The 57,671-nt window shown below is 42.2% G+C and carries 46 protein-coding genes (1 of these 46 running past the window's edge); 17 read left to right on the top strand and 29 right to left on the bottom strand.

All coding sequences use genetic code 11. The features are described 5' to 3' along the window. The 10 genes from C900_RS01570 to C900_RS01515 form a co-directional block, all read right to left on the bottom strand. Positions 1–1,287: the 5' portion of an OmpA family protein gene (locus tag C900_RS01570; protein WP_040495204.1), read on the bottom strand. The gene continues 795 nt to the left of window position 1, outside the view; the window shows 1,287 of its 2,082 coding nt (coding positions 1–1,287); its start codon is at positions 1,285–1,287; its stop codon lies beyond the left edge, outside the window. A 1,136-nt stretch (positions 1,288–2,423) separates the two neighbouring features. Next, positions 2,424–3,224: a hypothetical protein gene (locus tag C900_RS01555; protein ID WP_009577784.1), complete on the bottom strand. Its 801-nt coding sequence runs from the start codon at positions 3,222–3,224 to the stop codon at positions 2,424–2,426. Continuing rightward, on the bottom strand, positions 3,217–4,116 hold the full coding sequence (locus C900_RS01550) for an ABC transporter ATP-binding protein (RefSeq protein WP_009577783.1): 900 nt from the start codon (positions 4,114–4,116) through the stop codon (positions 3,217–3,219). The genes C900_RS01555 and C900_RS01550 overlap by 8 nt, the downstream gene beginning before the upstream one ends. Before the next feature lie 6 nt (positions 4,117–4,122). Then, positions 4,123–4,716: a DoxX family protein gene (locus C900_RS01545; protein WP_009577782.1), complete on the bottom strand. Its 594-nt coding sequence runs from the start codon at positions 4,714–4,716 to the stop codon at positions 4,123–4,125. After that, positions 4,716–5,183 carry a DUF4252 domain-containing protein gene (locus C900_RS01540; protein WP_009577781.1) on the bottom strand — a complete coding sequence of 156 codons (468 nt, stop codon included), beginning with the start codon at positions 5,181–5,183 and terminating at the stop codon, positions 4,716–4,718. Before C900_RS01540 ends, C900_RS01545 begins: the two co-directional genes overlap by 1 nt. 77 nt (positions 5,184–5,260) lie before the next feature. Beyond that, positions 5,261–5,764 carry a DUF4252 domain-containing protein gene (locus tag C900_RS01535; RefSeq protein ID WP_009577780.1) on the bottom strand — a complete coding sequence of 168 codons (504 nt, stop codon included), beginning with the start codon at positions 5,762–5,764 and terminating at the stop codon, positions 5,261–5,263. 40 nt (positions 5,765–5,804) lie between these two features. Continuing rightward, positions 5,805–6,332 carry a DUF4252 domain-containing protein gene (locus C900_RS01530; RefSeq protein ID WP_009577779.1) on the bottom strand — a complete coding sequence of 176 codons (528 nt, stop codon included), beginning with the start codon at positions 6,330–6,332 and terminating at the stop codon, positions 5,805–5,807. A 19-nt stretch (positions 6,333–6,351) separates the two neighbouring features. Further along, positions 6,352–6,882: a hypothetical protein gene (locus C900_RS29670; protein ID WP_009577778.1), complete on the bottom strand. Its 531-nt coding sequence runs from the start codon at positions 6,880–6,882 to the stop codon at positions 6,352–6,354. Then, complete coding sequence (locus tag C900_RS01520) at positions 6,869–7,387, bottom strand: RNA polymerase sigma factor (RefSeq protein ID WP_009577777.1); 519 nt, start codon at positions 7,385–7,387, stop codon at positions 6,869–6,871. Before C900_RS01520 ends, C900_RS29670 begins: the two co-directional genes overlap by 14 nt. Positions 7,388–7,575: 188 nt before the next feature. Continuing rightward, positions 7,576–8,301, bottom strand: a complete 726-nt coding sequence (locus C900_RS01515) for a hypothetical protein (RefSeq protein ID WP_185113947.1) — start codon at positions 8,299–8,301, stop codon at positions 7,576–7,578. Between the two features lie 248 nt (positions 8,302–8,549). On the opposite strand from C900_RS01515, the gene C900_RS01510 reads away from it, so the two are divergent. Continuing rightward, the gene (locus C900_RS01510; protein WP_040495199.1) at positions 8,550–9,050 is read left to right on the top strand and encodes a dihydrofolate reductase; all 501 of its coding nucleotides are present in this window, start codon (positions 8,550–8,552) and stop codon (positions 9,048–9,050) included. Between the two features lie 6 nt (positions 9,051–9,056). Continuing rightward, complete coding sequence (locus C900_RS01505) at positions 9,057–9,851, top strand: SDR family oxidoreductase (protein ID WP_009577774.1); 795 nt, start codon at positions 9,057–9,059, stop codon at positions 9,849–9,851. A gap of 6 nt (positions 9,852–9,857) precedes the next feature. On the opposite strand, the gene C900_RS01500 is transcribed toward C900_RS01505, so the two are convergent. From C900_RS01500 to C900_RS01485, 4 genes are all read right to left on the bottom strand, one after another. Beyond that, positions 9,858–11,279 carry a TolC family protein gene (locus C900_RS01500; protein ID WP_040495198.1) on the bottom strand — a complete coding sequence of 474 codons (1,422 nt, stop codon included), beginning with the start codon at positions 11,277–11,279 and terminating at the stop codon, positions 9,858–9,860. Next, positions 11,266–12,564 carry an HlyD family secretion protein gene (locus C900_RS01495; protein WP_342662382.1) on the bottom strand — a complete coding sequence of 433 codons (1,299 nt, stop codon included), beginning with the start codon at positions 12,562–12,564 and terminating at the stop codon, positions 11,266–11,268. The genes C900_RS01500 and C900_RS01495 overlap by 14 nt, the downstream gene beginning before the upstream one ends. Before the next feature lie 62 nt (positions 12,565–12,626). Next, the gene (locus C900_RS01490) at positions 12,627–14,798 is read right to left on the bottom strand and encodes a peptidase domain-containing ABC transporter (protein ID WP_009577771.1); all 2,172 of its coding nucleotides are present in this window, start codon (positions 14,796–14,798) and stop codon (positions 12,627–12,629) included. 6 nt (positions 14,799–14,804) lie between these two features. Beyond that, positions 14,805–15,488: a TetR/AcrR family transcriptional regulator gene (locus C900_RS01485; protein WP_040495196.1), complete on the bottom strand. Its 684-nt coding sequence runs from the start codon at positions 15,486–15,488 to the stop codon at positions 14,805–14,807. Positions 15,489–15,982: 494 nt separating this feature from the next. Here C900_RS01485 and C900_RS01480 point away from each other — a divergent pair, with 494 nt between their 5' ends. Next, positions 15,983–16,732 (top strand): sulfite exporter TauE/SafE family protein, encoded by a 750-nt coding sequence (locus C900_RS01480; protein WP_009577769.1) that lies wholly within the window; start codon positions 15,983–15,985, stop codon positions 16,730–16,732. Between the two features lie 749 nt (positions 16,733–17,481). Here the strand turns inward: C900_RS01480 and C900_RS01475 are convergent. Beyond that, a complete protein-coding gene (locus C900_RS01475) occupies positions 17,482–17,997 on the bottom strand; it encodes a GNAT family N-acetyltransferase (protein ID WP_009577768.1) in 516 nt (171 codons plus the stop codon). Positions 17,998–18,004: 7 nt separating this feature from the next. After that, a complete protein-coding gene (locus C900_RS01470) occupies positions 18,005–18,301 on the bottom strand; it encodes a SemiSWEET family sugar transporter (RefSeq protein WP_051052749.1) in 297 nt (98 codons plus the stop codon). Positions 18,302–18,630: 329 nt separating this feature from the next. Here C900_RS01470 and C900_RS01465 point away from each other — a divergent pair, with 329 nt between their 5' ends. Beyond that, on the top strand, positions 18,631–19,116 hold the full coding sequence (locus C900_RS01465; protein ID WP_009577766.1) for a DinB family protein: 486 nt from the start codon (positions 18,631–18,633) through the stop codon (positions 19,114–19,116). On the opposite strand, the gene C900_RS01460 is transcribed toward C900_RS01465, so the two are convergent. From C900_RS01460 to paaN, 5 genes are all read right to left on the bottom strand, one after another. After that, on the bottom strand, positions 19,098–20,015 hold the full coding sequence (locus C900_RS01460; protein WP_040495194.1) for a sulfotransferase domain-containing protein: 918 nt from the start codon (positions 20,013–20,015) through the stop codon (positions 19,098–19,100). The two genes, C900_RS01465 and C900_RS01460, sit on opposite strands and share 19 nt — an antisense overlap. 523 nt (positions 20,016–20,538) lie before the next feature. Further along, positions 20,539–20,931 carry a VOC family protein gene (locus C900_RS01455; RefSeq protein WP_040495192.1) on the bottom strand — a complete coding sequence of 131 codons (393 nt, stop codon included), beginning with the start codon at positions 20,929–20,931 and terminating at the stop codon, positions 20,539–20,541. A 26-nt stretch (positions 20,932–20,957) separates the two neighbouring features. Beyond that, positions 20,958–21,488 (bottom strand): hypothetical protein, encoded by a 531-nt coding sequence (locus tag C900_RS01450; RefSeq protein WP_157493843.1) that lies wholly within the window; start codon positions 21,486–21,488, stop codon positions 20,958–20,960. A gap of 150 nt (positions 21,489–21,638) precedes the next feature. Then, positions 21,639–22,172 (bottom strand): hypothetical protein, encoded by a 534-nt coding sequence (locus C900_RS01445; protein ID WP_009577762.1) that lies wholly within the window; start codon positions 22,170–22,172, stop codon positions 21,639–21,641. A gap of 178 nt (positions 22,173–22,350) precedes the next feature. After that, a complete protein-coding gene (gene paaN / locus C900_RS01440) occupies positions 22,351–24,018 on the bottom strand; it encodes a phenylacetic acid degradation protein PaaN (RefSeq protein WP_009577761.1) in 1,668 nt (555 codons plus the stop codon). 146 nt (positions 24,019–24,164) lie between these two features. Here paaN and C900_RS01435 point away from each other — a divergent pair, with 146 nt between their 5' ends. Further along, positions 24,165–28,400: a S8 family serine peptidase gene (locus C900_RS01435; RefSeq protein ID WP_009577760.1), complete on the top strand. Its 4,236-nt coding sequence runs from the start codon at positions 24,165–24,167 to the stop codon at positions 28,398–28,400. Positions 28,401–28,457: 57 nt separating this feature from the next. Here the strand turns inward: C900_RS01435 and C900_RS01430 are convergent, their stop codons facing one another. Continuing rightward, positions 28,458–29,180 carry a DUF4197 domain-containing protein gene (locus C900_RS01430; RefSeq protein ID WP_009577759.1) on the bottom strand — a complete coding sequence of 241 codons (723 nt, stop codon included), beginning with the start codon at positions 29,178–29,180 and terminating at the stop codon, positions 28,458–28,460. Positions 29,181–29,292: 112 nt separating this feature from the next. Between C900_RS01430 and C900_RS01425 the strand changes: the two genes are divergently transcribed. Continuing rightward, a complete protein-coding gene (locus tag C900_RS01425) occupies positions 29,293–30,558 on the top strand; it encodes a competence/damage-inducible protein A (protein WP_009577758.1) in 1,266 nt (421 codons plus the stop codon). A 56-nt stretch (positions 30,559–30,614) separates the two neighbouring features. Further along, positions 30,615–31,937, top strand: a complete 1,323-nt coding sequence (locus C900_RS01420; RefSeq protein WP_009577757.1) for a dihydrolipoamide acetyltransferase family protein — start codon at positions 30,615–30,617, stop codon at positions 31,935–31,937. Between the two features lie 174 nt (positions 31,938–32,111). On the opposite strand, the gene C900_RS01415 is transcribed toward C900_RS01420, so the two are convergent. Then, entirely contained in the window at positions 32,112–32,474 is a 363-nt protein-coding gene (locus C900_RS01415) for an arsenate reductase family protein (RefSeq protein ID WP_009577756.1), read from the bottom strand. A 1-nt stretch (position 32,475) separates the two neighbouring features. Then, positions 32,476–34,887: a penicillin acylase family protein gene (locus tag C900_RS01410; protein WP_009577755.1), complete on the bottom strand. Its 2,412-nt coding sequence runs from the start codon at positions 34,885–34,887 to the stop codon at positions 32,476–32,478. Between the two features lie 114 nt (positions 34,888–35,001). Here C900_RS01410 and C900_RS01405 point away from each other — a divergent pair, with 114 nt between their 5' ends. The 3 genes from C900_RS01405 to C900_RS01395 all read left to right on the top strand — a co-directional run bounded on the left by C900_RS01405 (position 35,002) and on the right by C900_RS01395 (position 37,244). Next, positions 35,002–35,625: a ParA family protein gene (locus C900_RS01405; protein ID WP_009577754.1), complete on the top strand. Its 624-nt coding sequence runs from the start codon at positions 35,002–35,004 to the stop codon at positions 35,623–35,625. A 1-nt stretch (position 35,626) separates the two neighbouring features. Then, a complete protein-coding gene (locus C900_RS01400) occupies positions 35,627–35,989 on the top strand; it encodes a hypothetical protein (protein WP_009577753.1) in 363 nt (120 codons plus the stop codon). A 115-nt stretch (positions 35,990–36,104) separates the two neighbouring features. Beyond that, on the top strand, positions 36,105–37,244 hold the full coding sequence (locus tag C900_RS01395; protein WP_009577752.1) for a cystathionine gamma-synthase: 1,140 nt from the start codon (positions 36,105–36,107) through the stop codon (positions 37,242–37,244). 671 nt (positions 37,245–37,915) lie between these two features. On the opposite strand, the gene C900_RS01390 is transcribed toward C900_RS01395, so the two are convergent. Beyond that, a complete protein-coding gene (locus tag C900_RS01390; RefSeq protein WP_009577751.1) occupies positions 37,916–40,036 on the bottom strand; it encodes a tetratricopeptide repeat-containing sensor histidine kinase in 2,121 nt (706 codons plus the stop codon). Positions 40,037–40,285: 249 nt separating this feature from the next. Here C900_RS01390 and C900_RS01385 point away from each other — a divergent pair, with 249 nt between their 5' ends. The 3 genes from C900_RS01385 to C900_RS01375 all read left to right on the top strand — a co-directional run bounded on the left by C900_RS01385 (position 40,286) and on the right by C900_RS01375 (position 46,554). Next, positions 40,286–43,414, top strand: a complete 3,129-nt coding sequence (locus C900_RS01385) for a VPS10 domain-containing protein (protein WP_009577750.1) — start codon at positions 40,286–40,288, stop codon at positions 43,412–43,414. Positions 43,415–43,848: 434 nt separating this feature from the next. Next, positions 43,849–45,762 (top strand): PKD domain-containing protein, encoded by a 1,914-nt coding sequence (locus C900_RS01380; RefSeq protein WP_009577749.1) that lies wholly within the window; start codon positions 43,849–43,851, stop codon positions 45,760–45,762. 102 nt (positions 45,763–45,864) lie between these two features. Then, positions 45,865–46,554 (top strand): hypothetical protein, encoded by a 690-nt coding sequence (locus tag C900_RS01375; protein WP_040495179.1) that lies wholly within the window; start codon positions 45,865–45,867, stop codon positions 46,552–46,554. A gap of 54 nt (positions 46,555–46,608) precedes the next feature. Here C900_RS01375 and C900_RS01370 read toward each other — a convergent pair whose 3' ends face one another. Next, on the bottom strand, positions 46,609–47,550 hold the full coding sequence (locus C900_RS01370; RefSeq protein WP_009577747.1) for an OmpA family protein: 942 nt from the start codon (positions 47,548–47,550) through the stop codon (positions 46,609–46,611). Positions 47,551–47,664: 114 nt separating this feature from the next. Here C900_RS01370 and C900_RS01365 point away from each other — a divergent pair, with 114 nt between their 5' ends. Continuing rightward, positions 47,665–48,522: an SDR family oxidoreductase gene (locus tag C900_RS01365; RefSeq protein WP_009577746.1), complete on the top strand. Its 858-nt coding sequence runs from the start codon at positions 47,665–47,667 to the stop codon at positions 48,520–48,522. Positions 48,523–48,685: 163 nt separating this feature from the next. Here the strand turns inward: C900_RS01365 and C900_RS01360 are convergent, their stop codons facing one another. Then, positions 48,686–49,678, bottom strand: coding sequence for a lipid A deacylase LpxR family protein (locus C900_RS01360; RefSeq protein ID WP_009577745.1), 993 nt, complete (start codon positions 49,676–49,678; stop codon positions 48,686–48,688). A 53-nt stretch (positions 49,679–49,731) separates the two neighbouring features. Between C900_RS01360 and C900_RS01355 the strand changes: the two genes are divergently transcribed. The 3 genes from C900_RS01355 to bioA are packed head-to-tail and all read left to right on the top strand — an operon-like array spanning position 49,732 to position 52,725. Further along, entirely contained in the window at positions 49,732–50,856 is a 1,125-nt protein-coding gene (locus C900_RS01355; RefSeq protein WP_009577744.1) for an aminotransferase class I/II-fold pyridoxal phosphate-dependent enzyme, read from the top strand. Continuing rightward, positions 50,853–51,476: a dethiobiotin synthase gene (gene bioD / locus C900_RS01350; RefSeq protein ID WP_009577743.1), complete on the top strand. Its 624-nt coding sequence runs from the start codon at positions 50,853–50,855 to the stop codon at positions 51,474–51,476. The genes C900_RS01355 and bioD overlap by 4 nt, the downstream gene beginning before the upstream one ends. After that, the gene (gene bioA / locus C900_RS01345) at positions 51,454–52,725 is read left to right on the top strand and encodes an adenosylmethionine--8-amino-7-oxononanoate transaminase (protein ID WP_009577742.1); all 1,272 of its coding nucleotides are present in this window, start codon (positions 51,454–51,456) and stop codon (positions 52,723–52,725) included. The genes bioD and bioA overlap by 23 nt, the downstream gene beginning before the upstream one ends. On the opposite strand, the gene C900_RS01340 is transcribed toward bioA, so the two are convergent. Further along, complete coding sequence (locus C900_RS01340; protein ID WP_040495177.1) at positions 52,726–54,357, bottom strand: mechanosensitive ion channel family protein; 1,632 nt, start codon at positions 54,355–54,357, stop codon at positions 52,726–52,728. A gap of 7 nt (positions 54,358–54,364) precedes the next feature. Then, positions 54,365–57,094: a DUF3352 domain-containing protein gene (locus C900_RS01335; protein ID WP_009577740.1), complete on the bottom strand. Its 2,730-nt coding sequence runs from the start codon at positions 57,092–57,094 to the stop codon at positions 54,365–54,367. Positions 57,095–57,671: the final 577 nt, after the last annotated feature.

Genomic DNA, 57,671 nt, shown 5'->3' with positions numbered 1-57,671 from the left:
TTCGGTTATTGCCGGTTCCTGTTTTATTGGCTCAGGCACATCCATATTTGCATAGTAAATATCTGCCATTCCGGTGCCTCCACTCCTCAATGAGGTATAGTAGGCCTCTTTTCGGTCAGGGGTTATTACAAAATAATTGTCATTAAACACAGTATTGATAGGATAACCCATGTTAACCGGCTCCTGAAACTTGCCATCAACCAGTTGACTGTAAAAAATATCTGAACCCCCCATTCCCAGATGGCCGGTAGAGCCAAAATACAAGGTTTTACCATCGGGATGGATAAATGGGGCGTCTTCGCTGGCGGGAGTATTAATAGTTGGCCCCAGATTTTGAGCAGGGCCCCATTCACCATTCTCATCCAATTCACTCCTATAGATATCCAGGTCACCTATTCCTCCCGGCCTGTTGCTGGTAAAGTATATGGTTTTACCGTCAGCGGTGATAGAGGCTGCTGTTTCCCAGAATACAGAATTGATGTGTTTACTCAGCGGTTCTGGCGTGGTCCATTCATTGTTTTCAAATTTGGATGTATAGATATCACCACCGCCCTTTTCATAGTACAAAAACAGGGTTTTACCGTCAGGAGAGATAGAAGCTGCTGCATCATGATATTTCAGGTTTATACCGGACCCGATCTTTTGCGGCTTGTCCCAATCGTTGCCATCGCGATGAGAAATATAAATATCTTCGTAGTACGAGCCATCACTTAGCCTCAAGCCGCCTGTCGATCCGGCGCGATTAGACGTGAAAATCAGCGATTGTCCATTGTCAAAGATGAGTGGTGTGTAATCATTGTAAGGCGAATTAATATTCATTCCTGCGTTGCGCACCTCAATTCCTGCGGAATGACGAATAAGGGAATCTCCAAGCATGCATTGGTCAATTTTATGATCAGCAATAAAGGTCCGCTTTCTGTGCCTATCCTTATATCTTTTAAAAGCAGCTATGGCCTCATCAAACCTGTTGTGATACTGATAAGCCAGTCCGAGATGGTATTCCATATCAGCATCCACTTTTGGATCAAGCTTATAAACAGTTTCCAGATATTTCAGCGCCTCTGTTTTGTTATCACCGGCTAGGTAAGCCAACCCTAACATATAGGTGACTTTTACATTTCCCTTCTTGAGGTTAGCCGCCCTGTGGTAGTATTTAACAGCATTGTGATAGTCACCATATTTATAATAGCGATTAGCCTTCTTCATATAGGCTTTATAGCTTTGCCCGAAAGTAAAGGTGCTTATGGAGAGGAATAAGATGGTTAAGGTCAGGTATATAAACTTCATGGCTATTCACGTTCTCGCGCAATAGTCTTAATCAGCCATTATAGACAAACAACGACCTCAGCCTTTCAGAAAGACTTAAGATTGTCATTTGCAGTCACAAAATAGAAAAAAACTATTTGTATATCAAATAAACCTTACATCAGGTGTCAATTATTTAATCCAATTCGCTAAAGAGCCCCCATACTATAAGTTAACATGAGTTAGATATAGTAGACCCGATTAAATTATATTCGTATCTAAACACAGACCTAAAAAACTTCTTTAAGGTCATTCTGCCTGTCCCGAACTTGCCTAGGGCTTGTTCCAGAGCCCCTGAGAAAAGGGTGATTAACCGTAGTGACACTCCGCCAAAAGCAAATGAAATTCCGAAGAATAGGGATTTTTTTCTGCACCATTTTATTGCCTGGGTTTATCGGGCTACTTCTCAAGAAGTACTTTGCGGAGGGGTCCCGGAACTGGTCCGGGAACTGGTGCGAGGGGGCCGGTTAGTTGCTATTTTTATGGCTTATCACCGGAATGGATGAATAGACTTTGTTTACCAATTCTTCAATAAAAAAATCCATAACCACTAGTCCCCGGACCTGTTCCCATAGCCGTTAACTTAAGAGAATAACGAGCCCCCAGAGGGGGTAAATCTTTGTAGCCCGGGGTGAAGCCCCGGGTTTAAACGAGAAGTTGAGTGTGCCATAGGAAGGCCCAACCATGGAACACAGGCTTCCTTGGCACACATGGCAGGAATGAGTTCGAAGCATTTACCTTAGTAAGCATGGATGCGCCAAAATAGCCTTCTCATCTTCCCAAGCTTGAATGTGGCGCATAAAAAAATCTAATCCTATCCCGGGGCTTCACCCCGGGCTACCAATATTGCATCCCTACCGGGATGCTTAAGTTAACGGCTATGGGACCTGTTCCGGGGCCCTTGAGAGAAGGGTGATTAACCGTAGTGACACTCCGCCAAAAGCAAATGAAAAGCCGAAGAATGGGGATTTTTCCTGCGCCATTTCCTCAAGGCCGTTCAGGTAACTGTCATTATACACAACATCAACTAAAAAGTTGTTGGCTGCCTCCCCAAGGCAAGTTCGGGACAGGCAGGATGACTGCCCTTTTTTAAGCATTTTATATCGAACTCACGTTATTTACAGATCGCTTGCTTTTAGCTTTGCATATATGGCATAGATAAACAATGCCAGATACACAAAAACCACACCTACAGCGGAAAGGCTAACATAGTCCTGGATTTCCTGGAACCAATATTTGGCAAATGGAAATTCGATCAGATTATTGATAGCGTGTAGTGGAAAATATTCAGCTATGAACTCCATAGACTCCGGCAGATTGCCTGTGATAGCATATTCTATTGGAAGATATAGCAGCAAAATAAATATCGTTAGTGCCGATCGCTTAAGCAAGACAGTGAGCAAAAAGGCAAATACCAAATAAGTGAACAGGTCGAGAAAGTATGCAAAAACGAACTCAATCCCCGTAAACATATCTGAAACCGCTACATTAGGTGTATAAATAAATCCGGTGAGCAATCCGGTGAGAAATACAAACAATGTAGAGCCGAGGCTCAGCAATAAAATAGTAAGCAGCTTGGATTTGATAAAGTCAACCCGGCTCATGCCATCGATGATATTTTGGCGAATTGTTTTATAACTGTATTCATTCGAAATTGAAATGATAACAACAATGGCCAGAAATATCTTCAGAAAGACATACACATAGGTAATATTTTGCCATATATCAGGGAAGTGGAGCACAGGGATCTTCATTGGATCAAACCCATCAAGTTCAGCTCCCTTTTCCTTCAGCCATTTTAAAAATTCCATTACAGAAATGGGGATACTGAAGATCAGCAGACCGTACATAATATTGAGCACCCAAAACGCCCTGTAATTGACAAGTTTTTTAAGGTCTATTCGTAATAATCTAAGCATTATCTGATTCGGCTAAAAGTTCTAAAAACTGTTTTTCGAGACTCTTTCTTTGCGTGAGCAGGTGTGATATCGTTATGCCCTTGCTAAACAGGTAGGCATTCAGATCTGCCGCCCGGGCGCCATTCTCCAGTGTTACGATATACTTACCATCTTCCTCCACTACTTTGGCTGCCATCGGGTAGCCTTGCAACACCATCTCCATATCGCTGGCATCAGCAATTACCTCCACCGATTCAACGCCTTTATTTACTTCCTCCACGCTTCCCGAATACAGGAGTGATCCTCTTTTCAGTACACAGAAATGAGTACACACCTTCTGTACTTCATCCAGCAGGTGGCTTGCCAATATGATCGTCTTTCCTTCTCTGGCAATCTGCTTTATCAATTCTCTGATCTCGGCAATCCCTTGCGGATCAAGGCCATTCGTTGGTTCATCAAGGATCATCACCTCAGGATCGCAAAGTAAGGCTGAAGCTATGGATAACCTTTGCTTCATACCCAATGAGTAGGTCCTGAATTTATCGTGACGTCTTTCATAAAGCTCCACTTTCTTTAAAACGGGTTCTATCCTATCCACCGGGGCGCCCTTGATCTCCGCAACTATTTCCAGATTTTTCACTGCTGACAAATAAGGGTAGAAAATCGGGGTCTCCAATATTGCCCCAATCTTCTTTCTCATTTCCTTGGTGGGCGGCTGTCCAAACCAGCTAAAGGAACCACTGGTCTTTTTAATTACATCGAGCAGTATGCCCAGGGTGGTAGTTTTGCCACTTCCATTGGGCCCGAGTATGCCAAAGACATTACCACGGTGCACCTCTAACGAAAGGTTCCTGACCGCAGTAATACGACCATATTGCTTCGTGAGGTTTTCAATTTTTAAAACTGTATCCAAAATGATTTAAACTTTCTTTTTCTTCCTCAATTTATAAAATGCATTCGTTATTCCTAAGCCCATAAACGCAAGCCCACCCATGCAAAGTAAAATTTTATGGCCAGGGGTATAATTAATGCTTAAAAGGCCTGCAAAGAAGATGACTACTGCTGCCAGCCAGACATAGTCATCGCGGGTCCGTTGACGTGTAGCGGGAATCGCTCTGAGGCTTTCGACATCATCTGTAAAAATGAATTTTAGCCGATGGTAGTCGGCTGCTAACAGACTGATATTCAGCAGGAGTAGAAATGTATTTACGTAGGGAGTACCCACCCAGTTCAGAGATATGGTGACAACCAGGATGCAGACCAACAATGGGAAAAGCATAACTGCCCCCAAAGTAGCAAACCGTTTGGTAAGCAATAAAAGACCAACCAGGACCTGGGAAAATGCCACGAAACGGGCAAAGAGCGCTAAACCATAAGGAGCCAGCTCCTGCTCCAGCCACTCAGGACCTATAAGACCGGGAAAGGGCATAAGCTTTGACATGCCCGCTGTGAAGAATATAAGCCCAAGAAATATGCGAACCCCCTCTAAATAGAGCAGTGTAATCCTCTTCATCAATTAATATTCTGTACCTTCGAGATGAGGTTGGCTAGCTGGTTTAGAGGCACCGCCCCCTTAATATCCAGAATAGAAAGGCTTTCGGGATCGTTCATCAGCAGTACAAGACCTGTAGTGATACCATCATCTTCCTGGATAAGCACTTTGACATTCATCCCTTCATGACGCATGGTCATCATCTCCTCAAATTTCTCTTTCAGGTAATCAGCCTCCATAACTTTATAGTCGCTATCGCTGATCTTGTTTTCTTTCTTATTAATACGCATAAACTTCATCTTATCAATATCCCTGATAAGCGCTTCGAACTCAGCATTATTTTCCTGGTTGAGCATTTTCAGCGTATTGTTATAAAAAAACAAGGTAAATGCTCCTTCGTATCTTTTGGAGTATTTTTTTGTTGTTTCGCTCTGGGTATATCCCTGATAGCATATAAACAGGCAGATGGCTATTATTAATGTTCTCATGATCCTAAAAATCTTGTGCTATTGTTGATCAGGTGCAGATCATGCCCCTGATCAACAATAATAAATGATATTAATTTTTAATTCCAGTTTTTGCGCTGCTTAGCCAGGTATGCGAGGTCTTTCATATCTAATGAGCCATTAATATTCATCACCATAAACTCATCGTCCTCTTTGATCAGCACAAGCATATTTTTAATCTGTGAGTTTGTTCCCTGAGTCATGAAATAAATGCGGTCGCTACCCTCTTTCACAGTCATCAGTTCCTCATACTTCTCTCCTTTCAACTGACTTCTCATGTCATCAAGGGATTTATGGTCGAAGCCTGTTTTATACATAGGTATCGCCAGTATTTCCATAGAAGTAATGCCATCTGCTATCCTGCCGATTGTTTTGAGGTCTTCATCTGACTCATCAAACGAGGCAATAGACGCCATCAACTTAAAAAGACTGCCATTGAGTGATATTACCTTTGCATCGCGGTCTTCCTTGTATTTAGAATGAAACGCTTCTATTGTCTTGCTTTGACCAAATACTAAGGAAGTTGCACTTACCAGTAACAATAATGTGATTAACTTTTTCATAATTTAATTTATTTTGAGTTTTTGACCTTATTTGCTGTTATTAATTTCCTTTTTTCTTATCATCGAGTTTTTGCAGCTTATCCAGTCCATCGATATCCATTGCTCTTGATATTTTTGATATCTGCTTTAAGTCTATCTCACCGAACAGGCTGAGAATAAAGAACTCCTTATCGCCACCCATCACCATCAGCAACTCGCTGATCTTTCCGTTCTTCTCTTTGATCATAAACTTCATGTCCCGGTCTTCATCGCGGACTGACATCAGCTCGTCATATTCTGTTTTAGGAATGAGTGTAAAGGCTTCTTTATACAGCTCCTTTCCTTTGGTGGTATTGTTTTTTGCCAGTATTTTAAGTCCCTTAAGCTTACTGATAGCATCCATTATCTCCTGGTCCTCCTGCGTCTGCATTTCCATGTTGGTAAACAGACCAAACATTCTGCTTGTAATAGACACATGGGTAAAATCGGTATCAGATTCATACTTATTAAAGAACTTACTGATGGCATCCTGCGCATTAAGTTGCACAGTTATCATTACTCCCACGATTAAAATTATTACCTTTTTCATTTTCTTTAATTTAATATTTTTATAGTGCTTCTGTATCTTTTACTTTATCCTGTGCTTCACTGAAGACTCCCACCTTCCGTACTTCTTTTCTGCCTTTGTTAAAGTTTTTGGAGATCATCATCAAAGCCTTTTTTGTTTCTTCATAAGCCACTTTCGGGTCTTCGAAAGTGTCAGCCAGATAAGGGTCCATGGTGTCTTTTTTGTTTATGTACTCCTCTCTGACAAAATAAGTTGCTGTTATCAGGATCAACCCCACTGCGGCCACTCTGGCTATGTTGTAAAAGAGTTTTATTACCTTTCCCTTACCAGCAGCGGAAGCTTCCGGGGGTCCTTGTGTCTGTATCTCCGTTATTATTTTTTCGTCAAATAGCCCGTCTAGTTTTCCACTTTTCTTTTCTTCCTCGTAGTACTGAAATAATGGGGCTACAGACTGCCACTTTGCAGGCACTTTACCGGAATTAAAGAATTTCTTCAACTCCTTCTCTTCCTCCAATGTAGTTTCACACTCCCAATATCTTTCCAACAACTGCTCTATCCTATCCAAGTCCATATGCGTTGATGTTTAATAAATTCTCTTTTACGGCCTTTCTTGCTCTAAACAGGTTAACCTTTACCTGATTCATATCTATTTCCATGATCTCACTGATCTCCTGATAGCTATATCCCTCCACATCCCGCAGTTGGATAACCTGACGCTGCTTCTCTGGTAATGCCTGTATAAAACTGCCGATCGTTTTCATTGTGTCACTTAATTCGGTTGAGCGGTAGGGTGTCTCCCTGTCTCCGCCACTTACGTCAAAGCCTTCTTCTATAGGGGTTGTATATTTATTGTGTTTGGATTTCAGTCTGTCAAGAGAAACATTTCTTGTTATCCTCATACACCATGCTTCCATATTCTCAAGCTGATCCATCTCCTCACGCTTGTTCCACACTTTTATCAACACCTCCTGAACGACATCCCGTGCCTCATCCTCATCCCGCAGGAATCTTAATGCAAACCTGTAAAGCTTATCCTTTACTGGCAGAACACGGCTTTTAAACGCTTCCAAACTCATAACTCAACTTCAAGACGACAGGTTACAATGAATGTTACAGCAATATGAAAAAAAATTCCGGTTTTCTCGTTTCTGGTGGCTGGTGGCTGGCTTCTTGCCGCTGGTTATTCGTGCCACCACTGTCTGCATCTCACGAATAGTGGTGCCACGAAAAGAAGAAACTAAAAACTGTGAACGAGACCTGTTAACTATCTCACTACTCTCATCTCGCCATTGATCTCGGCTACATATACTGGTAGAGAGGTATGACCCTCTTCGTTTTCAGAATAAAACAGTGGGTGGCCTTTTGAGGTGGTCAATTCCCATATTCGGCCTTCACAATAGGATACAGGGATCACATCTTCTCGGGATACCTCCTCCCATTCCATATTAAACATATCCCCGGTAAATGACTGTTTCAGACTTTCCCTGATTATCTCTTCTTCCACAGAATAAGAAAGGGCATAATCACGAACTTTAGGAGACATATGCTCCAATAGCTTTTCAATATCATGATTCTTAACCCATGATTTAAGCTTTAGCGCATATTCTATCAATTGTGATGTGTCATTGATAACTGGAGATCTAAGTATCACCTCACTAAAATCAAACTGCTCATTGTCAAAAGTGATCAATCGTTCCTGTTCTTTGGATGCATCAATGGTGAACTCAACTACATTTTTCCTTTCGTCATCCGAACTTACTACTTCACCACTTTTATACAAGGTTACGCTTCCCTTTACAAAGGCATTGTCTCCCAAAGATTTGATGAGTATCAGGAGCTTATTTCCTTTACCAATCAGCGCAAGGTTTACTGGAAGTTGATTGGCCACCTGCCCCTCTGTGCTGATGTCATAAACGGGAAACCCATTAAGCAGGCATACTACTTCTGCACTGTTGGAGGACACCCTTAGATAATAAAATTCTTGTTCCATATCTTGAACAGGTACAGTGGAATTGAGGTTAAAAGCAAATAGTAAAAACCATTTCATTATCATAATTAAATGTACACATATATTGTTTAATTTTAATGTTAAAATTTACTTTTGAAATGAGGCATTTAATCATGTACCCGGTACTATAAAAAAGCAGTTTTAAGTGCTCTTAACACTTATAACAAAACGAAAACGAACCTGTTTTCCTGTGCTACAAACATCAGGAAACAGATAACCTGAAATATCCGATGAAAATCTCAATGATAGCAGCCGTTGCTGAAAATAATGTAATAGGAAAAGATAATGACCTGGTATGGCACCTGCCTGATGATATGAAGTTCTTTATGCAAAAAACTTCTGGGCACCATGTTGTCATGGGACGAAAGAATTTCGAGTCACTACCTGAAAAGTTTCGCCCCTTGCCTAACAGAACCAATATTATAATGACCAGACAGCCCGGCCTACACATACAAGGTGCTCATGTAGTAAATACGCTGAACGATGCCTTGGACATTGCTAAAAAAAATAAAGAAAAAGAGGCTTTTATTATCGGAGGCGGAGAGATCTATCAATTAGCAATGGATGTGGCCGATACTATGTACATTACTGAGGTGAAAGGCACTTTTGACGGTGACGCTTTCTTTCCGGAATTTGACAGATCAAAATGGCTCGAGATCGAAAGAATACACCACAGCGTAGATGAAAGACATGAATATGCTTTTGATTTTGTAACTTATCAGAAGAAATAGGAGCTAATGAAAGTCAAAGGCAAAGTAATCTGGATCACAGGAGCTTCCTCGGGCATTGGTGAAGCACTGGCTTACACTTTATCTCAAAAAGGGGCTAATCTTATTTTATCGGCAAGGAGAAGAGCGGAACTGGAGAGGGTAATGAGTTCGTGTGACGGATCTGAGCAAAATATCAAAATACTACCACTGGACATTGCGCAGAGAAATTCCCTAAAACTAACCACAGCGGCTGCCATACAATTATTCGGTCATATCGACATCCTGATCAACAACGCGGGGATTAGCCAGAGGTCGCTTGCCAAGGATACCCCACCCGATGTCGACCGAAAGATCATGGAGGTAAATTATTTTGGCACTATTGAACTAACAAAATACCTTCTGCCCCACTTTTTGGAAAGAAAGTCAGGTCAGTATGTAACGGTAACCAGTCTGGTTGGAAAATTCGGCACTCCTTACCGCTCTGGTTATAGCGCTTCAAAGCATGCACTACACGGCTTTTTTGATTCTTTAAGGGCTGAATTACATAGTACGGGGATCACCACCACCATTGTTTGTCCCGGGTTCATTCACACCAACGTCTCCGTAAATGCACTCACTGAAACAGGAGAAAAACTCAACAAGATGGACAATGCCCAGGCTTCAGGAATGGCACCGGAGGTTTTCGCGAAAAAAATGATCGCAGCCATAGAGGCTAATAAGCGTGAGGTGTATATAGGAGGAAAGGAAAAATATGGCGTTTACATAAAACGGTTCTTCCCGGGTATATTTGCCAATATGGTGAGGAAAGCGAAGGTGAGGTAGCATTAATCAATTCACAACAGCCATACCTGCAGCCCAATACAGATACGCTTCATTCTTTTTGTATTTAGTGTTAAGCTTTATGTATTTGCTTCTGGCCTCGATAAGTTTATCCAATTGTACATTGATCTTAAACAAATCACTCTCTCCATTTTCAAGATTCATCCTTTCCGCATCCACAATTCTTTCATAGCCTTCCACCATCTGTCGCTGACGGCCTATAATTTCAGAGGTATTTAATAATGAGGTATAAAGCGCGTTGATCTCATTGATGATCTCACGCTCACGGTAACTGCGTTCATAGTTGTTATCCAAAATTTTTAAAGAGGTATGGTTTACCTTTGCTCTCTCCTTGCGTAGCAAAAGAGGAAATGAGAACTGCAAACCGATCTTGTAATTATCAGTAAGAGAAAATGCCTGCCGCTCTCCGTTGGCATTGAAAGGCTGGTCCAGCAAATAATAGCCGATATCCAATGTTGGCTTTAAGTTTTCTCTGGCCAGTCGCTGATCCACCTGCAGCATGTCATTTTTAAGTTCGAGCTTTCGAAGCTCGGGGTGATTATTGCGAGCCTGCTCAACCAGTGCTTCAAGCTCAAAGGCAGAAGTAGCAATAACTGCAATAGCTTCAGGCGCCACATCATCTCGCAGTTCCAGAGGCAGCCCTCCTTCTGCCCACAGATGATTGGAAAGCTTAAGGGCAGTTGTTACCCTATCCGCATCAGCTTGTTGAAATTCAATAAAGCGCTTTTGCAAAGAGATGCCCGCCTGAACGGTATCAATAGCTGCTACTTCACCATATTCAAATGCAAGCCTGGTCCTGTCAAAGATATCCTGTGCAATTTCTATGGCTTGTTCTGCCAGTATATATTGGTTATAAGCGTCATACCATTCCCAATAGTCGTTTGCAGCGGAAAGCAGCAGTTTGTTGATCAGTTTGATCTGCTCCACCTCCGACATATCTTTAAACAGAGCAGCTTTTTGTACTGTCGCCCTTCGTTCATCTATAAAAAGGCCCCGTCCGACAGGCACGGAAATACCACCATAGACCTGCCGGTGATCCGTACTTTCTGAAATATACCTTTCAGGGTTTAGGTAAGCACCGGTATTTTGCTCGATACCCACTTCAGGGTCTAAAGGCAGCCAAACCGGTATTTTCAAGGCGCTTTTAAATATGTTGTAGTACTCCGTATCGTTGTATGACTTCTTACTCCATAAGGTTTCAACCTTAGGATCGAAAGCTCCACGTGCCATACGTAGCTCTTGCATTGCCTGCTCCGGAAGTAGCCTCGCCTGCTGCACCACCGGATGATACTCCATTACTATACTATAGAAATCGTCAAAAGAGAACACGGGGGCAGATTTAACAGACTGTCCATGCGACTGAACAGTAACCCCCAAAAAAAGCAATAACCAAACTCTATTTTTTATCATCCTTTACAAAGGTCATATCTTTATTTTCTTCGTATAAACTTGGAGGAAACCCGTTGAGCTGTCGCCAAATCTCATACCACAGGGGCACATCCTCCAGCATTACCCAACCTTTGGCGCCTGAACCAAGAGCTAGCCTTTCCGGCCATGGCTCATCATCAGGATCAGGAGTAACCAATATTCTGAACAACCCTTCAACGCTATTCACCCTGTCAACCACTTGAACTATCCCCCCAAAGGAACCGACAGAAACGTTTGGCCAACCGGAAAATTGTAATGCCGGCCATCCGTCAAACTCTACCCTCACCTTGTTCCCTCTGGCTATTAGCGGCATGTCCATAGGTTTAATAAACAGCGCCACCGCTTTGTCGAGCGATTGAGGCAGGATAGACACCACCGGTTCACCTTCCTTTATTGTTTCTCCTATACCGGCTTTCATAGCCTGCACAACGTACCCATCCTGCGGAGCCCGCAAAACATACTGCTCGTTCCTTATCTCCATATTAGTATATTCGTTACGCAGTTTGAATAACTCCCCTTCGGTGTTATAGGTATCGGACAACGTTGCATTCAACTCCGATTCTGCTTTGTTGATCTTATCATAATAATCCGCCTCCACAGCATTAATATCAATACGAGCGGTCACCAACTCCGTCTTACTCTGTAAAAACTTATTCTCGGCTGAAACAACCTTCATTTTGCTTTCCTGAAACTTTGATTCCAGGTCCTGAAGCTTTGTAAGTGCTATGTTTCCCGCTTCATAGAGAGTTTTGTTGCGTTCGTACTGGTTTCTAAAGTTGGCATACCGCACCCTTTCCGCCTCATAGTCCACACTATCGCTGGTAAGCTTGAGCCGGGCCTGCACATATTTGTTTTGCGCTTGATTCAACTTTATATTCATGGCTTTTTGTAAGGCTTTTATCTGGTCCTGCAGCGCCTGGGCTTTTGCTATTTTGGAGGTGAGCGCTTTTTCTTTAGAGGTTATTTGCTCTCCGAGTCTCTCCAACATCTGAGGGTCGAAATACTTCTCCTTTATTTCCGATAGCTGCAAAATGGTGTCGCCCTTACTTACATACTGCCCTTCGACCACTTTCCAGTTGCTAATTCTTCCGGCTATGGCACTCTCCACAGCCTGTGGCCTGTTTTCAGGAGTTAGTGCCGTAACCTTACCTTTGCCCTGTATGTTTTGCTGCCAGGGTAAAAAAAGACAAACAATAAACAGAAGAAAGAACCCAATAAGCCACCTGGCCAGCGTTTTTCCAGCACTAGGCGTTTTGAGTGTTTTCAAAGTATAGAAGTCACTTTTTCTAACTCTTTTTTTAACCGAAACTGAGGATAAATTCAACATGTTTAATTCAGTATTTGCTTTAGAGCCTCCTGATGCATAAGGTCTTCAAACGGACCTTCTGCTATCTTCCTTCCTTTATCTAGCACCACCACCTTATCACAGGCTGCCATAACAACAGGATCATTTGAAACTATCCAAATAGTCCACTTATGTTCCGGATGCATGAGCATCGACATCAACTCCATTCGTTCTGCTCTGCGAAAACCACTAAAAAAGTCATTGAGAATAAGCAGGCCAGGATTTTTTGCCAGACAGCGTGCCAGGATGAGGCGGTTAACAAAGCTACTGGAAAAACCCTTTCCTCCACTTATTACAGGCGTACTGAGTCCTTGAGGCATTGCATTTACTTCATCCGATAAACCAACTTTTTCCAAAGCCCAAACGGCATCTTCAGTTCGGGCAAACGGTTTGGACAATATAATATTATCGAGGATAGAACCTTCAAAAATATCTTCCTGTGACACGTTCTTGCCCATTCTATCTCTGAGCCTGTTAAGATCCAGGTCTCGTATTGAAAAACCATTGATAGTTATAGCCCCTGAAAAGTTTATATGCAGACCGGATATCATGTTTGTTAGCAATGTTTTTCCGGCGCCACCCGGACCTGCTATGCATACATGTTCGCCTCTGGCCACTGTCAGATCAATATCCTGCAACACATACTCCTCCTCTTCAGGAAATTTATATGACAAACCTTTAACTTTTAATTCAAGCCCCTCGTTACCTGCCTGCTGAGGCAATATTAGCCCTCCTCCACGCTCAAGCGGCAGGTCCGTAACCTGTGATATTTTATCAACAGCCGTGAGGATGTCATACACTACATCCATATACATAATGATTTTTTCTACACTACTGATGATTAAAATAATGATCACTTCAGCGGCCACGAATTGTCCTAGAGTAATCTCCCGCTCTACCACCAGTAAGGTGCCGATGATGAGCAGCCCTCCCGTAACCAGCGCTTTGAAAAGTACCATAAAGCTATATTGCTCGATCAGTACCTTAAAGTGGCTCTTCCTGTTCTTCAGATAGTTGTTGGTGAAGTAATCCGTCCGCCTCATCGGGAGATTGGTACTGCCTGACAGCTTGAAACTGTTGATAGTCCTGGCCAGCTCCTCCAGCCAATGCACCACTTTATATTTATACTTCGACTCCTGTATGGATGAGGCCAGTCCTCTACTCCCGGTCATATAAAAAATGACAGCTAAAAAGGCCAGTAAAAAAAGTCCGAAAAAGACGAAAAACGGGTGATAGAGTGACAGAAGAATCAGTCCGAATAATATTTGTATGGCACCGGAAGAAAAGTCAATGAGTATTTTTGGCAAGCCCTTTTGAATGGTAAGCACATCAAAAAACCTGTTCATCAGTTCGGGAGCATGATATTTAAAAAGCGCCTCGGCTTTTATTCGCGGCACCCGGAAAGCAAACTCAAATGCTGCCTTGGCAAAAACCCTCCGTTGCAAATACTCCACCAGTGAAATTTGCATAACCTGAAGGCCACCGACAGCCAAAACACCCACTATTACCAAAGAAATGAGAAGATAGATAGAGCTAAAAAATACACCTCCCGAAATCAACGATACTATCGCCTGTATACCCAGAGGCAGGGACAGGCCTATCAGCCCGATAAACAGTGCGTATACATATATATAAAATATGTCTTTTTTCTCTTCGGAAAGTAACCTGACCAGGCGCTGGAATGGTGTGAAAGTTTTAACCTCTTCTTCATCCGCACGATCATCGCTCACCAGGCTTTTATATGCAAATACACCGAGAAAAACCACCCCGCCCTGCGGATCGGTATACAGGTTCGGGAAGTTATCCTTTACAGGAGAAGATGCACCCTCTTCGTCCATCCATTGATAAAAAGTTCTATTCTTTTTTTTATAAAAGATAACGGGAATATAGCCTCCACCACTACTGCCGAAAGCTACCAAAGGCATCTCCACTTCGCTCAAAAACGCCCTGAACTCGTCTTTCCCCAGATAATTTTCAAGAAAAATAATGTTGAGTTTATTCCCAGCCTCTATAAGATCGTGTTTGAACACCTCAAGTTCGTTATCGCCGTACTGACGAAAATTATTCTCCAAATCCACCAGTGCAAGACCATCAAAATCCTGCTCCAGTATATCTGCCGATCTTCGTAAGATGCGAATAATGTGCCTGTTGGTCATGTTTATTTATTTACCGATTGATCTAAATACCATTTCCCTTAAAAAACGGGCATTTGCAACATTCACATCCTCGTTCGTCTTACCCAACTCTGTTAAAGATGGCAGATGATCGCTGTAGAAGAGTTGCTGGTGAGATGCCTGAAGCGCTGTACTAATAAGGGAATATGGAAATTTAAAATCGGGGTTAACTTCCTTAACGAAACCGGCTATTTTATCACACAACGATTTGAAACCACGAAACAACCCCTCTTTATTATCTTCATCCACTTGTTTAGTCAGATAAGTCTTGTCCGATTCTGCAATTACAATCCTGAAAAGTGCTGTTTCATCTACAAGCGGAAAGGCAGGATCGAGCACCTTTTTCTGCGCCAATATGTCCAATGCTATTTCAAGTTTTTTTAAAGGGGATTCAATATTCTGCGTTCCAAAATCGATCCGGTACTCCAACCAGACCCAATACCAGGCAATAAGATATACCAGGAGGCGGTGCTTGTTATCAAAGTACCGGTAAACAGAAGCTTCCGTTGACTCTATTTGTTCTGCCAGCTTTTTAAAAGTAAATTTCTCGAATCCAAGTTCATCGATCATTTTGATACTCTCCTGAATGATCTTTCTTCCCAACTCAGTATCCTGCGGATCACGTTGATATAAGTTTTTGTTCATAACCAACCTAAGAGGCGTAGTATTCATATTAATTTAAATAGTAATACAATTTTAAATAATAGTATTACTATCACAAACGTATTATTAATTTTTTTGTTCTCTGAAATGGCATTTTTTCACCCCTCGCCCCTGACAATCACAAAGAGATAGTTGGTGTTGACTAAGAAAACTCTGGCCGTCATCGGGCTTTCCCCGAGGCTTGTCTCGGGAAGGAATCGAGGCGATCCTCTCTTAATGCATGCCAAGAAAGAGGGAATTGCCGCACTTCGTTACCGATGACGATAAGTTGTGAGTTTTCTTACAAACACTAATTGCCAAGCTAATTTTCGTTCTGTTTTCCCTTTTTCTGCGTTAAATTTTTTCGCCTTAGCTATGACTACGCCTGCAAATTGCCTTGCATAAAGAAAAACAGCGGCAAAAATTCAGTGAACCAATTTAGCATTCACCACACTAGTTCGGTAAGGTATTTTTTTATCCTTCCACTTATTTTAGTTTAGTGGCTTGTATTTATCATCAATGACATGGACATCACTGATTTTCTCCTATTGATAGCCACCGGTCTTGTAGCCGGATTTGCAAACACCGTAGCCGGAGGCGGCTCTTTGCTCAGCTTACCGGTACTTATTTTTATGGGTTTGCCTCCTGCCGTAGCCAATGCAACAAACCGTGTAGCCATTTTCTCTCAGAATATTTTTGGAGTCCTTGGCTTCAGGTCCAAAGGTGTGTCAGCTTATCCCTACAGCCTTTACCTCGGTATCTCAGCCTTTTTTGGGGCTATCATCGGGGCCAAGATATCCGTCAACCTTGATGATGACTTGTTTAACAGGATTATTGCTGTAATAATGGTACTGGTGGTCTTTGCCATGGTTTTCGGAAAAAAAAGGTCGGGCCACATAGAGGATGAGCGGATGGACAGGAGGTCGGTGATCGCAGGTATCATTGCCTTCTTTTTTGTAGGCATCTATGGTGGATTTATTCAGGCCGGCGTTGGCTTCATTATCATGGCTGCTCTAACAGGCATTAACCGTTTTACCCTGGTAAAAACTAACAGTGCAAAAGTTCTGGTGGTATTTATTTACACCTTGTCTTCTCTAGGTGTATTTATTCTTGAAGGCGTTATCAACTGGAAGTACGGTCTTACTTTGGCCATAGGCAATTCAGCAGGAGCCTGGATAGCCAGCCGCTGGTCTGTTAAAAAAGGTGACAAATGGATCAAGAGATTTCTGGTGGTGATGGTTATTGCTCTTGCGATTAAACTCTGGTTTTTTTAATACTTCTATTCAATGGCTTATAAGAATACCCCGAGTGCCTTAAGAAAAACGTCAAGGTTAAACTACCCTCGCGTAGCCGCTTTGGCAGAGCAAGGGTTTTTGTGCCTGCGCACCGAAGTGCTATGGCACAAAGGCGCGAAGTGTCAAAAAGCGGAGTATTGAGACAAGCGTAACACAGACATTGGAGTTTGCTTACAGACCCTGTCTAGTCGTAATTAACCTAACGTGAGTTCGATATAAAATGCCTGAAAATAGGCGGTCATCCTGCCTGTCCCGAACTTGCCTAACTTGCCTCGGGGAGGCATCCAACAACTTTCAGTTGATTTTTTAGATAATGACAGTTACCTGAACGGCCTTGAGGAAATGGCGTTAAGAATTTCAATGCCACACGTACACTTTATAAATCACACTGTTTGAGCCCCTTTTTTTCACGGGGCGAGTTTGTGATTTGTCATCGCAGGCATTGAAATTTAGCCATTTGCTCACAGCCTTGACTTTTTTTGTTATCTCGAAAGCTTTATAGCTCTTCGGGAACAAAAAAGTAAGACTTAAGCGATGAAAACCAAAAATTGCACAAAATCCACAACTTAGCAAAGCGTTGATTATCAATGCATTGCAAAACTTGTCATTGGTAAGAAAGGAAGGATCCTAAGTTATTGATAGTACCCTTGAACTTAGTAAGATTCTTCATTCTTCAGAATGACCTTAAAAAAGAGGGTTTTTGGTCTGTTTTTCTGATATGCATACCTTTAATCGGTACCACTATATCGAACCCAACTTAACTTATAGTATTCTGTCGGTCTTCCATCTTCGGGTTTTGAATCGTACAAGACAAAGCCTTGGTTTGTCAATACTTTTTTGGAGCCTGTATTTTTGGGGTCTACAATAGCTATCAAATCTCTTCCACCCGGCAGATGACGAGAATAATCAACCAAAAATGTTAGCATTTCAGTGGCAAACCCCTTCCCCCAATACTCAGGCAAAAATCCATAACCTACCTCAATATATTCCGATTGGTAGTACGCCAGCTTGGCTATGCCGATAAATTGATTCGTTGCTTTTAACCTGGCCGCAAAAAATCCCATATCAGGGTGCTCCTGGTTAGTCGCCATAGCCTTACCAAATCTCTCCCGGGCCTCCTGCTCTGTCAGGGCTTTTCCAGTGATATGCTTCATTACGGCAGCATTCGTGTACCAACTGGCATAAATAGCATATTCCGATTCTCTAAACTTACTGTAAACCAGTCGTTCTGAAGCAAGATACATTGACTTTTCAGTTTAAATTTTCATCAACAGGTACAACAGGTATCGTCCTTTTAGCAAAGGCAAATTTAAAATAGATCAACAGCGTACTAAGGAAGCAAATAAAGCCATTTGCCAAAATAACCGGCCAAAGTGTAAGTGCTATACCATATACCAGCCACACCAGTGTGCTGCTAAAAACAATGAGCATCATATAGAGGCTCAAATCTCCCACACTTTTTGACTTATAAACTTTATACACCTGAGGAATAAAAGTAATACTGCTGAGCAATGCCCCCAGATGACCGACAATCTCAATCCAGTCCATATTTTTCAAATATTAATGTCTGACAGAATCTTCAATGATACGTTAGCCCCCAAATTAGTTGTTTTCAATAAACTTTCTGCAAAACATTTCAAGATAAATGCGGGTTTTTAAAGTAAAGTGAGTTCGATATTAAATGGATTAAATGGTTAAAAATAGGCGGTCACCCTATCCCGAAAGCTTAAAGCCTTCGGGGAGAAGGACTTTCCTAAGTTGCTAATGTACCTTGAACTGAATAAGATTCTTCATTCTTCCGAAATGACTTCGGTTTGCACACCTTTAATCGGTTCTACCATATCGAACTCATGCTAAATTATTAACATACTAACCTTATGGCATTTGATATACAGCAATTAGAAAGTGATATGGAAGCAACCAGAGATCATTTAGCGGAACTGCTCAAAGGTGGTTTTGCCCCGGTAGTGATCCTTCTCCGTGAATTCCACTATAACAAAACTGACTATATGCTCGATGGGTTGCCCTTCTCTACCTGGTCACTGCTGGAGCATATGCGATGGCGACAGCTCATCCTTCTACGTTTTATGAATGACCCCCAAAACCATCACAATGTGTGGCCTGATCCTTACTGGCCCGACAACCCTGTGCCAGCAAATGAAGGAGCATGGAATGACGCGATAGACAGCTTCGAACAAAACTTAAACGAAGTAATTGCCATAGTAAAAAATAGAAATACACATCTATTTGGACCACAAAAGAATGGCAAATCAATCTACTGGGCAGCAGTGGCGATATTGCAGCACAATGCCTATCACATTGGCCAGATCAAAGCCATAGGACGTCAGTTGGGGGTTTGGTAGTGAATACTGGCATATAACTGCTTCTGAGAACGCAGTATCTCCTGTTTCAGGTCATTTAGTGCATACAACTCCATTTCATGAGAAAAATGCATATCACCATCCCTTTCAGAAGGGTATCCCAAAAAACGCATAAGTGGCCCTGCTATTATTTCAGCTTTTTCAAAGTGCTCATCGGAAAGTTGGTCCATCCAGTAACCGGCCTGTCCTTTTTTAAGATGTTTAGGGTTTTTACGCTTCAAGATTTTAAAACTCACCGCTTCTTCAAGTTGGCTCTTCTGCTGATCGCTAAGTGGTGTTTCTAAATAATTCAGCAGACGCTCCAACTCCACCTGAAAGTCAAGCAGAAGGCCCTCAAAAAAAGTAACGTGTATGTCAAATGCCTTAGTCAGTCTGAGGTAGTCAAATACGTGCCACACCCATTCATGCATGAGATATTCAAAATTTTTATCCAGAAACCTCCCCGGATCTTTTTCCTCCTGAGGGAAATATTTGAGCATATAATCAGAGCAATAGTATCTGGCTGCCGACAACGCTCTATCACGGGGATCACGTATTATATATACCTTTTTATCAAAAAGCGGAAGCAATTGGGGAGTTCTTGCACAAACAGGCGAGTGAGTCCATACATGTGGTGACTGGCCTACGTAACTGTCAATATCTTCAATGGGCATCCTGAAAATGCTACTGATACGATAGCTATACTGCAGGTCTGTAACCTCAAGCACATCTATTTTCGCCTGGTCGGGAAAATTAAGTTGCCATGTACTTGCTATGGGGTATATGGGGTGTTGCTGTATATAGCTCATTGTATCACGTGCCTTCCTTGTCAGAATCTGCTGTATAATTTTATACAACCAAAAATTGCCCGATTTCGGCACCCCGCACTGCAATATGCTCATTGTCTTCGTCTTAATTTTAAAACCTGCCCATAGTCAACACCAGAGGCGGAACAACTACCGGCCGTGCTCAAAAAACCTTGTCTGCCCCCTGGTATTTAACAATGGATTTGCCCGTTGGTTATTAGAAAAATCAAAATCGACACAAAATTGCAATCTGAACATCAGAAGAAAACAATCTCATTATCAACTAGTTACGTAAACTTATCAATGATACTGGAGGAAGGACCTCCCTCTGAATAGTGCCATTGAGCTTAATAAGATTCTTCATGCTTCCCCCGCGACAAGTTCGAAGCAAATTCGGGACAGACAGAAATGACTGATCTACATATCTTTAATCTAATCGGTTCTACTATGTCTAACTCACGTTAAATAGTGTCTCTGAGAAAACGTCAATATCCTCGTTACGCTCGTTCCAAAAATGCTCTCGTACCTCAGTACGATCCGCTTTTTAGGCTTCGTCCCGCCCTTTGGCGGGAACGTTTTCTTAAAGCCACTTAAAGTTTTCTTACAAACACCAAAATAGTTATGAGGGCAGTTCCACCACCACAATTTCATTACCGTAGAGGTCCAGGCAATGAAAAAATTTGTATTCAGGAGTCATCACCAACTCCACCTTTATTTTGACATCATTGGCTTTTAGTTGATGATACAACTGATTGATATCGGTAGTGTAAATAACCATTACAGGATGTCCTGTCGTCTGGTCACCTACTCTCGATTTTTGCGCCTGTCTCCCGGGCCTCAAAAACCAGATACCCAAAGCATCCATTTTATCTGTGCCTATATGTAGAAATCGCTGTCCGACATCCGTTGTTACATCATGCAGCTTTTTAAATCCAAAGTTCTTTTGATAAAATTCAAGCGCGGCATTATAATCCTCTACCAGGATCACTATGCGTCCGATTTGATTTTTCATTTTCAATTAAAGTTTAGTATAATAATTTATTGGTTTACATAGATCTCTTTTGCACGGGAGCGCAGGAGTTCCCATGCCTGAAGGTCAGCCGGCTTTATCCAGTTGTAATGTATGCGTTCCCAATAAGACTGATAGGAATGCAGTCCCAAACCCTTTACATATTCGGGGCCGCAGATAATGAAGTCATTCCAGAATGCCAGCAAATACCCCCCGTTTTTATTGAGATATGCCTCAGCTTCTGCATAATTTTGAAACCAGGAATGTACGAAGGCGACCAGAGAACCCCTGTAAAGACAATCTTTTTCCACCACATATTGCCTGAGAGAGCTCCAGTTGGGGAAGTCATTTTCCAGGGCAATCACTTCATAAGCATGTTTAAGCCTGACCTGCGATACTGGCAGTGAACTCTTATCTGAGAGTACATGGGCAAAATACGGTAGCTTACTAAAACGGGAAGTTGCAGCTTCGGCCCTTTCTGAGTTACTTTTAAGATCTTTGAGAAGAAAATTGGCCTGAAGCTTTAGTTCATTCAGCCGGATAGGTGTTAGGTTGCTCATATTAATTTCCTTATCGCCAAACCCCACTTATTGGCAGAAATTAACTTAACAACTTCAATTTATTTAACAAAGGGTGAATTCATCTTTTGTGGGAACAGGCTGCCCTTACAACCTGAGCCCAAACATAGATAATTTTTGATAAAAATCAAATCAATCCCCCTCATCCATTCCCGGTAGTTTATTGTTGATCGCAGGAGTATCGCTAATTTTTTCTATTGCCTTATTGATCTCCTCCTTAAATGGACGAAGGTACTCCGGTATGTTATCATCCATCTGATCAATTAACCAATAGTGCCTTTTGCCGCCCATGGCATATTCAAAATAAATACCTCCTCCATCAGCAGCATCGGGGGCGCCAATTAAATGTTCTGTATTATTGAGTAATTCCCGAGGCACTTTGTTGGCCAGAGACCTCACCTTTTGGTATTTTTCCTGAGCCATAGCCTCAAAATCTCCATTATATGGTGACTCGCTGGAAGGGTAGGTATCATTCCTGTCTTCATAAAGTTGATCACCCGTCAACTTGAAGATCTCGATACAGTGCTCTCCCTGACAGAAGCCATAAAAGTGGCCGAAAATAATGTATTCTCCCTTTTCCATAAATACCTGATTTCTTTTACTGCATGATCCCAAAATTAAAAACAGCGATATGGCTCCTATCACTATGGTGTTTCTAAACTTCATTATGCTTCCCGTTTGTTTCATAGGTAAAACACAGATTTAATGCCAGTTGGCTTGAGTATGTATGAAGTAAAAGCCGTCTCAAAACCAAACCTTCCCCTCGAATTGACTACCATGTGAAATGATGATGGACGGTGCTCTTTTTTGAGACGGCTACCTTTCAAGCGTTTCCTTGATCGGGTTATACCTTTGCAGGTTCTCGGTGACCTACCCAGGTGAATCTCTTGATCACATATTCCGGATTGGTGAATGAAGCATTACCGGCAGGGTTACCGCCTGTAACATGAAAATCGCTAAACCCGGCATTTTGATTCATATAGATCCCGCCAACAAGGTTGAAGGAAACAGGTGTTGCTGCCAGGGCCATCTCATCTGCAATTTTCTCCTTTACTCCAGGGTCAGTAGTATATGCACCACACGATATCGCTCCGTACTTCAGGGCCATTTCCTTAGCCAGGGCAATCGAAGCATTTGTATCTTTCGTCTTGATCAGCAGCGCAATCGGACCGAAGAGTTCTTTACTAAACTTCTCCTTGTCCGTAGCATCTACTTCAATGATAACGGGTGTTGATATCCTTGCATTTTTAAACATCGGATTTTCGATACTTCGGGATTCCAACCATACTTTGCCGCCTATCTCTTTGGCTTTGTCCACTCTGCTACAGGTGTTTTTATTTTGGATGGTTCCGAGCACGAAAGGTCCGGCTTTAGGGTTGTCCACTAATCCATTGATGTTATCTACCAGCTTTTGAGCAAATTCATCAAAGCTAACACGGCCGTTGGGGGTGTTAATACCATTCTCAGGAATATAAAAGTTCTGAGGAGCAGTACACATCTGCCCTGAATACAATGTCACTGAAAAAGCCAGGTTAGCGGCTACCTTATCCACGTCATCTACGGCATCCAGAATTACCGAATTTACACCTGTTTTTTCAGTGAATACTGCTTTGCCTTCCAGGCGTTCCAGGTAGCTTCCAAATTCAGAGTTACCTGTAAAGTCAATGATCTTTACATCGGGATGCTCAGCCAGCTCCTTCGAGATCATTTTGTCATATGTATCCACGGCCAACTGGCAAATATTAGGATCCAGTCCGTTGTCGGAAAGCACATTTTGTATCTCAGCAATGAATATGGCAATGGGAAGCACTGCTCCTGGGTGAGGTTTTACTATTACAGGGTTTCCTGTGATCAGACTGGCATAAATACCGGGTACAGAGTTCCAGGTAGGGAATGTAGAACATCCGATAACCAGGCCGATACCTTTCGGAACAGCCCTCCACTCTTTGTCCAGCTTGATATTATATTTACCCATGGGCTTATCCCATATTACACCTTGAGGAAACCTGCTTAACTCTTCATAACCTGCCGCTATAGCTTCCAAAGCCCTGTCTGCTGCATGGGGTCCGGAAGCCTGAAAAGCCATCATATACCCCTGCCCCGTGGTGTGCATCGTTGCATATGCCACTTCAAAAAACCTGGCCTTAACACGCTCCAGAGATTCCACCAGTATACCCGCTCTGTCCTGAACATCTGTTTTCCTCCATTGGTGAAAAGCTTTTTTGGCATTTTCAATTAACGTATCTGCAGATACAGATGGATATTGAATATTTAAAGGCTCCTGCATGTAGGGCGACTCTTCTACCCCCACCCAACCGGCTGCTCCGGATTGTTTTAATTCATCAAATTTCTTACCTACGGAAGATTGAAACTTCTTTCGACCATCTTCATCCGCAGATTCTCCGTATATTGTAGGAGATGGGTGTTCTGGGTAAGCAGCAAAAAAAGTTCTTTCATGTAAGGCATTGATAGCTTTGTTGAGAATATTTTTATGTTTTTCGAATAAGCTCATGGTTAACTGCATTTTTTATTAGTTGTACACGAAGATAAGGCATCTAAGGCTATTTTTTAAATCAGGACAAAAGAACCGAAAGAGATTTTTTTTAGTTTACGTTTCTGTCATTAAGTATATTAATAATTGAAAATTAGTAAGAACACGTGAAGCAATATTTACTGTTACTTATATCTCTATTACTTACATCAACAGCTTTTGCTCAGCAGCGAAAATACACACTCCCTGAGCATATGCCGGCTGGCAGCTATGATCCTCAGGTAATAGTGGTCAGGATAAAACCTTCCGCAAGCAGCAATGCCAAAGGTGGCTCTTCTTTAAAATCATCTTCTTTCCTAAATAAGATCAACGCTTCTAATATCGAAGCTGCACTACCTTATATAGAAAAGCTTCCTTCCAATGCTCGTTCTGCAGGCGTTCACCCGCTTACCAACATCTATAAAATAACGCTACATCAAGGTGAGGATGTAATCAACTCCATTAATGAACTACTTCAATATGAAGAGGTCGTTTATGCCGAACCATATTTCAATCATCGCCCTTTGTATGTGCCTAACGACCCCGAGTCAGATGCCACCGCAGGTATGCAAACGTATTTAGGCATTATCAGCGCCTATGATGCATGGGATATTGAAAAAGGTGACAGCACCATTGTAATAGGCATATTAGATACAGGCGTAGAACTCGATCATGAAGATCTTAAAGGCAATATTTTTTATAATGTAAATGATCCCATTAACGGAGTGGATGACGACAACGATGGACTGGTAGACAATTATTCGGGATGGGATATAGCGAATGGTGACAATATACCCGAAGCAGACACCGATAGTCATGGCACCCGGGTGGCAGGTATATCATCCGCATCTACCAATAATGGTACGGGAATAGCCGGTGTTGGTTTCAGAAGCAAATTCTTGCCCATCAAAGTATTCGCAAGTGGATCAAACATGTTCAGCAGAGGCTATGAAGCCATCGCTCTTGCGGCAGATCTTGGCTGTAAAGTTATCAACCTGTCGTGGGGAAGTATTGGATCGTATAGCGACTTCGGGCAGGAAGTGATCAACTATGCAGTTTTGGAAAAGAATGCCGTGGTGGTAGCTGCGGCAGGCAATACTGATATGCCACTCGATTTTTACCCTGCCTCGTTTGACAATGTGCTTTCCGTTGGCGCTACTGCTCTTAATGATCAGAAAGCTTCATGGGCCACGTACAGCTACCATATCGACCTGATGGCCCCTGGCACCGGTGTTTATACTACTGACAATAGCAATTCCTACCTCTTTAATGGGGCAGGCACCTCCTTCTCAGCGCCAATGGTATCAGGTACAGCAGCTTTACTTTGGGCACGCTACCCTCATCTGACAGCTCAGCAGATTATGGAAAAAATACGGGTTACCGCTGATGAAATTTACCATTTACCGGGAAATGCATCTTTCCCCGGCCAATTGGGCAAAGGGCGTCTCAACATGCTCAAAGCATTAACGGATGAAACTTCTCCCGCGGTAAGAGTTGAAAATGTTTCATATACCAATGGCGTAGGGGAGTATGCTTTTTATGGTGATACACTTTCAATCACAATGGACTTTAAAAATTATCTGGCTCCGACATCACCTTCAGCCACAGCTACCATTTCCTCTACTTCTCCTTATGTTACAATCATAGATTCTGTTGTCAACATAGGAGCTATAGGCACGCTCGCAAAAACATCCAATACCTCCGTTCCCCTGAAGGTGCTGTTAGCAGACGACCTTCATACTGACGAAACGCTCAGATTCAGAGTGGATTTTAAAGACGGTGCTTATGACGATTTTCAGCATTTTACCATTATGAGTTCACCCAGATATATTACTATTGAGGATGAGTCTCTCGCCATGACAGTTAGCAGCAATGGCAACCTGGGATACAATCTTGACGGTTCTGTGGAGGGAGTGGGTATCACATGGAAAGGAACAAAAGTACTCGATGGCATTGGCCTTATCAATGCTACGAGCAGCTCCACTGTCGCGGACAATGCACCTATTAGCAATTCCGTTCATACCCGTGATAAAAATTATCAGGCCTCTCAAAATGTTAAATTCTATACCAATTCAGAAGCTGATATAGATATAAGAAATACGTTCTTTGATCATACCGGTATAATTGGTATTAATATCGAACAGAAGACACTAACATGGAAAAGACCTGACAATAGCAACGCTATAGTATTGGAATATCGCATTATTAACAGTGGCAGTGATTCTATTAAAAATCTCAAAACTGCAGTGTTTGCCAACTGGAACCTCAACAACAAGGATTATAATAAAGCCGGCTGGGACGATTCATACAAGCTGGGGTATGTAAAGGATACAGAAACGGATACTTTATATACCGGCCTGGCTCTGCTAACGGACCAGGATCCTATCTATTTCGCCATAGATAATCGCAATTTTAACGGTAATAACGCTGACATCCCTCCTGTGATGGACGATGCAGTGAAATACAATCTCGTCTCGCAAGGTGTGGCTCAAACCAGCGCGGGAGATGCTAACAATGGCAACGATGTATCACACGTATTAGGTGCTAACGTTAATGCGTTAGCCGTTAACCAAAGTCAAAAAGTAGCGATTGCAGTAGTAGCGGGCAACACACTATCTGAACTCCAGGCTGCTGTAGCATCCGCCCAAAGTAAATATCTGGCATACCTGAATACCCCTCCATTGTTGTATACCGCCTACACCTGCCCTGGCACAAATGCCTCTATTGATCCTCCTCAAGGTGATATTTATGAGTTTTATAGCGATTTGGCGCTCACCAATCTGCTAACCACCGGCACATCCTACATTACTCCATCTGTGAATACAACTCAGACATATTATGTCGTGAACAAAGACAACGCCTACGATGGCGATGTATACAGGGTGCAGGCAGCTCCTAATCCCGTAATGGCCAGCTTTTCTATGAATCCCGATCCATTGCTTATAAATGAAGACAGGAAAACACTCGTGACTTTCACTGACGAGAGCGCAGGGGCTGTTTCGTGGCAATGGGATTTTGACAATGGTTTCACAGCCACTGTTCAAAACCCTATCATGAATTTCACAAAATCAGGCAGCTACAATGTAGAGCTAACAGCCACCAACACTATGGGTTGTACGGAAACCATCACAAAAGTACTGGTAGTAGCCTGCCAAAGCACTAAACCTGATCTCAGCGATCAAAATATCTGTAAAGGAGAAAGTGTTACACTGGATCCCGATAATGCTACTAATCTGAAAGTATATACAGACCCCGCTCTTGCCAATGAGATCTTCTCAGGCACTTCGTTCGTAACAGGAGCCATAAAAAATGATACTACTTTTTATGTGATAAGTACTGACTCTACCTATGCCAGCGACCCTAAAACAGTAGCCATTTTTGTTAGCGATCTGAAGGCCAATTTTATGTATAGTCCAGACACAACAGACCTTAACAGCAAAACATTGTTGCAGTTCACCAATACAAGTGAAAATTATCAACTTTATTATTGGTATATAGATAATCAGTTGAAAACTGTAAATACAGACTTCGAGTTCGACTATAGTGACAAAGACCAGTTTGAAGTGACGCTGATAGCAGAAAATGCAACAGGATGCTTTGATACGCTGAAACAAGTGATCACACCGGCCATAAGCGGAGCCCCTTCGTCTTCAAATATTGAAGTGTGCTCACTAAACAAGATCAATATAAAACCGGATAACGGATTGTATTTCTACTTTTACAGCGATGCAGCCCTGCAAAATCTCCAGTATAAGGGCAGAAGTATAACCCTTGAAAATGTAACGAATGACACAAGTATATTTGTTACGAATGCAGACCTCCTGCTCGAGAGCGCCCCGGCTGAAATCAAGGTCAATGTCAGCGACATTTTGGCCACGTTTACACTTACACCATCCAGCATTGATCTAAGCAAGATCAATAGTCTGAAAATATTAAACGAAAGTAAATCGGCCTCAGAGTACATTTGGCTCATCAATGGTGATACACTAAGTACAGAATTTGTTCCTGACCTGTTCATTAACCAAACCGGCTCATATGAGATCCAATTGATCGCAAAAAATGAAACCGGGTGCATGGATGTATCTGTAAAAACACTGGAGGTGGTGCCTGTGACAGGACTAAGCCAAAATAGTGGGGTTGAGATCCAGATATATCCAAACCCTGCCCGGGATAAGCTACATCTGATCAACTTCAACGATGCCACTACCATTGACCTGCTTGATGGCCATGGTAGACATATTACAACACTTACAGCAACTAATGATTATATAGATATACGGCATATTCCTTCCGGTACATATACGCTTAAATTCTCTCATAAGGGCACAGTATATTTCAAAAAACTCATTAAGCAGGCAGACTAGTAAGAAGCTGTTACCGGGTCTAGCTATGCCTGCAAAATTTGCCTTGAAAAAAGAAAACTAATCCTGTGCTGCAAATACTTTCTTCAGCAGGTCAGTAGTACGGGCCAAAGGATCTTTCCTGATCTTAGCTTCTTCCTGAGCTACCAGGTAAAATAAACCTTCAATAGCTTTGTCGGTAGCATAGTCATCCAGGTCAGGATTCACTTTTTCCACAAAAGGCACCTTATTGTAGGTAGTCACAATATCTCCATAGTATTTGGTTGCGTTTACCTTGTCTAATGAGTTCTTTATTACAGGTTTGAACTTAGCCTTCAACTGACCGGAGGTCGTACGGATGAGGTATTGTGTTGCAGCATCGTTATTACCCTTTAAAATACCCCAGGCGTCCTGGATAGTCATAGACTTAATGGCGTTGACAAAGATCGGTTTCGCTTCCTTGGCAGCATCTTCAGCCCCCCGGTTAAGCGTCATCACAAACTTATCTACTTCATTGCCCATACCTATTTGCCTGAGCTTCTCTTCCACCCGCTGAACGTCAGGGGGAAATGGGATCTTGATCTTTGGATTTTTAAAATAACCATCAACCCTTGAAGCCTGTGACGAGCCCGTGGTTATTCCTTTGATCAAGGCCTCCTTCAATCCTGCTACAACCTGCTCCGTAGTGAGCGACTCATTACCCAGTGCATCGTTTATTCCTCCTAAAGTCTGATTGATCTGTGTTGAGGTACAGGCTCCCAAAATGAGAGCTGCTGATAAAAATACAATTGCCAAATTCTTCATCATAGTTAATCCTTTTACAGAGTGATCCTAACAAAATCGTTGCCAAAATATTATCCGATCAAGATACGGTTTTTGCCATACTTTCAGATATTTACACCTTAAATATTTCGCAATGACCAAGACAAAGGCTGAGATCCTGACCATAGGTGATGAAATTCTTTATGGACAGTTGCTAGACACTAATTCGCAGTGGATGAGTGCAGAACTGGATAGCATAGGCATTAAAACCATAAGAAAAACTACGGTTAGCGACTCGCGGGAAGATATTCTGACAGCTTTCAGAGAAGCCGAATTAAGAGCGGATATCATTCTGATCACCGGTGGATTGGGGCCTACTAACGATGATCTTACCAAACCCTGCCTTTCGGAATACTTTGATTCGCCCATTGTCATGAACGAGCAGGCACTGAAGGAGCTTACTGAATTTTTTAGTAGTAAAGGTCGCGAGCTTAATGAGGTGAACCGCCTTCAGGCTGCTTTGCCTGAATGTAGCGACATGATCAGCAATCCATTGGGAACGGCCTGTGGCATTTGGATCCATAGAAACGGAAAAGTATTTGTGTCGATGCCCGGAGTCCCTCACGAGATGAAACGAATGATGACCGATACGGTGATCCCGCGATTACAGCAAACCTATCAGACAGATGTCATTTATCATAAGATCATCAAAACAATTGGCATTGGCGAATCGTGGCTGGCTGAGTTGATCAAAGAGTGGGAGGATAACCTGCCAAAACATATTAAACTGGCGTATCTGCCAAGCATGGGTGAGGTTAAGCTTCGATTAACCGCCATAGGTGACGACCTGGATGCACTAAAAAGTGAAGTACAATCACAGATCGACAAGCTTCTCAGTTGTGCCGAAAAATACATCTATGGCTATGACAATGACCGCATCGAGGGAGCAGTAGGCAGCATGTTGGTGAAATACGGAAAAACCATTGCCCTGGCTGAAAGCTGTACCGGTGGGTATGTATCGCACCTGATCACCAGTGTTGCAGGCAGCTCCGAGTACTACCGAGGCTCGATAATACCGTACCACAATGACGTGAAGATCCATAATCTCGGGGTCAAGGAAGATACCTTAAAAGCGCATGGGGCTGTAAGTGAAGAAACGGTTTATGAAATGGCCAACCGGGTAAGGGAGCAATTCAATGCCGATATTGGTGTAGCCACGAGTGGTGTCGCAGGTCCATCCGGAGGCACCCCTGAAAAGCCCGTTGGCACTGTATGGATAGCATACGCTGACAGAGAGCAAACAATTACGCGTAAACTGCAGTTATGGAAAGACCGGAGGATCAACATAGAAGCTACTGCAATAGCATTATTGAACCTAATACGGATAACTTTACCGAAATCGATTGAGATAAAGGAGTAAAATGCTAAATTTGCGGGTGATTTTAAAGGAGGAAAAAGTAGAACTATCAAAAATAAATGGCACTAGTAGAACTAATAATGCCCAAAATGGGCGAGAGTATTATGGAAGCCACAGTGCTTTCATGGCTTAAAAAAGAAGGTGATCCCATTGAACAGGACGAATCTGTACTGGAAGTAGCTACGGACAAGGTAGATACCGAGGTACCTTCAACCCATGCAGGTGTACTTAAAGAAATATTAGCCAAAGATGGTGACGTAGTTGAGGTAGGAAAACCCATTGCTATCATTGCTACTGATGGTGAAGACACCTCATCTTCAGGACAGCCGGCAAAAGAGGAAAAAGTAGCTGAAAAACAACCTGCAATGGCTGAAGCTGTAGGCACCTCTGCCCATGCTTCAAATGGTGTGGTAAAACTTGAAGAGCCTGTATCAGGAAGGTTCTACTCTCCCCTGGTTAAAAATATAGCAAAAGAGGAAGGTATTCCGATGGCGGAGCTTGAGACTGTACCGGGCTCCGGCAAAGAAGGAAGGGTGACAAAAAAAGATATATTATCTTACCTTGAAACACGAGGATCGCAGCCTGCACCTCAAGCTCCACCCCAAGCTACTCAGCAAGTGTCAACTCCTGTCCAGGAAAGACCTGTTCAGAAGGTTAATGTCTCCATTAGCGCAGGCGATGAGATTATAGAGATGGACCGCATGCGTAAGATGATCTCTGAACGTATGGTAGACTCCAAAAGGATCTCTCCGCACGTTACTTCCTTTGTAGAGGCTGATGTTACTAATATCGTCTTTTGGAGAAACAGAAAGAAAAATGAATTCAAACAGAGAGAGGGCGATAACCTGACCTTCACTCCGATCTTCGTTGAGGCGGTGGTAAAAGCTATCAAAGACTACCCGATGATCAATGTACAGGTAGATGGTGACAGGATCATTAAGAAAAAAGATATCAATATCGGTATGGCTGTGGCTTTACCAAGTGGTAATCTTATTGTACCCGTGATCAGAAATGCTGATCAATATAACCTGACCGGCCTGGCTAAAAAGGTGAATGACCTGGCAAAAAGAGCACGTGAAAACAAACTTACCCCTGACGAACTATCAGGAGGTACGTTTACAGTGTCTAACGTGGGCTCATTTGGCAATGTGATGGGTACACCAATCATTATGCAGCCACAAGTGGGTATCCTTGCCCTTGGAGCGATAGTGAAGAAGCCTGCCGTTATAGAAACGCCTCAGGGCGACACGATCGGTATCAGGCATAAAATGTTCTTATCACATAGCTACGACCACAGAGTAGTTGATGGTTCGCTGGGCGGTATGGTAGTAAGGCGTGTGGCTGATTACCTTGAAAAATTTGATTTGGATCGAAGCTTGTAATTTTTATATCTATTATAAAAGAGGACATCTCAAAAGTCAATCGTCATTCCAAACTTGATTTGGAATCCCCTAAAAAATGCGCAGAAGCTAATCAGGGGATCCTGAATCAAAGTTCAGGATGACGTCAGAAGGAGACTTTTGAGACGTCCTCTTTTTTGTAAATAATACAGTTGATCAAACAATATTTCCTGCTAAGCAGGTCTTTATCCTCTCTACTGTCTTTTTGGAATTGCCTATAAAGATCCTATCTTCAATAATAATGACCGGTCTTTTCAGAAAAGTATATTCCTCAAGGACATAGCGTTTGTAGTCAGCCTCTGTTAGCTGTTTATCTTTTAATCCCAGTTCTTTGTACTTTCTAGCCACCCTGCTAAACAGGTCCTCATACGACCCTTCCATTTCCTTCATCTGCTCCAACTGGCTTTCAGTGATTTTATCCTTCTTTATATCCTGGTATTCAAACTCTTCACCAAGTTCCAGTTCATTTATTATTCTCTTACAGGTATCACATGTAGATAGGTAATATACTTTTTTCATATTAATTGGTCGGTTTTAAGGTTAACAAAGTAGCATTCTCCTCTATTTTCGTTCTCGACAAATACACCGGCCTCCACCCTCCTTTGATATACATTTCAGACTGATCATCATAATGATCACTAAATGGCACCCCCGATTGGCCAGTTGGCAAAATACTCTCACTATTGTTAATATCACTAAAGTCGATAATCCTCCTGGTGGAGGGACCAAAGCTGACATTGAACAGCTTGTCTTTACTAAAAGGGAAACCCTGATTATTCACTACCATATCTGAACCTGTAATGGCAAAAGGGCCAACATTAAAAAGCGGTTTCAGCATATCCACCGCTCCCAATGGATGCGGGTGTTCCAGGGTGTGAACATTTGTCCACTTCCAATTTTCCTGGTCTTCGCCAAAGCGGTCAGAAAGATACCTAACAGTTTCCTTAAATGCTGCTGTAACCATTTCAGGCCGTCCTTCTGTTGTTTCCGTTGCCACGTCATCCCACCATGGAGAATCCGCGGCTGATATAAAAGTGGGAATACTTCGTTTCATCAAATGAGCTGACATGAATGCCTTAAAAATATCACTCCCCTTTTCTCCAAAACGCTCCTTCAGATCATCGATCATCGCTATTTCATAGATAAAATATACCCAGGTGTAGTAAATGGCAGCGCCATATGTATCTTCTTCATGCATTCCATCCCAACTATTAAACTGCTCTAACGCTGTACGTTCTCCTTCATTAAGTGCATTGATTTCGACAAGTGACATTAAACTCTTTTGCATCTCAATAGCACTGATCGATTTACTGTCCAGAAAAAGGTTCTTCAGGTCATCTTTTGAAAATTTCTCTTGAGCCTCAAGTACTTTCACAATGCGCTCGGCTCTGTTACCCGGAAGGTAATAGCCAGGATAAAGGACGGTGCTGTCTTCAATATTCATTACGGGCTGATTGTTGGCACTATACACATAGCCCCATGGCGGGTTTACAGCCTGAGGGTTTTCGTTAAATTCATAATAGCCCTGCGGATCATCGGCTCCGCTGGCCCCGTCAAGTATCAATTTTGAGTTTACATGCGAAGGCCGTTTCACAAGCTTACCAACTGCCCACCAGGCAACATTTCCATCATTATCACCATACATCAAATTGAGGCCAGGAGCATGAATTTTTTCAGCGGCTTTTCGCATATCCTCCATGTTTTTAGCAACAGCCATTTCATGAGCAGCATCTAAAATATAGTTCGGAAACTTGAAGTAAACCCACCATACGGATATTGGCGCTTCTGTTTCTGCCAATCCCTTAATCGCTTCATTGATCACCGGACCATGCCGGGTTAGCCGCACCTCAATCTCCACATCGGCAGAGTCCTTAACTTTAATCACCTCCCGGCGCTTATCAAAAGCCTCCCAATGATCAACAGCCCAGTATTGATCCGGATTTTGCTCATTAACTTGCTCTCTGTAAAAATCTACATCATCATTTTCAAACATCGTTAATCCATTGGCTACATACTCACTGTGTACCAGAAAGGCGAAAGGTACCCCCGCCACATGATAGCCAACATAATTTAGTCCGGGAGAAGAAAGATGTGCCTCATACCAGACGGCTGGTTGAGAATAGCCAATATGTGGGTCGTTGCACAATATAACACGACCGGTAGACGACTTCTGAGGGGCAATAACCCAACTATTACTGCCAATAAAGGGAGCCAGTGGAAGCTTATTAAATACTTCATTTACCTGATTGGCAATAGCCACATGATTGGAATCTGTGGTATAACTTTTAATTCTCTCTGAACGGGTCGTATCAAGATCAAATACTTTCAAATAGTCGTAACCCATAGCCGCAAAAGCGCTCACTGCAGGTTCGGTTTTGAATGCATTGGCAAAGCTGAAAGACATATATCCCGTTATATTGTATATATCTTCGAGGGTAAATGGTTCGTCCTCCACACCCAACATAGTGCATTCTATGGGAGTTGGCCCATCTTTTTGAAATTGATTAACTCCCTGCAGATAAGCCTCCGCCAATACCAGCATTTTACCCCCTCTTTTCTTCAACGCTTCAACAGAGCTTTTCGAATATTCATGAATGCCCAGTGTTCGGAAGAAAACATCTGTTTCAACCAGATCGCTCCCAAAAAGCTCTGACAAACGCCCCGGGGCGATACGCCTCATTAGCTCCATCTGCCAGAGCCGGTCCTGGGCGTGTACATAGCCCAGAGCCCGGAAAGCATCTTCGTCACTTTCAGCAAAAATATGAGGTGTACCATAGCTGTCAAAGAGCACTTCTGCAGTTTGAGTAAGGCCCGGCAGGTCAGCCTCCCCACTATATTTCGGAGTTAAATGCCTGGTGTAGAAGAAAAGAAACGCACTGGAAACCAACAACAGCATGACCAGTGTAATGAAGACATATTTTATTATTTTCATAATACGCAAGTTGAACCATGAATATACAAACTTTCCTTCTATAAGGAGTACTATTCGGCATGCATAAAAACCTGTTTACTTGTTTTTAATTGTGCCTCTTTATATTTTTAGCTAATGACTAAAATAATATCATTCATCAGCAGAAAGGGTGGCACGGGGAAAACGACCAATGCAATCAACCTTGCTACCATGCTCAATAATCTAGGCCATAAAGTAGCCCTGGTAGAAACCGATACGAATTACACTTTGAATACCCTTAGAAAAATGGAGGTATTTCAGGCTGGAGCTAAGGAAAACTCATTATTTGAGATCATGGGCTCTGAAGACAGCAGGATTGCGGATGAGATAGAACAGATAAGGTCTCGCTCTAAGTACGACTATATAGTGGTAGACAGTGCCGGGAAACCCACCGATGAGGGGATTAAGAAACTATGCCTGGTAAGTAATGCAGTAATAGTACCCACCAGCCTGACCCAAAATGATTTACTGGTAACCTACCAGACTGTAACAGACCTCACCCCTGCCAGAGAATTGAACAGGAAACTAAAAATACTCATTCTTCCCAACCGTATACACAGCCTTACGAAACACCGGACCATCGAAGAAGCGATGAGTAATCTGGATGCACACCTATTGAATGTAGCTGTACCACAAAAGAACCTATTTGTAAACTTCAGTACTATTCTGGCAGAAAAAGAGTATCTTGATATAGCAAAAGCAATAATTAAAGAAGTGTAAAATGGCGAAAAGAAAAAATCCGTTAAAAGACCTGGATGCCTTTCTAAAACAAGAGGCTTCTTCTTTGGTAAATCCGAAAAAAGTAGGCACTCAGAAAGAAGAAAAAAATATCCAACCGGTTGCCCCAGAGCCTAAGGAAGAAAAAAAGGCTGCCACAAAGGAAGATATTATATCCGAACTCCGTATGCTGGCCGGTAAAGAAGGGGACGAATTCAGATCATCATTTTATAATATCATTAGAGAAACCCTGGAGGGGCTTGACCACTCATCAGCCGCTGATAAAATGTTAATCAATACTGTATTGTACCTGAATGACAAGTCCAACTGGAAAGACAACATCCAAACCTACTGGAAGAACAGGTAAGATCTTCAACCTCACCATTCATTTGTAAATTTTATCCCCAACGGACATTTGAAGTCCTATTTATCCTCTATTTTAGCAAAATTCAGAGATTAGAAACCTAAATATTGCTTTAAATATGAAATTTGGAACTAAAGCCATACATGCCGGTGTAGAGCCGGATCCATCTACCGGTGCCATTATGACACCAGTATATCAAACATCTACTTACGTGCAGGCTTCCCCTGGAGCACATAAGGGCTATGAATATTCCAGAACGCAAAACCCAACGCGCGATGCTTTGCAAAAAAGCCTCGCCGCTCTTGAAAATGGCTCCCATGGCTTGTGTTTTTCATCAGGGTTGGCAGCTATTGACGCTGTGATAAAGCTATTAAACCCCGGCGATGAAGTAATTGCTGCTAATGACCTGTATGGTGGCACTTATAGATTGTTCACCAAGGTATTTGCCAAATATGGCATCAAGTTTCATTTCGTCAGCATGGAAAAAGCTATTGATATAGAGCAGCACATCAATAAAAATACAAAATTGATCTGGTTGGAAACGCCTACCAACCCTATGATGAATATTATTGATATTAAAGCGGCAGCTCAAATTGCCAGGAAACATCAGGTAATGCTGGCGGTGGACAACACTTTCGCTACCCCGTATCTGCAAAATCCTTTAGACATGGGCGCAGATATTGTCATGCACTCCGTTACAAAATATCTTGGAGGACACTCTGACGTGGTAATGGGAGCGCTTATTGTTAAGGACAAAAAGCTTAATGATGATCTGGCGTTCCTGCAGAATAGTAGCGGAGCAACTCCGGGTCCACAGGATTGCTTTCTGGTGCTTAGGGGAATAAAGACCTTGCACCTGCGTATGCAAAGGCATTCTGAAAATGGCAGAAAAATAGCTGAGTATCTGAAAACACACCCGAAAGTTGATAAGTTATACTGGCCGGGCCTCGAAAATCACCCCAACCACGACATTGCAAAACAACAAATGCGTGATTTTGGAGGTATGATCTCCTTTACTCTTAAAGGAGATAGCCAGGAAGAAGCCTTTAGGATCATGGAGCGTTTTAAATTCTTCTCTCTGGCAGAATCTCTCGGTGGCGTTGAATCACTTGTTAATCACCCGGCCACGATGACTCATGCAAGCATTCCAAAAGAAGAAAGAATAAAAGTTGGTTTGCTCGACTCGCTGATCAGGCTTAGCGTAGGCGTTGAGGATGCCGAAGATCTTATTGCTGACCTGGAATCAGCTTTGGATTAAAACAAGGAACCGTCCAAAAATATTTGTTCATTGCGAACCTTGTAAAGCATCTCTTCTAAACCCAGAGTAGATTACGGCACTTTGTTCGCAATGAAATGCAAATTTTGAATTCTCAGAAGCTGAAGAGCCAAAGGCTCAAGTATTAAAATAATTAACGTGAGTTCGATATAGTAGAACCGATTAAATTGTATTCGTACCCTAAAATAACCTAAAAAACTCTTTTTACGGTCATTCTGCCTGTCCCAAACTTGCCTAACTTGCTTCGGGGAGGCACGAAGAATCTTACTAAGTTCAAGGATACTACCAACAACTTAGGAAGATCCTTCCTCACGTCAGGATGACTGCCCTTTTTTAAGCATTTTACATCGAACTCACGTTAAAATAATTAACGCGAGTTCGAAATAGTAGAACCGATTAAATTGTATTCGTATCCGAAAATAACCTAAAAAACTCTTTTTACGATCATTCTGCCTGTCCCAAACTTGCCTAACTTGCTTCGGGGAGGCACGAAGAATCTTACTAAGTAGTGTCTGTAAGAAAACGCCAATGTCTGCGTTACGCTCGACCCAAAATGCCCACGTACCTCAGTACGCTCCGCTTTTTAGCACCTCACCCCGCTCTTTAGCGGGAACGTTTTCTTAAGCCACTTAGCGTTTTCTTACAATCACTAATTAATTTTGGGAGATCAGGTTCTCGTAGGTGACTTCCTGCCTTGTTGGAGTAAACTTAATAGTAAATTCACTTCCCTTACCTACCTCAGTTTCCAGCTCTATTTCTGCTCCTAGCCTGTCGACCAGCGTTTTCACAATAGCAAGCCCCAAACCATTGGAGCTTTCTCCTGCTGTTGGCTGAGCGCTAAGTTTGGTGAATTTCTGATAGATATGTATCTTATCTTCATCGCTAAACCCTTGCCCGAAGTCTTTAATAGAGATAAAAACATGGTTATCGCTTCTGCCAGCCTTTAAAATAACAGGCTTCCCAGGATCAGAAAATTTGATAGCGTTGGAAATCAGGTTATCCAGGATTCGGGAGAGATAGATTTTGTCTGATTTGATAAACACAGGAGAATCCGCACCCTCCATCTTAAGTTCGATGTATTTCGATTTAGCATCTGCATAAAATCCCTTCATCTTTTCAATAAGCAGGTCGTGTAGGTCTACTTTACTGATCTCAGGCTTGCGTCTGTCGTACTCAAAAGCATTAACATCCAACAGATCACGGATCAGATCAATGCCACTCTGAGCAATACTCTTTAGGAGTGCCACATAATTCCTTTGCTCCTCATTAAGTCCAGATAAGGTAAGCAACTCTCCGATACCATTGATCCTGCTAAATGGTGACTTCAGGTCATGAGCCACAATGTTCATCAGGGTGTCCTTCTCCTTATTCAGTTCGGCCAGAGCTTTATTATGCTTCTGCAATTCTTTATTCTGCTGATTGATCTTGCGATTTTGTTGTGTGATCTCCTCACGCTGTACAGCTATGTGGTCATTCTTACGTTGCAGTTTTTGATTGTCTACCCTCCTTCTCATACTAGTGATCCATAGGTTGATGACCAGTGATACCACTGCCAACACAATAATGATCAGCGCCACATTATAAGTTCTCTGCCTGTCAATCATCGCCTGGTCACGAGCCTGATTAGCCTTTAATAATTCGTTTTCACGTTCCCGCTTTTCAATTTCCAACCGTGACTCCAGCCTTTCAATTGACCGGGCAGCTTCTGCATCGTTAAGTATCTGCCTGAGCTTTACAGAATGCTGGAAGTTTTCATAAGAACAGGCAATATCTCCCCGGCTTTTGCATATTTCAGATAAAAAATAATAAGCCTCCTGCCTCAGCGAATACTCGCGAGACTTTTCAGATGCCTTCAGCGCTTGCTTGAAATATAACTCTGCCAGCGCGAAATCCCGCTCCTCGTAATAGATCTTTGCCAATTGAAGATAGATCAGAGCTACCAGGTGCAAATTTTTAGTATCCCCTGCCAAATTCAATGCCTTCTTAGCGAAGATCAATGATTCGGGATACTTCTCCTGAGCAAAATAAAGGTTGGCGATACCTACGTTAATACTTGCAATATTTATCCCATCATTAATAGACTCCGCTTTTACCTTTGCCTGGAGATAGTAATCAAATGCCTTCTCATAGTTTTTATTATATTCCTGGATCTGGGCCAGCTCGATCAGCATTGATATCTGTCCCGGTACATTACCGGTTGCAAGCCTGATATTAAAAGCCTTTTCTGACATTTCCTGAGCTTTGGCATAGTTATTTTGAGTCTGATAAAGATCCGAGAGACTCTTATAGCTGTAGCTAAGCCCCTCCTGATCATTTAACTCCTCAAAAATGCCTAGAGCCGTGAAATAATAATCATAAGATTTCAGGAAGTCGCCCTGTGTCAGGAATAATCGGCCAAGACTGTTGAGAGAATGTGCATATTGAATGGAATCTCCATGCTGAATGGCCTCATCCATTGCCATGTGGTAATAATCAAAAGACCTGACCTGATCACCCTTATAATGATAAGCGATTCCTATATAGTTAAGTGATTGAGCCTTCTTTCCTTCTATCTTTAGCTCCTTTAGCAGATATAAGGCCTGGTTGCCGTAGTAGATGGTACTGTCAGGATAAGATTTGCGGTATTCCCATGCCAATGCATTATAGACATCAACACGGTCTACCCCGCTAACGGCTCTTAACGAAGCATAAAGGCTGTCAATATGGGAGACATGCTGCGAAAATGCCATCAAAGGCATAACGAGAAAGGCAATGAATGTAAAAAGCGTCTTCATCAGAACATAAAACCAACTACTCAACTAAATCGCAACATCAAATTTAAATGTATAAAATATCATAATTCGCTGACATTGAGCAAATTACTTCTTGAAAAGCGGTATAAGCGTTTAGGTTGAGTTGCCTTTTTCAAAAACCTTGCCGAATCAGTTGGTCCAGGCCGTTCCAACCGCTAATATAATTTATCTTCTCCTAAATTCTTATTTACACTAGCTTTATTTTCAACCCATCAAGTAAACGTAATAAATATGAGCAATATTTTACAACTATTCATGCTCTTTATCTTAAGTTTATCTATTTCGGTAAGCTATGGCCAGCGTAAAAAGCAAGACCTGCCGTCTTCCATTTCTTATAATAAAGAGTTATATGACGGTTTAAAGTGGAGAAATATAGGTCCACACCGAGGTGGCAGATCAGCTACCGTTACGGGCGTACCCGGCAGACCCAATTTATTCTATTTCGGAGCCACCGGTGGCGGGGTATGGCGTACGACCGATGCCGGAAATACTTGGGAAAACATTTCTGATGGCTTTTTCGGAGGGTCCATCGGTGCAGTTGCGGTTAGCACATGGGACAATAATGTAATATATGTAGGAGGAGGAGAAAAAACTGTCAGAGGTAATGTTTCCTATGGAAATGGCATGTGGAAATCAGTAGATGCAGGAAAAACCTGGACACATATTGGCCTCAGAAACTCCCGTCATATACCGCGCATTGCCATTCATCCTAAAAACCCGGATATAGTATATGCTGCGGTACTTGGAGATCTTTTTAAGTCAACCGATGAAAGAGGCGTTTATAAAAGTATAGATGGTGGAAATACCTGGAAGCGAGTACTTTTTGCCAATGCTGATGCCGGAGCCGTTGACCTGATCATGGACCCTAATAATCCAAGGATTCTCTATGCCAGCACATGGAAGATCAGAAGAACACCTTATAGCCTTGAAAGTGGCGGTGAAGGATCAGCGATATGGAAAAGTACTGATGCAGGCGAAACCTGGGAAGATATTTCCAAAAACAAAGGGTTGCCAGACGGTATATGGGGCATTTCCGGGGTCACAGTTTCTCCCGTCAATTCAAACAGGGTCTGGGCAATCATAGAAAATAAAGAGGGCGGAGTTTTCCGCTCAGATGATAGCGGAAAAAGCTGGAGGAAGCTCAATGATGACAGAAACCTGAGACAAAGGGCGTGGTATTATACACGTATATATGCCGACACTCAGGATGAAGATAAGGTGTACGTACTCAATGTAGCCTACCATAGATCTAAAGACGGAGGAAAAACCTTTGAATCGTCCTACGCGCCACATGGCGACCATCATGACCTGTGGATAGCACCTGAAGACAATCAACGAATGATCATTGGCGATGATGGTGGTGCCCAGGTGACTTTTGACGGAGGTGATAACTGGACAACCTATCATAACCAGCCTACGGCACAGTTTTATAGGGTTACCACAGATAATCATTTTCCATATCGCATTTATGGCGCTCAGCAGGACAACTCTACCGTCAGAATTTTGCACCGAACAACCGGGGGTTCCATTACTGAAAGAGATTGGGAGCCCACTGCCGGAGGCGAAAGCGCACATATTGCAGTAGACCCAGAAGATAATGATATTGTATATGGCGGCAGTTATGATGGCTTCCTCACACGGGTAAATCATAAAACCGGTGAAATACGAGCCATAAATGTTTGGCCGGATAATCCCATGGGCCATGGAGCAGAAGCAATGAAATATCGCTTCCAGTGGAATTTTCCCATTTTCTTTAGTCCACATGATCCAAATAAACTCTACACTGCCTCAAATCACCTGCATGCGACAACTAATGAGGGACAATCCTGGGAGGTAATTAGCCCCGACCTTACCACTAACGATTCAACGAAACTAGGTCCTTCAGGAGGGCCGATCACAAAAGATAATACCAGCGTTGAGTATTACTCCACTATATTTGCCGCTTGCGAATCACCCTACGAGAAAGGGTTGCTATGGACCGGTTCTGATGACGGACTCGTGCATGTCAGTCGTGACGGGGGCCAGAACTGGCAGAACGTAACTCCCGCCGGTATGCCTAAGTGGATGATGGTCAACAGTATTGACCCCCATCCATTTATAAAGGGGGGAGCCTATATTGCCGGCACCAGGTACAAACTGGGTGATTATGAGCCATATCTTTACAAAACTGAAGACTATGGAAAAACCTGGACCAAAATAACAACAGGCATTGATAAAGAGCATTTTACAAGGGTGGTTCGCGCAGACGCAATGAAAAAGGGATTACTGTATGCCGGCACAGAGAACGGCATGTATATATCTTTTGATGACGGAGCCAGTTGGAAGTCTTTTCAGTTGAATTTACCCCTAGTACCCATTACCGACCTGGCCATAAAAAATGATAACCTAATTGCTGCCACTCAGGGGCGCGGGTTTTGGCTGATCGATGACCTTACCCCTTTACACCAGCTCAATCAGCAAATTGCCGGTAGCAAGTATCATCTTTACCGGCCAATGCCCGGCTATAGAATTGACGGTGGAGATTACAGTGCTTCAAAAACCAGAGGGACTAACCATCCTGGTGGTGTAATGATCCATTTTTATGTTAAGGATACTGCTAATATTGATACCCTGGCACTGGAAATCACGGATATGGAAGGCAAGCTTATAAAGCGATACAGCACCAGGCCAGATGCAAAGAAAAAAGAAGGAGAACTGTCCGTAAAACCGGGCATGAACCGCTTTGTCTGGGATATGAAATATCCCGGAGCTGAAGGTTTCGAAGGTATGATCCTCTGGTGGTCATCCCTTAATGGTCCCACGGCCTTGCCAGGAATGTATAAAGCCAGCCTCGTTACAAATGAACCGGTCTCAAACACAGAATTTGAAATATTGGCAGATCCCCGGTCCTCATCGACCCTGGCTGACCTTAAAGAGCAGTTTGACTACCTCAATTCCGTGATCGCAAAACTTACCGAAACCAATAACACTATCAAAAAAATCAGGGAGGCAAGGGAACAGATCAAAGCAGTTACTAACAAAATGGATGATAAGGATTATAAAGAGATCAGGGAAAAAGCTGATGCCATACTAGCGGATATGAAAGCCGTGGAAGAAGCGCTGTATCAAACCAAGAACAGAAGTGGTCAGGACCCTTTGAATTTTCCCATCAGACTTAACAACAAGCTGGGGCATTTGAATTCATTAATGGCCATGGGTGATTATAAACCCACCGACCAGGCCGTAGCTTTTAAGAAAGAAGTAACAGCAGAAATAGACAAGGAGTTGGATAAATTCTCAAAGATCCTTAAGGATGATATTCCTCTGTTTAATAAACTGGTAAAAGACAAACAGATAGATGCTGTTATTATTGGTGAATAAAGCTCTATATTAAAAGAGATCTAACTAGTGGCTTTAAGAAAACGCCAATGTCTGCGTTACGCTTGCCCCAAAAATGCTACCGTACCCCAGTACGCTCCGCTTTTTAGGACTTCATTTCTTAAAGCCACTTAGAGTTTTCTTACAAGCACTAACTAGGCTGACGGGAGATATACGATCTCCAAACCCTTAGTTAGATCTCTTGTTAAGCTACATCAAAAACCCCTACTCTTTTTCAACTAAAAACTTATCATCTGAAACCTTTTCCATATAAAATTAATTATATTTACCAGAGCACAAAAGAAAGTGCTTTTCGACCAAAAACTTACCTGACTTTAGCATAATCACCATCCACCAAACCAACTAAGATTATGCGTTGTATTTTTACTCTGACCCTCTGCCTCTTTTGGAGCTTTTTCTGCTATGCCCAGAACAACATGACTATTGAAACCTCACCAGGAGGTACCGAATACCTGGTATTTACCCCTACCGGGTACGATGCCGGTGATGCAAGCACAACCTATCCCTTAATAGTTTACCTCCATGGCGCACAAGCTATAGGCCATCAAATAAACTGCTCATTTGGTAAAGGACTCCCCGGTGCTATTAATAATAACAGTAATACTTTCTTTGATACCCTAAAAATGTTTGTTGTTGCTCCTCATGTTAGACTTGGCTCAAAATGCAGCGATTTGGCTAACAATGATTATGAATGGGATCCTGCCATGGTCAATGAGGTAGTGGATCATTTTATTGGTGAATATAATATCGATACCGGCCGGATCTTCGGAAGTGGTATCAGTCTGGGCGCCAAAGGCATTTGGGACTATGCTTTGGCTTATCCCGATAAACTGATCGGCCTGGCTCCGTTCAGCGGTAATGCACCCATTGAGAATATCTGTACACTGGATGGTGTAGCTGTTTGGGCATTTCACGGTGAAGCAGACGGCACCATCCCCCCTACAGGTGGAGCCGATCGTAAAGGTGGCCAAACAGTAGTAGAAACTATCAACAATTGTCCAAATGCACCATACCTGCCCGCATACATCACATTGTTTGATGCGAAGGGCCATAATGGATGGGATCAGGTTTATGACTTAAGCGCAGGTTACAACCTTTATGAATGGTTATTGTCGTTAAAGAAAGATATTTCAAGCAATTACAGGCCTTTGGTCAACATAGGACCGGATATAACCATAGTTGATCCCGGCCACTCTATTAAAATTAATAGCTTTGCCTATGACCCGAACGGCAGTATCAACTTGTACAACTGGGAACAGTTGGCCGGGCCAAGCGTATCATTTCAAGATGGTAGTGATCATTTAATATTGAATCTAAGCCCATCCGGGTCTGTCTACAAGTTCATGCTTAAAGTAACGGATAATGAAGGCCTTACAAATAGCGATACGGTAGGGGTTACTGTCAACAGCAGTACCACGGGACCCGCAGTAACAGAACTACGGCTTTACGATGGAAAAAACAATAAAGACCTGGGCCCCATCAGCAATAATCAGACAATTAGCCTCAGTGGCCATGACCCATCACTATTGAATATTATTGCTACAGTGGAAAACCTTAATACCCGGGCAAGTGTGCGTTTTGGACTTAATGAAAACCGAAATTTCATTTCACTCAATGACAATAATATTAACAGCAACTATTCCATAGGAAACAACAACCATAAATCATTTGTACCATCAGAAGGTGAGTATACTATAAAAGCAACAGCCTATGGGGACAGAAATACTTTGGCCCCAGGGTCTTCATATATGGTTACATTTACTTTCACAGAGGAGCCGTTGCCTATCAAACTTCTGGGATTTGAGGCAAAAGCTACAGAAGAGGGAGTAGAACTGCGTTGGACCACTACGGAGGAAGTAAATAATAGCCATTTCGAGATCTATCAGGGTATAGGGAATGCCCGGGAGCTACGGGAGGTAGCCAGCATACCCAAAGCCAACCTGCAAAAAAATGTTAACCACTATAGTCATATTATCAACGGAGCACCGTGTGGTACGCTTTACTACCAGTTAAAAAGCTTTGACTATGACGGGCATGTTGACCAGTCGGAAGTAATAAGTATTACCAGAACCGAAGGCAACTGCACGGCCAAAGTTTATCCTAATCCTGTTATCAAAAACGAATTTAAATTTGAGACAATGGATTCGGGAAAAATACACCTGCGACTGATCAATACTTTTGGACAAACTATCATTGAACGAATTATTTCAGAACATGATAATGGCCGGGCAAATATTAACACGTCAGGCCTTAGGCAAGGAGTATATTTCTTACAGATCACCCGTAATAGTAGTACCGAAACTAAAAAAATATTAGTTCAGGGGAACTAATATACACCATCATAACATATTGAATATAAGATACTTACACAAAAATTTTCTTCATTGGCATCAATATTGATAATGGTCTGGTATAACCAAACACTAAGTGCCATGAAAAAGATGATACTATTTTTACTACTCTCAACCGGAGTTTCTTTGCAGGGCAAGGCGCAGCACTTTATTGCATCATTCGGAGTTGAGCATAGCTGGGATATTCCCACGCATATATCCAATGTTGTATATGACCACTACTATGGCTATGAATGGGTACACGCTTCAAGAGCGTATCATAGTGGTGGATTATTTTTTGATGTAGTACTACAACGTGGCGATATGTTTGTAGAATTGACCATACGAAAGGACGGGTACATCACCAGGAATTTTGTCAGGGACTACTATCCGCTTCACGATCATGTTTGCAGCAGCCATTGCGGATATCATGCAACATACTACAGAACCCACTACAAAAGCTGCCACAGCAGCCATCATCATGGGCATAATCATGTAGCTTATGTGTACAGGCCATATGGTTATCATCACACCCATAGTACACACTATGTCTATAAATCAAACGGACAGGGCCATAAACATGGGCATGGCACCGGACATAATAATAAGGGTGGTCACGGCCATAAACACAATAAGCCTCAAAACCATAGCAGACCTGATGATGACGGGTACAGAGAAAGACGTGACCGATACCACAACTCCAGGGAAAGTCATTATAATGGTGACCATAAGGGACGTGAAAAAGGAAAGTCTGAACAAGGACGTGCGGTGTATGTGAAAAGGGGTCGTTAATAAATAAGGGGCCGCAACAGGGCGGCCCCTTATTTATTTTATAGCTAACAAGTCTTAGTTCGTCTCAAGGATCTTAAACAACTCATCAAGATCAGGCGTAATAATGATTTCCGTTCTCCTGTTCTTTTGTTTACCCCCAGCGCTATCGTTGGTGGCTACCGGGGCGAACTCCCCTCGTCCTGCAGCCGTGATCTGCTCAGGTCCAACGCCCGATTCAGTTAAGATACGAATAATTGAGGTGGCCCTTAGCACACTTAAATCCCAGTTGTCTTTCATATAAGTTGAAGTTCTGGATATGGGCACATTGTCTGTATGACCTTCTACCATTACATGTATATCCTTTTGCCCTTTAAGCGCTTTTGCCAGTTGCTGAAGTGCAGTTACTCCTTTGGAATCAACCACCGTACTACCCGACTTGAATAGTAGTTGTTCAGCAAGAGATACATATACTTTTCCGTTTTTAACTTCCACGGTCAAATCATTCTCCTTAAAGCTCAAGAGGGCATTAGTAATTCTGTTTTTCAGTTCCTGCACGGCCTTCTCCTTATTTTCAAGGATAGTCTCCAGTTCCTTTACTTTTTTCTCTCTTTCAGAAAGATCAGCACTCAAACTTTCGTTCAAACGTTTTGTTTGTTCCAAATTTTCTTTCAGTGCAAGCAAGTGTTCCTGTTGCTCTGCTAAATCCCGGGTAAGCTTTCCACTATTATTAAGCAAATTATTATAATAGGCTTCAAGCTGCTTGTGCTCCTTTGTCAATTCAGCCATCTCAAGTTCATTATTTCTGATCCGGCGTCCGAGGCGGGAGGTATCAGATTTAAGCTGGTCTACCAGGCTTGACAGGCGGCCCACATTTGCTGTTGCAGACTCAAGGCTGTCTTTGCACATAGCCAGATCAGACTCAAGTTGTATTTTTTCAGACATTAGATCATCATACTTCTTTTGGGTAACACAAGCTGTAGCAAACAAAAGTATGGTAAGGCCAATAAGGGTTCTCATGTTGTTCTCTGATTAAATTGAATAGTAAAACTCTACGGAATCAATTATATTTCAAATCTATTTATAATTTTTTAGTTATCCCTATCTTTAAATTTCGATCAAAAAATATATGCTATGGAAGGAATGCTCAAGGAAAACAGTTTAAAAGGTAAAACCATTATAGTAACGGGTGGCGGCACAGGTTTGGGCCGGTCTATGGGAAAGTATTTCCTGGAGCTGGGGGCTAATTTGGTTATTTCAAGCCGCAAAATGGATGTGCTTGAAAAGGCCGCAAAAGAATTAGAACAGGAAACAGGAGGAAAAGTACTGCCTGTTGCCTGTGATATCCGTAAGTATGAAGAAATTGAACAAGTGATCAGAAAGACTGAAGAACGATTCGGGCAAATACATGGCGTACTCAATAATGCCGCGGGAAACTTTATCAGCCCAACGGAAAGACTTTCTCACCGCGCATTTGATATAGTTGTAGATATTGTTTTAAGAGGGACCTATAATTTCACGTTGGCTATGGGCAAAAACTGGATCAATAATAAGCAAGGTGGCACTTTCCTGAACATTGTCACCACCTATGCATGGACCGGCTCCGGTTATGTAGTTCCATCTGCCTGTGCAAAAGCAGGTGTTTTAGCCATGACGCGCTCTCTCGCCTCAGAGTGGGCAAAGTATGGCATACGCTCCAATGCCATCGCTCCCGGCCCCTTCCCAACGGAAGGAGCATGGAAAAGGTTGTTCCCCGGCGAAGTAGCTGAAAAGATCGATCCCTTGAAAAGAATTCCGCTGGGGCGCTTTGGTGAGCATCAGGAGCTGGCTAATCTCGCAGCCTATCTCATGTCGGATTATTCCGCGTATGTCAATGGGGAGGTTGTAACCATAGATGGTGGTGAATGGATAAAGGGCGGAGGAGAGTTCAACAGTCTGGACGAAGTACCTCAGGAAATATGGGACCAATTGGAAAAAATGAGGAACAGGTAATTTAACGCGGGTTCGATGTAATTCCAAAGCACAAAAACTCCCTTTTAACCATTCTCAGGTACGAAGAATCTTACTCAGCAATGAAATGGCAGTAGTTTTTCTGGTGCGATCCTTCCTTTGTTAGAGTGCTATTAAGGGCGCATTTACATCATACCCGCGTAATTTAGAACCTGAAAGATAAATTCAAGCTAAGAAACCTATGAACCCTTCCACCTACCACCTCAGGGCTTATCCGGTGAACGGTAAAGTAAAAAGTAGTGTAATAATTGCTAAGCATAATACCCCATTGTCGTGTAATCACAAATTCTTCCAAATGTTCCGTGTGGGGGCTGTCATCGCTAAGAAGGCTACCTTGAATGAATATATTGCTTAGCACTTGATGCGCTGTAACACCGTAGAAAAAGAATACCTCATCTATTTCATCTTTCACAGGATTATATTTCGGCCTTTTGAAAGATACCCTACTCTCACTAAATCCCGAATTGTTCAATGTATTAAAATCACCTAATCGCAGGGTCGCCCCCTGTGAAAGCTTGTTTTGTCCGTTACCAAATTTAACCCCCGAATCAGTAATAATATCCACTCCTTTTATCAATCCCCAACTCCTTAGCCTGTTATATGTAAGATTTATAACCAACTCATTTTCAATTTCGTGCTCCCAGCCCTTTGGCTGCATGATACCTAACTTATCATGCCACCACTCCTGAAACTGACCTATTCCGGAGACTTCGCCAACAAGGCCCACCTCTATCTGATACTTGTTCGTATTATTAAAGTTTGGAAAGTTTTGAACCCGCAACGCTACGTAATGCCAACCTGCATATGGCCGGTCAAAATCTTCAACATCCTTTTCTGAAATTTTTCGAGGAGTAAACATTTTATGGCCATAGTCATAATGAGTTATAAGCTTTGAGCTATCGGATTTTTTGCTGCAAAAAAACTTATAGAAATCACTTTCCGGTTTGATCAATCGGCTGTAAGTAATGTTCACGCCAGAGGTATAGTACCGGTCTGTCATAAAGATCAGATCATTGTCATACCTAAACAATAGTTCGCGATCCATGCGATGACTTTTAAAAGACACCTGACCAAAAACTGACGGCAGTTCAATTACAAAAAAGAAAAGAACCAAGATTCCGTAGAGAACCCTATTCATACCACTATAGACAATTTATTACTTAACTTAGCTTATAAATATAACATTTTCAAATGAATTTTAAAGATCGTCTTTCAAAACAACTTGAATCACGAAAAGAAAACCAGTCATTACGACACCTTACAGTCAAGCCGGGACTGATCGATTTCACATCCAATGATTACCTTGGGTTCGCCCGCTCTAAAGCCCTGAAAAATTTGATAGACGATAAGGTGAAGGAACTGAATACCAACGGAGCAACAGGTTCCAGGTTACTATCTGGTAACTCGGCATACACTGAAAAAGTTGAGCATTATCTGGCTCAGATCTTTAAATCCCAAAATTCGCTCATCTTTAACTCCGGGTATTCGGCCAATCTTGCAGTACTGTCCAGCCTCCCTCAACGCGGTGATACCATCTTGTATGATGAGCTATCACATGCTTCCATTAAGGATGGTGCAAGACTCAGCCTGGCAAACAGGTACAGTTTCAGACACAATGATCTGGATGACCTGGAATCAAAACTAAAAACCGCTACAGGAAATGCTTTCATAGCCGTGGAATCCATTTATTCCATGGATGGAGACGCTTGCCCTCTCGAAGATCTAGTGACGCTCTCTGAAAAATATCAAGCCCAGGTGATTCTGGATGAGGCGCATTCAACGGGCGTAATTGGCCCGCAGGGTAGCGGGCTATCGTGTGAGCTGCATTTGCAAGATAAGATCAGCATCCGCGTTTATACATTTGGCAAAGCAATGGGGATTCATGGTGCAGCAGTCGCTTGTGACCAATTACTTCGCGACTACCTGGTCAACTTTGCAAGGCCATTTATCTATACAACTGCATTGAGTCCTCATAGTATTACCTCCATCGAAATGGCATTTACCTACCTATCCTCACACATTCACCTTCAGGATCAAGCCAAAGATCGGGTTAAATATTTTAATACACAGTTTACCCAATATCTTGCCAGCCGGTTTACACGTACTTCACTGGATCATCCCATACAAACTATTGTAATTCCCGGCAATGATCAGGCAAAAGGCATAGCGAACTACCTTCAAAATAAGGGGTATGATATCAGGGCCATTTTGTCTCCTACTGTTAAAAAGGGGGAAGAAAGATTACGGATTTGCCTGCATATCTATAACTCTGACGATGATATTTCAGGATTGATTCATAGTTTAGCAGTCCTATGAATTATTTCATAAGTGCTATTGGTACAGACAGTGGAAAAACGATAGCTTCGGCCATACTTGTCGAAGCTTTACAAGCAGATTATTGGAAACCCATTCAGGCAGGCAGACCTACCGACAGTGATACAATCCGCCAGTTGGTATCTGAGCACCTTGTAATACATCCTGAAAGGCATCTACTGGAGACCCCAGCCTCTCCTCATGCCGCGGCTGCTGTAGAAGAAAAAAAGATTCAGGTAAGTGACTTTAACCTTCCTCATACATCAAATTCCCTGGTGATAGAAGGAGCTGGTGGTTTAATGGTGCCGATTAACAATGACGAACTTATCGTTGACATGATACCTCGTTTCAATGCAGAACTGATACTGGTGTCGAATATTTATTTGGGAAGCATAAACCATACCCTACTTTCCCTGGAGGTAATTAAATCAAGGGGTTACCCCCTGAAAGGGATCATTTTCAATGGCATTTCAACACCATCTACCGAAAGCATCATATTGAAATACGCTCAGGTACCATGCCTGCTTCATATTAAACCTGAAGGGCAAATAGATCCTGTGGTGATAAAGAAATATGCTAACGAATTTAACTATAACTGGAATGAACTGGCTCGAAAAGGATAAAGAATTAATATGGCACCCTTTCACTTCACTGCTCGGTGGAGCGGCCCCCATATTCATAGAAAGCGCCAAAGGTCCGTACCTTTATACTTCTGACGGCAGAGCTATACTTGATGCCGTCTCATCATGGTGGGTCAATATTCACGGACACAGCCATCCGTACATAGCAGCGGCTATTGCAGAACAAGCCGGGCAACTGGAGCATGTGATCTTTGCTGGTTTCACTCATCAGCCAGCTATCAGGCTTGCGGAGAATTTAATGAAGATATTGCCCCCCAATCAAAAGAAAGTTTTCTTTTCTGACAATGGCAGCACATCTGTAGAAGTAGCCCTAAAAATGGCTTTTCAATACTGGTACAACCAGGGCATAGATAAAAAGAAGACTATAGCGCTCAATGGCGCGTACCATGGAGATACATTTGGTGCTATGTCTGTTGGTGAAAGAAGCCCTTTTTCCAGCCCGTTCAACCCTTACCTGTTCGATGTTGAGTTCATAGATTTTCCCACCGGAGAAAATGACAGTGAGGTATTGGATCAGTTCAAGTCCCTTGTAAGTTATGGACAGGTGGGTGCTTTCATATTTGAGCCATTGTTACAAGGAGCCGGAGGAATGCGGGTGTACAGTAAAGACATACTGGATTCAATGATCAGCTTTGCTCAGGATAATGACGTGATTTGCATAGCAGATGAAGTCATGACCGGGTTTGGCAGAACAGGCAAGCTATTCGCAACTGACCACCTCGAAAATAACCCGGATATCATGTGCCTGTCTAAAGGGCTGACAGGAGGAACAATGGCTCTGGGAATTACTTCCTGCTCACAAAAAATTGTATCAGCGTATGAATCTGAAGATACACTGAAAACATTCTTCCACGGTCACTCATTTACCGCTAATCCTATAGCATGCGCAACTGCTAATGCAAGTTTTGAATTGTTGATGAAGGCCGAATGCCAGGAAGCCATTAAAAGGATCTCCGACCAGCAGAAGAAAGCCGCAAGCAGGTTTAATAGTTTCAAAACGGTCAAAAAGACCCGAAACCTGGGCACCTTGCTAGCTGTAGAATTGAATACTGGAGATGGCACCTCATATTTTAACGAGGTGAGAAAAAGAATATATCCCTACTTCCTTGAAAAGGACATTCTCTTAAGACCACTTGGTAATGTCATCTACGTGCTACCTCCCTTTGTTATTCAGAATAATGAACTCGAAAAAGTGTACTCATCAATAGAGCAGTTTTTAAAAGAATTATGACTACTGAGTATCAGGAGGTTTGTTGCTGTTAAGATAGTCTTCGAGCTTTTTCTTCAAATCGGGAGTACTTTTAATATACTGTGGCGAGTTGCCCTTCTTTTCCGGGAAAGTCTCCACATGTAGCGTCTGGGTAGGAAAGGCAAAATTAACACCAAGAGCTTCTGCTAATCGAACTATCTGAAGTAATATTTCATGTCTGGCTCTTAATTCCTCAGACCATGTAGGCACCTGAAAGAATATATAGAACAGAACATTTAGAGAAGAGTCAGCCATATCATTAAAATGGATCTCGTAGTAATCCTTTCTGGTATGGGAGTGCTTCTTTACGATTTCCTTAAGCCCGTCAACGAACACCTCGATCAGATCCGGCGGTGTATCATAGGTAAGCGCTATATTAGTCATAAAACGTCTGTATACCCTTAACCCATGGTTATCTATCATCTGATTGGTGATCACTCCATTAGGGATGTACATCAGTGAATTTCTAAAAGTCCGTATTCTTGTTGATCTGAAACCCACTTCTTCAACAGTACCGTCAACATTGCCTGAAGTAATCCAATCTCCCACCTGAAAAGGGCGGTCAACGAATATCATCAGTGATCCAAAGAAGTTTTTTATAGTATCCTGAGCGGCCAAAGCAAAGGCCAGTCCTCCGATAGACAGTCCTGCAATAAGGCCAGTGATATCAAATTCCAGGTTATCCAGGATGAACAAGCCACCAACAACCACTACAAAGGTTTTCAATACCTTTCTCAGTAAAGGAACAAGTTGATCGTCAAGCGTACTCTCGGTTTTGTCAGCCAGTTTGCTCAGGTAAATACTAACTATATCCACCAGTCTGTAGAAAAATACGATGGCAAAAACAGGCCAAATAGCTCGAAGTGCAAGTATTACGTATTCACTCATGGTGATCGGGAGTTGTAGCACCGGCACCAGAAGTATTAATAAAGGAAATATGACTAAAAAGCTTATCGGCTTGGCAACAGGCACCACTACTTCATCGGCCAATTTCTTATAACCCAACCTCAGCAATACCTGAATAATGACCTTTTCAATAAGGAATGTAAACAGCTTATGGAGCAGAAAAGACATAACAATCAGAAACAGAATGCCTATTAACTGCCATGCATACAAACCCAGGATTTTAGTGCTACCAAGCGAGGGGAGCAGATCAAGAAGTTTGTTCGTTCCAAAAGGGTAAACTTCACTATGCCATTTTGGAATGCTATTTATAGTCTTGCCAGAATAATACCAGCGCTTACCGACTCTTTCCAGGTATAGATCCGGATATTTCTTGGTAAGATAATACCTATATTTATTAGTTACTGAGTCCTTATATTCTGTTGTTCGGGGAATCTCATCAAGATCAATATAAATACCTCGGCCATCTAAAATCTGTTTTAATTGTATGGCCAAGTTCTCAGCTTTTTCGCCTTCAGCATATTCCGGGTGCAGCGCTTTTGCAGCAATCCCCGGGTGATAACTATCATCCTGAAGATACTTCAGATGCGTAAAAACCGTGTGATACGGGGTAACAAGGCTATACTCAAGCGTATCTTTTATATTTTTTTGTGCAAGCAACTGCACGGAAACGCAAAAGCACAAGATTATACATAAAACAATTCTCATCATTAGATTATTAAAAACTTAAAACTTTAAAGGTATCAGCAGACACCACATACACCTGATATTTTCCTGTAGAATCAAAGTACATCAATGCAATTTCCTGCTCACTGTCAATTGGACGCGAGCTGATCAGTTTTCCCGCCCCATCATAAATGTAGGTGAAATCCTGAGCTTTATCGGTAATAGCATATATCTTATGATCAGATCCAAGATCGTAGTATTGCACGTACAACTGCCCGGAACTCAGGTAGTCTTTGGAAATAATCTCTTTATGGTCTGGAGATAGCAATACCAACCGGGACATATCTTGTCTGGCAATAATATAGGTCTTATCCAAAGCATCTGGGATGAGTTCAAACCTGGTTTCTTTAGTTGGTTTGTATAGCTGTTCCGTACTGACAATAGTGCCACTAAGGTTAAACCTGATCAAACGTCCTTCTCTTGATAAAAGTGTGAAGATAGTTTTATCGAAGTCAGAACCAATATTTACAAAAGGCTTTGTATTTATACGGGCATCCACGTTTAAAGGGAACCCTGGCATCATTTCCCCTCTTCTATTCATAACATTGACTACTCCATCCTGCTGAATAGCTACTATACAGTCCTTCCCCCTTACCCGAATGTGGAAAGGTTTGGAAGCCAACTTTCCAGTCAATTCCCGGGGTGACCACCCCTCGAGACTAATCCCTTCCTTGTTAAATAAATATAGATTACCACGTTCATCCCCAAGCAAGAACCTGTAGCGTTTGCTCTTATCATAATCTACTACCGATGCGTATTTAATATTTACATTCTCCAACCTTACCGGGTATCCATCTATATAATTGCCTAATCGGTCAATGATGTGTAAAGCAGATTTGGTAGCGAAGAAATATTGCAACTTACCATTTTTGTAGTAATCGACCTGCTCTATATCTGATACAATAGCTTGTCCTAATGAATCTCTCCATAATACATTACCATCCACTCCAATTAATACAAAGTTGTAGGCAGAGTCTTGCACCGCTACTTCCAAACCATTATTGGTATGGTTTTTCACCACATACGGTTTGGTAATTATCTTATTACTTAGCTCGGTGCTTTTCAGCGCATCGTAAACCTTTTTCTCCTTAGGCTGTGGCTGATCTTCGTGCTGCAGTGCTATGCTTGTATAAAAATTTTCATCCAACCGGCTAAATTGCACAGATCCAAGGCCAAAGCTCTTCAAAGACTGTTCGTTTTCATTTGAGAACTGTTGCCAACGAGAGTCTGCCTGCGAGGTGAGTTCCATCCAGACCCTTCGGGTATTGAAAATCAATGATATATTTGACTCTTCAAGTGTACTTTCCAAAAAATTATTGTAAGAGACCGAACGCCCCCAGGTATTTTCGCCTTCTAAATCTTCAACTAACGTTTTCAGGGTTTGCATACTTGTAGCCATAACTATATAGTCACCCATCAAAGTGAAGTAGCATTCATCATATCCATCAAATTGGGGACCGAAAGCATTTTTAGGAAAATCTTTAGCCTTTAGCTCTCTGATCTCATACTCGGCAAAATTTTCAACATACACTGAATCGCCATGAGCCTGTGCTAATGATTCGGAAAAAGTATTTAGCTGATTCAGAGCCTCCGTAACATCGGAGCAGTGTACCAAAGTTATTCTTTCATTTTCTGAGAAGTTAAGCGGCTCTAATTGCACCAGGCTGACACTTGTCCCTATCCAATCATATATCTTTGAAAAATCCAGATTATACTCCTGTTCAAAATCACGCCTGGCTGTAAGAAACTGAGGAGAATATTTTCCCCAGTATTTTTTTAGTTCATTATGCCAGATCTCAGGATCGGTAAAAGCAAGCTGATAGAGCCAGGATGCTCTGTTGGGAATATAATATTTAACATCAGCTTTAACCGGTTTTTGAGCATTGAAAGTACTAAGAAAATCTATATTGCTGCTAAAGGTGGTAAAACCATTTAACAGTAATTTATCCTCAGAAAGATCCATATCGAGGAATAATGACCTTCCAAGGTTTTGTACGTTTCTCGCAGACTTTCTTTTATCTGCCCTGAGGAATGTACTTAACCAGAGAGAGGTGCTTTCCATATTGATATACAGATTGCCGTCATCATTACTTAACTTCGGCAAATCGAATAGCTCGTAGTTACTTTGTTTAAAGCTACCTTTATAGTCATTCTTTACTAATCTTACCACATCCTCAACCAGAAATGAAGTAAAGCTTCCTACTAAAACATTGTTGTTAATAAAGTACGTAAAGGACCTCGCTGATGAAGTAAGCTCAGATATTTTGAAGTCCTGGTAAATGCGCTCAGCATAGGTTACTTCTTTTTTACTCTTAAAATGTTCGAGCAAATCAGTAGCTACATTCTGAGCCGATGGATTATTGAGATCGATAAAAAAAGTAAAATCGAAGTTGTTCTTGCCTGTTACATGTAAAGATATAAGGCTGTTCTTGCCGAGCAATCCGGCCACACCCCGAGCTCTACTGCTAATACTATCGATGCCTTCGATATTTTTATCAATATTTGAAAAGGCTTCGATCCGTTGTAACGAATTCCATAGCCTGGAAGCCTTTAACTGCTGCCATGATTCAATGGTATGACCAGATTCGAAAACTATAACCGCATTGCCCGGCACATTGTCCCACAACGTACTAACCTCATACTTATACCATTTATCATAGGCCAGATACCCTGCCGTTAAAAAGACTACGACAATCGTTATTACTATCGCTATTTTTTTCACTCACTATTCATTTTACACAAAGTAATATAAAATGATTTAATTATTCGAAAAGAAGTCTAATTAAGGCCCCATAAAAACGAATTAGTATTGAGATATGAGATGTGAGATGACTTACTAAGACGCTATTCACAACTTAGGAAATCCAATGACATATTTTCATTAAACACTGATAGCCAGATGATTACACAGCATTATTCGGTTTGAAACTTTTGCATCTATTTTGACTTTTCCTAGCAACATGTCTATATGTCTTACTTTACTTATTCCCGAAACCTTGATAGCCATCGGGATAGGGCTTAACTTCTCTGTTCGGAATGAGAAAGGGTGGGTCCGACAGGTTTATAAAAGCCGCGGAGCACAGCTTTTTAAAACTAAAAAAACAAAAAAACCTGCCCTATTTCAGTACAGGGTGATAATAAAATCTGGAAACGATACTGACGCTAAACGGTCAGCATCCTCGACCTGAAATGTTTTGCATAAAAAAAGGAATGCTGAATTAACAACATCCCGTTTGATAAAATCTGGAAACGATACTGACGCTTACGGTCAGCACCGTGACAGGCCAAAGGCCTCCTCA

Origin of the sequence: Fulvivirga imtechensis AK7, from assembly GCF_000331535.1 — a bacterium.
Taxonomy (GTDB): domain Bacteria; phylum Bacteroidota; class Bacteroidia; order Cytophagales; family Cyclobacteriaceae; genus Fulvivirga; species Fulvivirga imtechensis.
The sequence above is the reverse complement of the archived record's forward strand: the minus strand, read 5'-3'. Positions and strand labels throughout refer to the sequence as shown.

Excerpts from the sequence above, each read along its gene's own strand:
- C900_RS01375 (WP_040495179.1), top strand. The coding sequence starts at position 45,865 with ATGAAAAAGATGATACTATTTTTACTACTCTCAACCGGAGTTTCTTTG.
- C900_RS01475 (WP_009577768.1), bottom strand. The coding sequence starts at position 17,997 with ATGTATCTTGCTTCAGAACGACTGGTTTACAGTAAGTTTAGAGAATCG.
- C900_RS01425 (WP_009577758.1), top strand. The coding sequence starts at position 29,293 with ATGACCAAGACAAAGGCTGAGATCCTGACCATAGGTGATGAAATTCTT.
- C900_RS01480 (WP_009577769.1), top strand. The coding sequence starts at position 15,983 with ATGGACATCACTGATTTTCTCCTATTGATAGCCACCGGTCTTGTAGCC.
- C900_RS01385 (WP_009577750.1), top strand. The coding sequence starts at position 40,286 with ATGAGCAATATTTTACAACTATTCATGCTCTTTATCTTAAGTTTATCT.
- paaN (WP_009577761.1), bottom strand. The coding sequence starts at position 24,018 with ATGAGCTTATTCGAAAAACATAAAAATATTCTCAACAAAGCTATCAAT.
- C900_RS01380 (WP_009577749.1), top strand. The coding sequence starts at position 43,849 with ATGACTATTGAAACCTCACCAGGAGGTACCGAATACCTGGTATTTACC.
- C900_RS01555 (WP_009577784.1), bottom strand. The coding sequence starts at position 3,224 with ATGCTTAGATTATTACGAATAGACCTTAAAAAACTTGTCAATTACAGG.
- C900_RS01510 (WP_040495199.1), top strand. The coding sequence starts at position 8,550 with ATGAAAATCTCAATGATAGCAGCCGTTGCTGAAAATAATGTAATAGGA.
- C900_RS29670 (WP_009577778.1), bottom strand. The coding sequence starts at position 6,882 with ATGGACTTGGATAGGATAGAGCAGTTGTTGGAAAGATATTGGGAGTGT.
- C900_RS01400 (WP_009577753.1), top strand. The coding sequence starts at position 35,627 with ATGGCGAAAAGAAAAAATCCGTTAAAAGACCTGGATGCCTTTCTAAAA.
- C900_RS01460 (WP_040495194.1), bottom strand. The coding sequence starts at position 20,015 with ATGAGCATATTGCAGTGCGGGGTGCCGAAATCGGGCAATTTTTGGTTG.
- C900_RS01535 (WP_009577780.1), bottom strand. The coding sequence starts at position 5,764 with ATGAAAAAGTTAATCACATTATTGTTACTGGTAAGTGCAACTTCCTTA.
- C900_RS01395 (WP_009577752.1), top strand. The coding sequence starts at position 36,105 with ATGAAATTTGGAACTAAAGCCATACATGCCGGTGTAGAGCCGGATCCA.
- C900_RS01500 (WP_040495198.1), bottom strand. The coding sequence starts at position 11,279 with ATGATAAAAAATAGAGTTTGGTTATTGCTTTTTTTGGGGGTTACTGTT.
- C900_RS01540 (WP_009577781.1), bottom strand. The coding sequence starts at position 5,183 with ATGAGAACATTAATAATAGCCATCTGCCTGTTTATATGCTATCAGGGA.
- bioA (WP_009577742.1), top strand. The coding sequence starts at position 51,454 with ATGAACTGGCTCGAAAAGGATAAAGAATTAATATGGCACCCTTTCACT.
- C900_RS01490 (WP_009577771.1), bottom strand. The coding sequence starts at position 14,798 with ATGACCAACAGGCACATTATTCGCATCTTACGAAGATCGGCAGATATA.
- C900_RS01410 (WP_009577755.1), bottom strand. The coding sequence starts at position 34,887 with ATGAAAATAATAAAATATGTCTTCATTACACTGGTCATGCTGTTGTTG.
- C900_RS01530 (WP_009577779.1), bottom strand. The coding sequence starts at position 6,332 with ATGAAAAAGGTAATAATTTTAATCGTGGGAGTAATGATAACTGTGCAA.
- C900_RS01365 (WP_009577746.1), top strand. The coding sequence starts at position 47,665 with ATGGAAGGAATGCTCAAGGAAAACAGTTTAAAAGGTAAAACCATTATA.
- C900_RS01360 (WP_009577745.1), bottom strand. The coding sequence starts at position 49,678 with ATGAATAGGGTTCTCTACGGAATCTTGGTTCTTTTCTTTTTTGTAATT.
- C900_RS01505 (WP_009577774.1), top strand. The coding sequence starts at position 9,057 with ATGAAAGTCAAAGGCAAAGTAATCTGGATCACAGGAGCTTCCTCGGGC.
- C900_RS01485 (WP_040495196.1), bottom strand. The coding sequence starts at position 15,488 with ATGAATACTACGCCTCTTAGGTTGGTTATGAACAAAAACTTATATCAA.
- C900_RS01340 (WP_040495177.1), bottom strand. The coding sequence starts at position 54,357 with ATGATGAGAATTGTTTTATGTATAATCTTGTGCTTTTGCGTTTCCGTG.
- C900_RS01430 (WP_009577759.1), bottom strand. The coding sequence starts at position 29,180 with ATGAAGAATTTGGCAATTGTATTTTTATCAGCAGCTCTCATTTTGGGA.
- C900_RS01470 (WP_051052749.1), bottom strand. The coding sequence starts at position 18,301 with ATGGACTGGATTGAGATTGTCGGTCATCTGGGGGCATTGCTCAGCAGT.
- C900_RS01445 (WP_009577762.1), bottom strand. The coding sequence starts at position 22,172 with ATGAAGTTTAGAAACACCATAGTGATAGGAGCCATATCGCTGTTTTTA.
- C900_RS01415 (WP_009577756.1), bottom strand. The coding sequence starts at position 32,474 with ATGAAAAAAGTATATTACCTATCTACATGTGATACCTGTAAGAGAATA.
- C900_RS01515 (WP_185113947.1), bottom strand. The coding sequence starts at position 8,301 with ATGGAACAAGAATTTTATTATCTAAGGGTGTCCTCCAACAGTGCAGAA.
- C900_RS01420 (WP_009577757.1), top strand. The coding sequence starts at position 30,615 with ATGGCACTAGTAGAACTAATAATGCCCAAAATGGGCGAGAGTATTATG.
- C900_RS01355 (WP_009577744.1), top strand. The coding sequence starts at position 49,732 with ATGAATTTTAAAGATCGTCTTTCAAAACAACTTGAATCACGAAAAGAA.
- C900_RS01405 (WP_009577754.1), top strand. The coding sequence starts at position 35,002 with ATGACTAAAATAATATCATTCATCAGCAGAAAGGGTGGCACGGGGAAA.
- C900_RS01545 (WP_009577782.1), bottom strand. The coding sequence starts at position 4,716 with ATGAAGAGGATTACACTGCTCTATTTAGAGGGGGTTCGCATATTTCTT.
- C900_RS01390 (WP_009577751.1), bottom strand. The coding sequence starts at position 40,036 with ATGAAGACGCTTTTTACATTCATTGCCTTTCTCGTTATGCCTTTGATG.
- C900_RS01520 (WP_009577777.1), bottom strand. The coding sequence starts at position 7,387 with ATGAGTTTGGAAGCGTTTAAAAGCCGTGTTCTGCCAGTAAAGGATAAG.
- C900_RS01370 (WP_009577747.1), bottom strand. The coding sequence starts at position 47,550 with ATGAGAACCCTTATTGGCCTTACCATACTTTTGTTTGCTACAGCTTGT.
- C900_RS01455 (WP_040495192.1), bottom strand. The coding sequence starts at position 20,931 with ATGAAAAATCAAATCGGACGCATAGTGATCCTGGTAGAGGATTATAAT.
- C900_RS01465 (WP_009577766.1), top strand. The coding sequence starts at position 18,631 with ATGGCATTTGATATACAGCAATTAGAAAGTGATATGGAAGCAACCAGA.
- bioD (WP_009577743.1), top strand. The coding sequence starts at position 50,853 with ATGAATTATTTCATAAGTGCTATTGGTACAGACAGTGGAAAAACGATA.
- C900_RS01450 (WP_157493843.1), bottom strand. The coding sequence starts at position 21,488 with ATGAGCAACCTAACACCTATCCGGCTGAATGAACTAAAGCTTCAGGCC.